A 56,802-nucleotide genomic window follows, 5' to 3' on the forward strand; every position below is an offset into this window, starting at 1 on the left:
GCAGCCGGTGACTGGGAGCTGACCCGCCAGGTGCATCCCGCCGTACTTCTCGTACTCCTCCAGCGAGATCTCGAACTTCTTGCCGGTCAGCCCGTTTCGGGGATCGTGTCCCCTGGGCGCGAGATGCACCACGACCGCGGCGGCACCCGAAGGCCAGTCGAAGGTGATCACCTGCTTGTTGCAGTACTCGGCCAACTCCACATCGCGAATCTCACCGGTGCGCACCGCCGACTGGGTGGCGCCCAGGGCCGCAGTGCCCGCCAGCACCGTCACGGGCGTGAAGTACGAGCGACTCCAGGCCGAGGGCCATGACACTCCGGTCATCGTCGCGGTGACGCGCCCGGACCCGTCGGTGCGCTGCGACATCGGTTGCGTCAGGCGCATGTCAGGGGACAGCCCGATCTGGTCGAGCGCGGCCTCCGGCAGTTCGGCCGCATCCGCGCCCGCGCGGGGACCGTCCTGACTGCGGTAGATCACCACCACTCCGTTGCGGGGCGGCGTCCAGGTCAGATCGAAGACACCTGGGCCAGACGGGGTGACCACCAGATCGGTGACGGGCGAGAGCACCGCGGCCATCTCGATGTCGACCTGCGCGGCCTCAGAGAGGCGCATGATGCCGTCGACCGTGGCCGCGCACCGCATGCGATACGTGTAGCGCTGTCCGCCGACGGCCTCGGTGTCGACGAACCCCCCGAGGTTGTCGCTGGTCGCCAGGATGCGGAACTGCGGTCCGTCACGTCCGTCGACCTCGGCGGGGATCCGGTGCACGTGCACCATCTCGACACCCGGAGGAACCGTCCACTGCCCGATGACGCGACCGTGATCCTCGCGGACGCTCACCCCGGCGACGGGACTGATCAGCACACCCTCGGCGTGCAGTTCGGGCTGGGCGGCCAGGGCCGCGCTTCGGGTCGGACCGCTGTTGACCCACACCTGGAAGTGCCGGACCGCCCTCCCCGGTGGCCGAACGTCAAGCGCTTCGGTGTCGGTGGTGATCGCGACAACGTCGGCGCGGTCGGGCGAGTACGGCCTGCTCTCCTCCGCGGAGATCACGCGGTAGACCACGACGGACTCGCCGCCGTGCGACGAGGGCAGGAACGCGGGCCAGGACAGCTGCCTGCCTGTCGTCGCGCCCGCGGTGTCGTGTCGGGGCACGATGGTCACGGCATGCGAATGGCCGTGCGACGGACCGAACGCGAAGGGCGCGAAATCACCTGAGGATAAATCGGTTTCGATGATCTTCCGAGGCGGCGGTGTGGACAGGTTGGCCACCGAAATCATGGCGGTCTGTTCGACCCCTTCGGCGGCAGGCCCGTCGCCGGGTCCGGACCGGTGCCGGCCCGCGGGGGGAGGTGGTGGGTCGGCGTCGAGTTCGGCCAGCAGCGCGGCCAACGACTCGGCGTGTTCGGACACCGCGCCGGGCAGCATGGCGCGGATCTGCTCGACGTCACTGCGCCCCGAACGCAGCACCAGGCGCAGGTGCGCCTCCTTGAGCGTTCGAGCCGAGATCGCCTCAGAGTCGATCAACTGCTGCCGCCACGCCAGCAACGCGGGAAGCCTTGCGTCGTTGACTGTTTCGGGAGCCGGATTGGTGTCGGACATCAGAACACCATGTCCTCGCCGGGGGGTTCGGTGCGCTCGGTGCGCGAGATCATCACCGTGGCATCGTCCTCGCTACCCGGCATGATCGAGATCGGCACCTCGAAGATCGCGAATTCATACGGCGGCAGGCCGTCGCTGGCCTGCACCACGGCGGCCCGGTAACCCAACCCGACGCGGGTCAGCACGAGGTCGTCCACGGCCACTGCTCCTCGGCCCGCGGTGACGGCGGCGTTGGTGAACAGCGACGCGTCGAACGGCGCGGCGTGCCCGGGACGGTGGTCGGTGATGCCCGCCGAGAACTGCGCGGTGGGCACCTGACGCCCCAGGGCGGGGATCTGCACCAGGCCCGCGAGCGAGTCACTGATCCCGCCAGACTGGGCGGCGGTGTCATCGAGGAACATCTGCTCGACCCGGGCCCACAGCGCGTCGGCACCTGCCGGCTGGACCCGGCCCGAGGCCACCGCCACCGACCACTGGTCCAGTCCGGAACCTGTTCCCACACCGGGCATCCGGAACAGTGTCACGGGATCCTCCCGCAACTGCTGCGCCGCCGCGGCGACCATGTCGTCCCAGGGCCGGCTCAGCCATCCGAGCGCATACAGCCTGCGCTGCACCGCGTGGGCCGCGTTGGCCGCATGCTCGGGGCTGGGGTCCGCAACCCCGACCTGCGTCGAGCGGGGCAGCCCGTCGAACAGGTGCCCCGATTCGGGTCCGGTCGCCGGTGCCGGGCCGAATGGCGCCCGCAGCACGGTGCCCACCACCCGACTCCACGCCAGCAGTTGGCCGTACGCCGAGGACAGCCGAGCGACGTCGGTCAACGCATTGCGCAGATTGGCCTGCATCAACTCGAGTTGACTCTCCTGCGATCTTCGCAGGTTCATCTCGGCGAACAGGTCACGCTGTGCCAGCAGGAACAGCACGAGCGACACCACGACGTAGAGCCCGATCAGCACGCCGCCGGTGGACAACGCGAATGACCAGCTCACCCAACCGAATGCCGCGATCGCCAGCAGGATCACCAACACCGCGAACAGCGCCCACGAGAACGTCTTGAGGATCAGGCCGATCGCGCGCTGGCGGGCCCGCAGGTGCTCGTCGACGCCGTCCTGCTGGGCTGCGGCCTGAATGCCGGTGACCAACTGGCCGACCTCGGTGCGGGCCCGCTGCAGGAAGTCGACCAGGATCGACGAGACCTGTACCGCATAGCTGTTCGCGCGCGCCGCCTGCCAGTTGTCCAGTTCGGTGCTGGTGGTGCGGGCTTCGACGCCGGCCGCGGGGTCCTGGTAGGCCCGGCGCAGGCGATCCCGCAGGGTGGCCGCCCCGAGCACGTCGGCGGCCTCGACCGCGTCGACGCCGATCACCGCGGCCAACGACGTCGGGACCCCGGCGAACTGTTCGGTCGTACTGGGCACCACGTCGGCGGAGTTGGCCACCACACCGACCCCGGAACCGATCTGGATGGGCTCCAGGCCGCCGGCGCGACGTCCGCCGTCGGCCAGGGTCAAAGCACCGTTGACGAAGTCGGTCCACAGTCCGCTGAGGTCCTGCCGGGCGAAATGCTCGCCCGGCGGCGGACCGCCAAGTGCGCTCGAGAGGGTTTCGGCGCTGCGGCCCAGATCCTGCCAGTCGGCCAGTTCGGTGTTGGCCACCACGGAGAAGGCCGAGTTGGTCCGGCCGAACACCGTGCCCTGCACGGTGCTGGCAACCACCGAACGCGCCGATCCCAGCACCGCCGACAGCCACGCCGACGGGGCCCTTCGCAGCGCCGCCCCGATGAACCGGAAGAACATCTTCAAGGCCGTGCCGATCGAAATGGACTGGGCCGCTTCCTCGGTGCCCGAGAGTCGGGGTCCGCGAAGTACGTCGCGGTGTTTGGTCCACAGCGCCTGAGCCATGGCCCGGGTGGCTGTCGGGACGTCCTCGACGTAGACCACCGGGACCTGCCCGCCGCGTGGAAGGGGAAGGCGCCCACTGGGGTCGAACAGTTGCGCACGCAACCGGGCCTCGACGCGCGTGGTGTCCAGGCGACGGTAGAACCCGCGCACCGCGCGCACGGTCTGCCCCGGAAGGATCTCCAACTGGTCGAACGGGGTCTGCTCGACCCCGGCCCACAGTCCACTGGTGCCCGCGATGACGGGGGCGACATGCTGGGCCAGGTCCAGTGGATCGGAGATGCGGCCCCACGGCACGGCCCCCAACCCGGGCCCGGCCGAGTCCTCGGGCGCGACCAGCAGGTTGTGCCAGCCCTCCAGCACCAGGGCCAGATCGGGGGTCACCGGCTCGCTGCCGCCTCGCGTGATCAGCATGCGCAACAGGGTGATTCGCGCACCCATCGAACTGCTGCGCACGGTCTGCTCGACCGCCTGCTCGGCGGCCAGTTCGACGCGTTCACCCGCCGGAGCCTCCATCGGCACCAGCACCACGACCCGGATGCGGTCGTACCGTTCGGCGGTCAGCAGTTGCTGCAACTGCACGGGTTCGCTGCGGCCGCCGCGCACCGACGTCGCGGCCGTCGACACCCCGCTGACGTCGCGTGCATCGACCCACACGAACTCGGCCAGCAGACCGGCCGCGGAGTAGTCGCCCAGCAGCGCGACGATGTGCTCGGTGTGCGCGCGCGGGACCACCAGGACCGTCAGCGCGCGCGGTGATGCGGTGCTCATGTCAAAACGTCCCGCCCTCCGGAATCACCACCGGGCTGCCGTCGTCCACCAGAGCGGCCGCGCCCGCACTGCTGACGCCGGCCGCCAGCGCGGCCGACTCCCGGTCCAGCAGCTTGATCAGCGTGTCGGTCGCCCAGTACACGTCGGGCCCGAGGTCACGGAAGATCGGCGTCTTGGCGGCCTTGGACCGCGTGCCGACCGTCGTGAACGCACCCTCGGGGGCCGCGCCGGGTGCGCCAGCGGGCAGGTACTGCGCCGCGACGTCCCGAATCGTGGCCAGCCACGTCTGCGCGGCCTCGTGCCGCTCGTCGGCCGTTTCGGCGGCGGCCACCGGACCGACGCGGGACGTCACGCCGGGCGCGGTGCTGCCCGACTGCAGGAAGTCCCGCAGCAGGCCCGCGGCCGACAGTTCGACAATGCCGCTGGCGGGATCCTGCGTGTGCGAGTCGTACAGGGCACGCAGCACGCTGTAGGGCCGCAGCGAGCGCATGACCGGCGGCTCATGCGACTGCGCGATGGCCAGCAGGATGCTCTCCAGCACCGCGGGAAGCCAGTCGTAGGGCGCCAGGAAGTCCGAGGGCGGGGTCAGCAGCGGGTTCGGGAAGTCCACCCACGTCGAGGTCTCGCCGTCGAAGATGCGCACGGGTTCGGCGTAGGGCGAGGCCGGGATCTGGATCCGGCCCAGGAGCTGTCCCAGGAACCAGCCCGCGGTCATGACCCGGCGTTCGTCGTCGGTCATCGGCAGCGACGCCGACAGTGGCCGGGACCGGCGCCAGCGCCAGAACCCCTTTCGGCCCGGGCCCGCGATCTGGGACCACTGCTGGGCGGCGGGCTTGAGCACCGAGTCGAATGCCAGCGGCGAGTAGTTCGGGTAGGAGCCGAAGATGTCCACCCGCGTGACGTTGTCCTCGTCAGACAGCGACCGGTCGTAGTTGTCCCGACTGGCCTGGTCGATGCGCGGGTTGGCGCGCAGCACCTCGGCCAGCGCCTCGGCGACGGGTTGGCCCAGGAACGGCACATCGGAGAACTTGTAGCGGTACTCGACCTGCTTGCCCGGGTGCACGCGCTGCAGCGCCTGGTCATTCACGCTGGCCAGAGGTCTCGCCAACGACAGGGCCTCGGCGAACTTGGTGGCGATGTCGCGTCGCCGGTTGGCCAGTTCGGACTCCGAGGCACCCACGCCCGCCACGAAGTCGCGCAGCGAAACCTTGCAGAACTCCTCGAAGGCCTCACCCGGACGCTCGACGTAAAGCCTCGCGCGGCGCAGCAGTTCATGAGTTCGGGTGTGGACGTCAAACTGTGCCATCGACGGCACCCTGGCCCGCCCCGTCTCCGGGTCGGTACCCAGGGCGCGGGTCACCCACGTCGCCGTCCGGGTGATCAGGCCGCCGGGGGCCGAGTAGCCTCCGCTGGTCCGCCACAGGCCGAGGATGACGCTGGCGGCGGCCTCGTCGATCGCGCCGCGCAACGGGATCATGGCGTTGGCGCCCGCGACGGCCTTCGGCAGATCGGTCTCGTACCGGGCCTTGAACGCCGCCGAACTGATCAGCAGCACTTCGTTGTTGGCTTCGGCGAAGCGCGGCGGGACCAGTTCGTCCGCGTCGGCGGGCCAGGCCGAGTACTGATCCGTCGACAGGCGCGCCAGGCCGACGTCCGACGGCGGGTCGGCGCGGGCCTTCTCCAGCAGGATCATCGCCTCACCGAGCGACTCCCGCAGCGGCGCAAGCAGTTCGGGCCCCATCACCCGCATGATGTCTGCGATCCGGGCGGCGGCGTCGGCGAACAGTTGGCGACGCACACTGGCCCGGAAGCCGTCGAGCGCGGTCCCCAGCACCTGGTCGGCGTTGGTCATCACGCCGTGCAGCGAGCGCAGCGCGGCGTCCACCTGAGGCGGGACGGCGACGATGTCGGGCGGCCCCATACTGCCCAACTGCGCGATGCCGGGCGCCAAGGCGTCGTCGATGTAGCGCCGCAGCTTGTCGACGAGTTCCCGCGCGTACGGCAGGCCGAGGTTGGCGACCGCCACGCCGACCATCCGCTCGAGGCGATCGGCGAACTCGTTGTGCCACGCATAGGCCATCGCATAGGCCGCCTCGGCGCACGCCCGGGCCAACTCGCCGCGCCGATTGTGCAGCGCCTGCCGGAAGATCGGCGTCCACTGCTCGGCGTTCATACCCTGCGGGTTGGGCAGGTAGCCACGAAGCTGCCGGTCAATCAGGCCGTTGACGGTGGCATTCACAGCCTCGGGCGGGAACGCGCCCGCGCCGATCCAGTTGCCCAGGATGCCGACTCGCGTCTGCTCGTCACTCACCGACGCGGGCAGCCTCAACTCGGTGCAGTGTGCCGTCCACTGACTCGACAGCAGCGAATCGAGTTGTTCGGTGCTCGACGCCGGATTGCCGGGTTGCATGTGCCCGAAGAGCAGCTTGTCGACGGCACTTCGGGCCAGGCGCTGCGCAGCGTACTCGGCGTAGCGATCGCGTCCCATCGACAGGCTCGAGAAGCCGTATGTGCCCCAGGGCAACACATCCCATGTCGCGATGCCCCAGCCGAGCAGGTCGCGGTCACCTTCGGGGGAGGCCGTGTTACCCAGGTCGTAGGACACGAACTGGTCGCTGGCCCGCCCGCTCATCATCAGGGCCGCCAGTCCGCGGGCCAGGCCGCGGTAGACCGCGTACTGCGAGCCGTCGCCGAACTGTGTGCGGTCGGCGCCGATGTAGCGACCGACGGGGAAGACGCGGGCGAACGGGATGGGCTCCCCCTCGCCGTGCTGCTGACCCAACGCCCGCAGGAGGCGCACATCATGCTCGCGCGCGGCGCCGGACTGGCTCGCGACGATCTCACCGAGCATCGCCAATGCGTTGGCGCGCACACCGATTCGGGCGCTTTCGGGCAGCGACTCGAAGATGTCCGGGGTCACCATGAACACGCCCATGAGCTTGGGATCGAGACCTGTGACCAGGGTCAGAAGTCGGCAGATGTCGAGCGCCATCGACGCACCCGCGCCGCCGGCCATCGAGGACACCACGAGGACCAACGGGGGCTCGTTGGGATCGAACCGGCCCATGCCGGGCACATCCGCCGACGCCATCGCCGAGATCGTCTCGACACGGAACAGCGCGTCCCACGCGGACTGCAGGCGCGCGTGGATCTCGCTGGCCTTCGACAGGGTGATCATGCGGCCGATCGCGCGGTACTGTCCCGCACCCGCGGAGATGGGGTTGGTGACCTCCTGCGGATTGCGCGGGGCCCATGTCGCGATCGTGTCGAGGCTGTTCTCGGCGACCAGTCGTTGCGACAGTGCGCCATCGAGGATCGAGTAGCTGCTGCCCTGCGGACCGCAGCCGATGTAGCTTCCCCCCTGGGCCGGGACGTTGGCCAGGCCTTCGGGCCCGGACTCGGCCGCGCTGGGCACGTCGATGTGAACGAACTGCCAGCCGGGCAGGAGCTTATCGATTCCGGCGGCGTGCAGTTCCGAGCGCAGCTGGTCCATCATGAACGACAACGTCGCGCCGCCGGAACCGCCACATCCCACTACCAAGAATCGACGCATCAGCTTCCTTCCCTAAAGGGGTCGAAGGGTTCGTGTTTCGGCGGCTGTGGCCGCTGCGGGGGCGGACCCTGTGGTGGGCCCTGCGGGGGTCTCGGTGGGGGTGGCCCCTGTGGGGGCGGCCCCTGCTCAGGTGCCTGCGGAGGTGCCTGTGAACGCGAAGGTCCCTGTGGCACCCGGGGTTCGGGCCGAGGCGCGCGCGGTACGCCGCCGGGCCGGTAGCCCGCCGGAGCGGGCTGGGTGCTCTCGTAGGGATCCGGACCGCGTGGCGGCGGGGTCGGTGCGTCGTATGGGTGCACCGGTCGCGACGGCGCAGGCGGCGCGGGCGGCGGAGGGCCGGGCGCGGCGCTCGGAGGCGAGCCGAAGCCCCCGCCGAACGGATCCGCGGCGCCGAACGGGTCACCGCTGGGCGGGCCCGACGGTCCGGGCGCCGGCGCGGCGGCACCGGCGGGAGCCGAAGGCGGCATCGGCGCGCCGCCGAACGGGTCGAATCCAGGGGGTGCCCCGGCACCGCCTGCGTCGCCACCGAACGGCGAGGCGACCTGGGCGGCGGCCTCGGCAGGCATCGCGAGGCCGGCGTGCATCGCCCGCATCCGCAACCCGTTGAGCAGGTCGGGCAGCCTGCCGGCGATCTTCTCGTAAAGCTGTTCGCGCGCCGCGGTGTCGGTGTTGCCGCTGACGAGCAGCAGAACCTCGGCCTGGTCGGCGGGCCCCTGCGGATCGTGCAGCACCACCCACTTGTTGTGCACCGCGAGCGGCAGCACGGCGAGCAGGCCGGACGGATCGCTGCCGGGCAGTTCCGAGCCCACGCTGAGCCGGCCGTCCGCGTCGACTGTCACGTGGCCGGCCCCGAAGGGACTGCGTCCCGTGACGGCGTTGAGCACCACGCCCAGCACCTCAAGTCGTCGGACTCCCCCGCCGGTCAGCCCCGGCACCGGTTGGATGAGGTCCTTGTCGCGCATCGCGAACGGTTCCCCGTCGCGCAACACCTCGTCACCGCGGACCTGGACCGGGATGCGCTCGGCGAGCAGTGGGGTGTCCGGGATCTTGGACACCCACCACTTGGACGCGTACAGCAGCGCCAGCGGGATGCCCGGGCCCAGCAGCAGGGCCGCGATGAGCACCAGCACGAAGTTGGTGGTGTTGAGCGGCTTGATCAGCGAGGCGACGAACGGCACCTCGACGACCTGCGAGTCATCGGGGTTGTCCAGCGCGGCGACGTGCACGGGCACTGTGCCGTTGAGACCACCGTGACCGTCGCGGTCGGTGCGCAACGTGACCATCAGCTCACCGGTCTCACCGGACTGCACCTTCAGGCACGTCTCGGGCGAAGTGGCCTGCGCCGTCACGCGGGGCGTCCCGATGTCGTCGGGGCTGGCGTTGACCTTCACGGCGTCGGCGTCGGCGATCCAGACGCATCCGGGCCCGGTGATGCCCAGCGTCGCCGTGGCACCCTGTGCGGCCTGCACGGTGCCGAAGTCGATGCGCTCCCCAGGCGTGGGCAGGCCCAGCTTGGGCAGGATCTGCACCGGCACCTCGACGTCCTGCGGCGACAACTCGGTGCCGGGGGCGATCTGGCCGCCCTGCGGATCGAGTGCCGGCGCGGTCGTGATGACCAGCGACATCTTGAGCACGCCGCGCCCCGGTTCGACGCCGCTGAGGTCCGCGGAGACGGGCTTGCCCAAATCCTCCTTGGCCGCGGCGTCGACGAGGTCGATGGGTTCCCCACCGTCAGGCACGAGCGTGGCCGTGAGCGTGGCGGTGCCGGCGAGGTCCGCGGCCGACACCACGGCATCCTTACCGTCGACCAGGCCGAACGAGAGATCCTCGACCACCTGACCGCTGCGCCACGACACGTCCTTGGCGTTCGACAGCGCCGGGAAGATGTCGGTGGTGATGTGGATGTTGACCCGCGACACCGCATCGGCGTGCTCGCCGGTGGTGTCGACGTAGACGATCGCCCACTGCCCGGCCCAGCCCGGCGTGCCCGAGTTGACGATCGAGATGGTCTGAGCGGATTCGGACTGCCACTCGTAGTGCACCGCGATGCCAGCGATCTCGGCGTCGGACTTGCCGTCCTTCTTCGGCAGTTCCAGCATCTCGCCGCCGGGTGCCACCAGATACGGGACCACGCCGGGCATTCCGCCGGATCCGAGGATGTTGACGGACTTGATCGAGCGGTCCAGAACGAAGTTGTGCCGAGCCTCCGGGCACACCTGCAACTGGCACACCGGACCCTGCTTGTTCACGCCCGGGTCGGGGTTGAGCGAGTCGAACGCGAACAGCATGTCGTCGATGTTGGCCACGGGATAGAAGTCGCCGGGTACCGGATCGGTGATCTCGCCGCACTCCTTGCCGTTGAGCCCCTTGCCTGTGCTGATTGCCGACATCACATCGAAGTCGGCGGGAGAGCTGTTGGCGCCCAGCCCGATTCCGAGCATCACGATGTTCGACGACCGCACCTGGTCGGCCAGACCGCCGGGCCGGCAGATGGATTCGACGGCGCGCTGGCGGATCTGCTCAACGTTCGCGGGATCGTTGAGGTCGATTCCGTCGGCGTAGGGCTTGGACCCCAGGCGCGGGGTGAAGTCGATCTTGCCGTCGGAGAACCAGGCGATGGCCTGGCAGCGGTCGGCGCCGCGTCCCGCCAGTGCCTGCCTCGCGCCGTCGAGTGCGAGCCAGTAGTCGGTGTCGATGCCGGTGTTCTTCGACGCGATGTCGGACAGTGCCGCCGCGGTGCCGTCGGCGCTGCTCTCGGTCAGACGGGTCCAGTCCTTCTCGGGCGTGTAGGTGTCGGCGAAACCCGCGACCGCGACGTCGAGCTTGGCGCCGACCCGGTCGGCGTAGCGGCCCAGGGTCTGCAGCAGCGGTGTGGCCGCGGCCACGCGCGCCGCCTCCGGGTCGGACTGCTGCAGGCTGCTCGACTCGTCGAACAGCAGTAGGAGATCGCCGGCCTTCGCCGACGCCAGGCACGCGCCGAACCGGTTGGCACCGCCGGTGTTCGCGGCGTTCGCGGTGGCCGTGAACCCGGCCAGCATCAGCGTGGCGACCAGGAATCCCACAGTCACGCGCGCACTCAGGGTCGTGAGTCGAGTCATCACAGCCTGCCCGCCCACAACGCGATCTGCCACGCACCCAACGCAATTCCGACCAGGCACACCGCGAGCACGGCCCAGTACAGGTTCGCGGCCCAGGCGGGAGCCGAGTAGATGGTCTCGGTACGCCTGCGCGTGTCGATCCGGGTGTAGGTGGCCAGGGCTCCGATCGCCACGGGCCCGGCCAGCAGCCAGCCGACAAGTGCCGTGGCGAGAAGACCGCCGGCCAGGGCGCCGGCGAGCGCGATGACGAACCCCGCGATCGCCAGGCCCAGCGCGATGACGAACCAGATCATCGGCGGGCCCGACGTCGTCAGCGCCCCACCCGCCGCAACGCCCGACCCCGGCAGCCCGAACACGTCCTGCTGCCCGCCCGACTGCCCGAAGGCGCCCGGATCCCCAAACGCACTCTCGGGGTTGGGCCGCGCAGGCGACTGCGCGGACGGAGGCTGGTTTGCCCACGGGTCGAAGCCACCGCTGGCCGCGGGCGGCCCCTGATGCGGTGCGGGGGCGCCGCCGAAGGCCGGCGGCGGTGTGCCGCCCGGTTGACGGGCCGGACCGAAGTCGCTGAAGTCGAAGGGGTTCTGGCTCATGCCCACCTCGTCATGGGCGCGCGATGGCGCCGCTGTCGGGGATCTCGTGTGGTCATTGGTAGGGGTCCAAGCAGACGGCCACAGCGCGGTTCGGGGAAGCCGCGGCGTACACGGTGCCGCACTGCCCGCTGTCGGCGACCCGCTGCGTGACGGTGTAGACGCCATCCCGCCGTTGGCAGTCCACTTCGAATAGGTCAAGGGCGTCGTCGGATTCGGTGCTGCGCCGCTGAACCTCGACGCACGTGCCGATCGGCACGGTGGCGTGGTCGACCTTGACGCGCGGCGGAGCTGTGGGGTCGGCCGTCTGGGTGATCGTCGTCGGACGCGGCGGCGTGGTGCCGGCCCTGATCATCGCCGGCGTGGTCGCGGCCGCGCTCGACCCCGACTCGTCATCGGTGGTCAGCCACCAGATGAGTGCGGCGATCAGCGCGACGCACATGAGGTAGCCGATGATCAGGCCCGCGATGGCGGCGGGCCTGCCCCTTTCCCCGGTGCGCTTGATCTGGGGCAGCGCGAGGTGGCCCAGCACAACGCCCGCGGGCGGCAGCACGACGGCCAGCACCGGCGACAGCACCGCAAACGTGTTGAGCGGCGGCCTCTGCGGAGCGGGCGCCTGCGGCCCGGGCGGCGTCGGATACCCGAACCCGCCGCCGTACTGCGTCGAGTGCACGGGTCCAGACGGTGCGCCGAACGGGTCGGGCGACTGCCGCTGGAAGGGATCACCCCCGGGATACATCGGACCACCTTCCCGAAACCGTTGCGGCCCAGACTCTTCGCGAAACTGCGCCCGCCGCCGTCATCCGCGGAAGTCCGATACGCAGGCGAAGACGGTCTTCTCGAGATTGCGCAGTGCGTACCCGGGGCAGGCACCCTCGTAGCTCGCCGTCAGATCAACCCGCAGAACCCCGTCGCGGATCTGGCAGGGGGTGCGGTAGATCTTGATCAGATTGACTCCCGGCTCGCCGGGTTTGGGCCGCTCCTGGACGACCTCGACGCAGTCGCCGATCCGAAGATCCTCGACGAGCACCGTCGGCCTCGCCATGGGCGGCGGGGTCACGACGGTGGTGCGAGTCGTGGGCGGCACGGCCGATGTCGTGGTGGGCGTCGGGGTCACCGTGGCCGGTTCCGGGTCCGCGTCGCCCCCGAGCACCAGCCACAGAATCAGCGCCACCACCGCGAGCACGATCACGAGATACGACAGCGTCACCCCGACCAGAGCGCGCTCCCGGCCACGCTGGCCCGTGCGCTTCACCTGAGACAGTGCGATGTGCCCGAGGACCGCCCCAACGGGCGCGGACAGGATGGCGAACACCACCGACAACGTCGCCAGCGTGTTGACCTCACCCTGCGGCGCAGGCTGCGGTGGGGGCGGATACGGCGGATACCCGCCGGACCCCACCGGCATGCCGAACCCACTCTGGGTCACCGGCGGCCCACCCGGAGTTCCGAACGGATCGCCGCCGAACGGATCGTGCTGCTGTCCACCAAAGGTCATGCCGCTGCCCCACCGCCGACCCAGCACGGACAGAACAGCAGCTCCCGTGTCACCTGCTGAGCCACTGAACCCCCTAGCGCCGTGGTGCTCGCAGAGCAATCGATTAGCCAGCCTAGTGGCAGAGCCGACGACACGTGGGCGAGAGTTACGCGCAGCGTCTGGACCGTAACCCGACCAGGCCCGGATACGCAGTGCCGGCGAGACCGCTGACCGCATGACCCACCACCTTTCGCACCCGGGAACAACCAGTGGCAAATGCTACGGTTAAAACCGTAGCACTGCAACATGTTATTTATTATCGTGCGCGATGATCGCGACACCCCAGGTCTCGCGCCACGGGATCGCTACAGTTTCAGGTGGATGCACGCGGGACCCGCCATCGGGTCCCCGGGATTGCCGCGGCGTTGACAGCCCGAACAGAGCGCTCGTCGGCGCCGGGCACCGAACCGGCCCGAGGAGCCCACACAGACCGCTGCAGCCACCGATCGCACGGACGAACCGATGGCTGCAGCGAAACGATGACAGAACGTGCCACCGCGCCTAGGGGCGGCGGGCGATCCGATCCGCCACGACCGCGATGGGGGATGTGGTCGCGCGCCCGCGCGCTTCATGCGCGTCAGCCACCTTGTACGCCTGATACATCCCCCGGACCCCGAGCCAGCGCAGCGGTTCGGGTTCCCAGGTTCGTGACCGATGGGCGACCCACGGCATGCGGACCAGTTCGGTGTCCCGCTTCAGCACCAGGTCCGCGAGCGTGCGCCCGGCCAGGTTCGTCGCGGTGACGCCGTGGCCGACGTAGCCGCCGGCCCACCCAAGGCCCGTGGTGGCGTCGAAGTCCACCCCGGCCGTCCAGTCCCGCGGCACCGCGAGCACGCCGCACCAGCCATGGGCGATCTCGGCGCCGCGGGTCTGCGGCAGCAGCGAGTTGAGCACCCCGGTCAGGTACGAAATGGTCGCCGCACTCACCTCACCGTCGCGATCGAGGCGCGACGCATACCGATAGGGCATCGCGCGGCCACCGATCGCAATGCGGTCATCGGCCGTGCGCTGGGCGTAGAAGAACCCATGTGCGGTGTCGCCCAACGCTTCTCGGCCTTCCCACCCGATCGCGTCCCACACCGTCGCGTCGAGCGGTTCGGTGGCGATCATCGCCGAGCTCATCGGCAGCCAACGGCGTTTGAGCCCGGGCAGATTCGGGGTGAAGCCCTCTGTCGCGCGCAGTACCACGGGCGCCCGCACCACGCCGTGCTCGGTGGTGGCGCGGCCGGCAGAGACGTCGGTGACCCTGGTCTGCTCATAGAGCGTGACCCCCATTCGCTCCACCACGTCGGCCAACCCCTGGGCGAGCTTGGCGGGCTGGATCCGCGCGCAGTGCGGCGTCCAGCTTGCCGCGACCACATCGTCGATCGAGACGCGCTGCCGCGCCTCCTCCGGCGTGAGCAGGACCGTGTCGGTGTTTCCCCAGTCGCGGTCGGCCTCGACCTCGGCGCGCAACCGCTGCGCCTGCGGTTGGTTCCGCGCGATCTCCAGCGATCCGCCCTTGACGATGTCGGCGTCGACGCCCTCACGCTGAGCGACGTCGATGACCTCGTCGACGGCGCCGTTGAGCAGGTGCTGCCAAGCGATGACGGCGTCATGGCCGTGGGCGGCGGCCAGCAGTCCACGGTGGCCCGGCGCCAGACCCGAGAGCCAGCCTCCGTTGCGGCCCGAGGCGCCGAAGCCGGCGAACCGCTCTTCGAGGACCGTGATCCGCAGGTCCGGTGCGGCCTGCTTGAGGTAGTACGCGGTCCACAGGCCGGTGTACCCGGCCCCGACGATGCACACGTCGGCATCGGTGTCCCCGGGCAGGGGGCTCCGCGGATTCGGCAGCTGCGAGAACCAGTGGGACACTCGGCCATTGATCGTCGGCATCGGATGACCTTAGAACCCGTAGCGGTGGTACTGCGCGACGCCCCGCAGGCCGGGCACTGCGGCACATGTCACGCACAGCCACCGGTACAGCCCGCCGATCTGCTTGAGCTCCTCGGATTCGAACACCGAACCGACCCACAGCGCCCGCAGGCCCGGCACCGCGGCGAGGATCTCCTCTTGGCCGCTGATCCCCCAGTGCAGCGTGCTGCCCGACCGGCGGACCACGGCGTTGGTCCACTGCAGACGGATGCCCAGCGGGTTGAACGCGTCGAACTGCACCTCACCGGAGTCGAACCGATTGACGACGCCACGCAGCAGCGCCACCCCGTCGGTCCGGGTCAGGTACATGGTCAGGCCCTCCGCGAGGACCAGCGTCGGCGCCTCGGTGGGAATCCGGTCGAGCCACGCGAGGTCAGTGACGGACGTGCCGATGGTCCGGACGTGATCGCGCTGAGGGTGGACGCGTTCGCGCAGCGCGATGACGTCGGGGTGGTCGACGTCGAACCATTCGACGCCTGCACCGGGATCGATGCGGAACACGCGACTGTCCAAGCCGCAGCCCAGGTGCAGCACCGTCGCTCGGTCGTGGACGGCCAGGAACTGCCGCGTCCAGGTGTCGAAATGTTTGGACCGGGCGGCCACGCCGGGCGCCTGGCGGGCCGTGATCGTGGTCCGCTTCCAGTCGTAGTCGATCCTGGCGACGGCGTCGCGGGCGAAGGAGTCGCCCAGCACCGACTCGGCCGCGTCGGCGTCCAGCGCCTTGGCGTACAGCGTCGCCAGCATGGTCTGCTGGGGTCCGGTGAGGTCGACGGAGATGCGTCCGCTCACTGGTTCGACGGTACGCCCTTGGCCTTTCGCCGCGCGGCACGCATCTCGGCCCAGAATCGGGCCGCCTCACGAATGGACTCCTCGACCGGACGTGGCTGCCAGCCGAGTTCGGTCCGGGCCTTCGTGCAGTCCACGGGGGCCTCGGCCCGCATCAGGCGCACCGACGGCAACGTCAGGTGTTCGTCGGTGCGCTTCAGGCGTGCCCGGATCGACCCGACCGCGGCCATCGCGTACAGCACCGGCACGGGGATGGACCGCTTCGGCGGAGCGACGCCGGCCTCGTCGGCCGCAAGGGTGACGACCTCGCGGTTGCTGATCATCCGTTCCGAGATCAGGTACCGCTCACCGCCGCGGCCGCGTTCGGCGGCCAGGATCATCGCGTGGGCGGCGTCCTCGACGCCGACGGCCTCGAGTTCGATGCTGTCGAGGATGAACGGCAGCTTGCCGAACACCGTGCCTGCGATCAGCGCCCCGTGCGGCGTCATGCCGTAGTCGCCCCGGCCATAGGTCGTCGAGACGCACATGGCCACCGCGGGCAGGCCACGTTCGCGGGCATACCGCAGCACCAGGTCCTCGGCCTGCACACGCGAACGCACGTACGCGGTCAGGCCTTTCGGATCGATGATGTCGTTCTCGGTGGCCACCCGGCCGCGCTTGCGGCCCACGGTCGAGTAACTGCTGGTGAACACGAACTTCTTGAGCGTGCCCGCGGCCGCGAACTCGGCGGCGATGTCGAGTACCCCGCGCAGGCCTTCGACGTTGGTGCGGAACAGCGGCGACGGATCACGCAGCCAGGCCCGCGTGTCGACCACGCAGTAGTAGACGACGTCGCAGTCGGCCATGGCCGCGCGGATGGTGTCGGTGTCGAAGATGTCGCCGACGAACCGCGTCACGTCCAGGTCGTCGATGGCCACGGTGTTGGCGGTGGCGCGCACGGTCACCCGCACGTCCTCGCCGGCCTGCACCAGTTGCCGTGTGACATGCGAGCCGAGGTAGCCGTTGCCACCGATCACGAGCGCGGTGGTGCTCATCGGCGCGCTCCGAACTTCTCGTACCAAGCCGCGGCCTCGTCGTCGAGCGTGCCGAGTTCCTGGGCCTTCCGACACCATTTGGACGCCGCCGCGACGAAGCGCAGGGGGTTGTAGACGTCCTCCTGCCGGGACCACTTACCGTCGCCCGCATAGGTGACGATCGAGATGTTGGTGGCGCTGATGATCGTGCCGTCGCCAGGGTCGCGCATGGGGTTGTCGAGTTCGCAGATCACCCGGCCCGTCGCCTCGTCGTACACGGTCCACAGCGACGGGAACGCCGTCATGTAGCTGCCCGGGAAGACCGACATCGTGCGGCGGATCCAGGTGCGCACCTCGTCGCGGCCGCGCATGGTGCCCGCGGCGTGCTCGATGTAGAGCACATCGTCGGTGTAGTGCTCCACCCACGCGTCCCAGTCCTGCGTGCGGGCCGCCTCCGCCACGTCCTGCTCGAAGGTCTGAAAGGCAGCGGCGAGCTCATCTCTGGTGAAAACCGTGGCCGTCACACCAGAACTAGAACACGTTCTATCGCGGTTTGTCGAGGCCCTGATCGCGGAACTATTCGAGGCCTGCGCGCGGTTATACAAGCACCGCATCAAGGAAGGACGCATGGCCTACACCAAGGATCCCGCAGCCCTCGAGGCTTTGTCGCCCGAGCAGTACCACGTCACGCAGCAGAGCGGCACCGAGCGACCGTTCACCGGCGAGTACTGGGACCACCACGAACCCGGCATCTACGTCGACATCGTGTCGGGTGAGCCGCTGTTCACCTCGCTCGACAAGTTCGACAGCGGCTGCGGTTGGCCCAGTTTCACCAGACCGGTGGCCGCGGAGAACATCATCGAGAAGCGTGACTTCAGCCATCTGATGATCCGGACCGAGGTGCGTTCCGCACACGGAGACAGCCACCTCGGGCATGTGTTCAACGACGGCCCCCGCGAGGCGGGAGGGTTGCGCTACTGCATCAACTCGGCTTCGCTGAGGTTCATCGGTGCCGAGGACCTGGAAGCCCAGGGGTACGGCGAGTACGCAGCACTCTTCACCCAGAACACCGAGCACGGCACCAAGGAGGACGACAAGTGAGCAACACCCAGACCGCGATCCTGGCCGGCGGCTGCTTCTGGGGCATGCAGGACCTGATCCGCAGGCAGCCCGGGATCGTCTCGACGCGCGTCGGATACACCGGCGGGCGCAACGACCATCCGACCTATCGCAATCACCCGGGCCACGCCGAGGCCGTCGAGATCGTCTTCGATCCCGCGCAGACCAGCTTCCGCGACATCCTGGAGTTCTTCTTCCAGATCCACGATCCGAGCACCAAGGACCGCCAAGGCAACGACGTCGGCACCAGCTACCGGTCGGCCATCTTCTACGTCGACGAGGACCAGAAGCAGGTCGCGCTGGACACCATCGCCGACGTGGACGCCTCGGGCCTGTGGCCCGGCAAGGTGGTCACCGAGGTGACCCCGGCCGTCGACTTCTGGGAGGCCGAACCCGAGCACCAGGACTATCTGGTGCACTACCCCAACGGATACACCTGTCATTTCCCGCGTCCGGGCTGGAAGCTGCCCAAGCGCGAAACGGTCTGACACGAAACGCACAGCGGCGAGCGTGAACTGCGGTTCACGCTCGCCGTCTATATCAGCTGGGGTGCGTGCGAATCTGATACTGACCGTGCGTCTTGGCCACCACATTGCCACCCGCGTCGGTCACCACGGCCTCGACGATGTAGTCGGCCTTCCCCTTGGCGTCCGCCTCGGCCTGCACGGCCACGATGGTGTCCTCGTCCAGGCTCGCCTCGGCCCGCAGGTCGGTGGTCGCCATGCCGACGAACTTGATGTCGACCTGCTTGACCAGCGGGAAGAACCGAGTGGCGTCGAAGCTCGACAGCGCGAGAATGCCGCCCAGGATCTCGGCCACGGTGAACACGACGCCGCCGTACACGACGCCGAAGTGGTTGCCGTTGCCCTCGGCGGGGACGGTCGCGGCCGCGAAGCCGCGGCGCGACTCCGCGATCCGGACGCCCATCTGGTGTGCGGCGGGGATGGTCGTCGCCATCCGAGAGTTCATCAGATCGATCACGGAATCAGTCACGCAGACGATACTGGCATGCCGGGGTAATTCAGTGCACTCTTTGGGCCCTCTTCAGCGCCCCCTGTGGTGCATCCCGACGCGCCCACCCCTCTTCGGCGTGAACGCCACACCGCGCGAATGCCACTTCTCCGGCGGCGCTGAGGTGGTGGCGATGGTGAAGTGTCGCAACACTGTTCGCAACACGACGTCCATCTCCATGTTCGCGAACGCGGCGCCGACGCAGCGGCGAGTGCCGCCACCGAACGGGATCCAGGCGAACACGTTGGGCCGTTCACCGATGAAGCGGGTCGGGTCGAAACGCTCAGGGTTGGGGAACTCGTCGCGATTGAGGTGCGCCTGACCGATGGCCACCGACACGGAGTAGCCCCGCGGGATGCGCCACTGTCCCAATTCGACGTACGGCGCGTAGACATGACGGCCGGCGAAGTCGATGACCGTGCGGTTGCGCTGCACCTCCAGGATCGTGGCGGCGCGGTACTCGCCTCCGTCGGTGTCCGCTTCGGCCACCAGCGTGGCCAGCACGTCGGGGTGACGTGAGATGCGCTCGAAGGCCCACGCCAACGTCGATGCCGTCGTCTCATGCCCGGCCGCCAGCAGCGTCAACAGTTCGTCACCGATCTCGCTGCGCGACATGGGCGTACCGTCCTCGTACGTGCTGCGCAACAGCAGCGCCAACACGTCGGTGCGCTCATCGAGATGGGGGTCGGCCCTGGCCACCTCGATCAGGGAGTCGATTGCGAGGTTGTACTGGCGCCGGTACTCGGCGAACCTTCCCCAAGGCGTCCAGCGCCCGTAGGTGCGCGTCGGCGTGGGCAGCACGGCCAGACGTGAACCGAGCGTGACCCACGGCGGAATCACCTCACGCAGCTTCTCCAACTCCGCTCCGTCGGCGCCGAAGATCCCGCGCAGGATCACGTTCAAGGTGATGCGCATCATCGGTTCGAGCGTTTCGAACTCGCGCCCCTGCGGCCAGGACGCCGATTCGCGCAGGGTCTCCTCTTCGACGATCTTCTCGTAGTTCTTCATCGCCTTACCGTGAAACGGCGGCGTGAGGAGCTTGCGGCGCCGCCGGTGCTCGACGCCGTCGAGCGCGAACACCGATCCCGGCCCGAAGACACGACTGAGATTGGGCTGGATGTTGCCGAGGTCCTCCGGACTGGCGGCGAACACCTGCTTGGCCAGCGCGGGGTCGGTGACCACCACCATATGGCCGAACACCGGCACCTTGAGGGTGAAGGCCTCGCCGTAGCGCTTGGTCAACGCACCGATCGTCTGCCGCCGGAACAGTGCGTACCCCAGGCCCTGCAGCACGGTTGGCAGGCGGCGAGGGCTCGGTGGCAGAAATGCGGTGCCCACTGCATCATCGGCAACCTTGTCGATGGTGGTTTCGCTCATGCCGACGCCTCCCGGGGCGGTTCGTGGTACCGATGCGTACCGATGCGATTTCGAGGTACGGTACCGGGTGGTACCGAGGTGCCGCAAGGGTTGGCGAGAATCGGCGGAGAGGTGGGGAATGACATCGGTCTCGGACGCCCCAGTTCCGGGGGTCATCACCTCGGAGGCGGACCCGTTCCGCGCGCGCCTCTTTGGCGGTCTGGTCGCCTCGATCAACGAACGCGACTACCGCGACACCACCGTCGCCGACATCGTCCGCCACGCCAAGACCTCCAAGCGCACTTTCTACGCGCACTTCGCCAGCAAGGACGACTGCCTGCTCGAACTGCTCGACGACGACAACATCCGCACCATCGCGGCCATCCGCGCCGCCGTCGACCCCGAGGCCGACTGGCACACCCAGATCGAGCAGGCCATCGACGCCTACGTCGCGGCCATCGAGGCGCATCCCGCGATCACACTGGCCTGGATTCGCGAATTTCCGGCACTGGGCCAGGCCGCGCGACCCGTACAGCGCCGCGGAATGGGCCGATTCATCGATCTGCTGATCGACATCACGTCGGGTCCGGGGTTCCGGGCCGCAGGACTGCCGACCGTGTCCCGTCAGACCGCCCTCATCCTGCTCGGCGGGTTGCGCGAACTGACCGCGCACACCATGGAGGACGGTGAGGAGATCCGCGGGATCACCGAGGCCGCGGTGCACGCCTGCACGGGCCTGATCAGCCGCTGACCGGAGGAGAACACGTGACCGACAGCGCCGCACCCGAGGTGACGCTGGCGAACTGGCAGTCAGCGCCGCAGCTGCGCTGGGCCTTTCAGAACCTCGCCGAGGTCCTGCCGACCGCGAACATCTGCCACGGGGACGGCCCGGTAGCCGAATTGCCCTCCGCACCTGCGGAACTCAGCTCCATCACGCTCCAGGACCCCGTGCCGGGCACCGAGCGCACGGTGGCCGACGTGATGGCCTCAACCGACACCGACGGGTGGATCGTCACGCACCACGGAAAGGTGCTCGAGGAGCGTTACTTCGGTGACATGACCGCACAGACCGTGCATCTCTTGATGTCGGTGAGCAAGTCACTGGTGGGCACCGTGGCCGGCGCGTTGGCCGATGCGGGACTGCTCGACGTCGAGGCCGAATTGACCCGCTACGTACCGCCCCTCGCACAGTCCGGGTATGCGGGCGCCACCGTGCGACACATCCTCGACATGCGCTCCGGGATCAGGTTCTCCGAGGACTACCTGGATCCGATGGCCGAGGTGCGTCTGATCGAGCAGGCCATCGACTGGGCGCCGAGGACCGTGCCCGACCTGCCCACGACGATGTACGACTTCCTGGTGACCCTGCAGCAGGAGGTTCCACACGGCGGACCGTTCAGGTATCGCTCCTGTGAGACCGACGTGCTGGGCTGGGTGTGCGAGGCGGCCGCCGGTGAGCCCATGCCGCAGTTGATGTCTCGGCTGTTGTGGAGCCGGATCGGGGCACAGCAGGATGCGGTCATCGGCGTCGACGGGGCAGGCACCGGCATGTTCGACGGCGGCATCAACGCATCCCTGCGTGACCTTGTCCGGTTCGGCTGGGTCTATGCGCGCGACGGGGTGTCGCTGACGGGCGCGCAGGTGGTCTCGCCCGCGTGGGTGACCGACACCCTGGTCGGAGGGCCCGACTCTCGGGCGGCCTTCGAGCCCGCGGTGGCCGTCAATCGGATGCCGGGCGGGATGTATCGCAACCAGTTCTGGTCGCCGCGACCCGGCGGTGAGGTCCTGTTGTGCCTGGGTATCCACGGGCAGATGATCTACATCAATCGGGCCGCGGACATGGTGGCGGCCAAGTTGTCGAGTTGGCCACTGCCCGAGGAGCCCGCCAAGCTGGTCCCGACGATCGCCGCGTTCGACGCGATCGCGGATCAGTTGCGCTGAGCCGACATTCGGGTCGGCAGCACAAATCCGAAGGCGCGAGGGAATCCGACCCCGCGCAGCCGACCGTGCCGGATGTCGGCGGCCGGGACGACGCGGGTGGCACCGGATGACGGTTCCCAGCAGGCGAATCCACCCGCGCGCCATTCCGTCAGCAGCACCCAGTGCCGAGGGATGAACCGGCCCACCAGCATCGGCACCGGATAGCCGAGCAGGACAGCCTCGCGGACGTCGAGCAGCGGATCGTCACGCAACCGGCGGCACCGCCACCGGTACGTGTGGCCCGGCAGTGCACGCACCATGCCGAGTGGTGTCGTGCCGAGCATGCGTGGCCACCACCGATTGAGGTTTCGGTGCAGTCTGGCCTGCTCAGCGGCGAACCACCCGGGTCGCCCCAGTCCTTCGGCGTAGCCGTCGTCGAGCAGTGCCGCGGCGACGATCGCCACCGATGGCCCACACGTGACGCCGTCGCGCTGATGAAGGGGCAGATGCGCGAACCGCACGGCTACTCCCGGGGTGGTGGGAATCCACCGGTGGCGACGGGACCCCACACCTGCGGGGTCACCCTGATCAGGCACTTGCCCTGTTCGACCATGGCCCTGCGATATTCGTCCCAGTCCGAATGCTCACCCGCCACCACCCGGAAGTACTCGACCAGCGGTTCGACAGCCTCGGGCAGGTCGATCACCTCGGCGGGTCCGTCGATCTGCACGTAGGGCCCGTTGAACTCGTCGGAGAGCACCACCACTGACGCGCGCCCGTGACGCCGCACGTTGACGCTCTTCGCACGCTGCGGATAACTCGCGATCACCAAGCGGCCCGCGCCGTCCACCCCGCCGGTGACCGGCGAACTCTGCAGTGCACCGTCGGAGCGAAACGTGGTGAGCACCATGCGATGCCGGGGTCTGACGAAGTCGAGCAGCTCGTCGCGGTCCACTCGGTTCGCACTCGCGTAGCTCCTGGCCATACCACCCACTCTAGGAGCGATCAGCCGCTGACGCGGCTGCCCGCGTTGCGCGGCAGGCGGATGGACTCCACCAGCGTCACCGCCATCAGGGCGCCCAGCACCAGGTACGTCAGCGAGTACGACGTCAGCAGGCTGACCACCAACGCCGCCAGCGCGACGCCGAGACCGGCCGCCAACTCCTGCACCGAGGCGTTGAGGGTGTTGGCGTGGGTCAGGTCGTCACCGTCGACGTCGGAGAACGCGAGACTGTTGTAGGCCGTGAACCCGATCGACCGCAACATCCCGCTCAGGAACAGGATCACCGCGATGACCGCGACGTGGAGCTGAGGCTGCAGCAGGGCCAGCAGCACGAAGGTCCCCACCGACGCCAGACCGTTGACCACGAGCACGCGTCGAATGCCGAAGCGCCGCATCAGCGGCGTAGTCGCGGGTTTGATCGTGATGTTGCCCACGAACAGTGCGGTCACCATCAGGCCGGCCGCAAACGGGGACCAGCCGAACTCCAGTTGGAACTGCAGTGGCAGCAGGAACGGCACCGCGGTGATCACGAGCCGATACAGCGATCCGGCCGTCACGGTGATCCGTAGAGTCCGCACGCGCAGCACACGCACCTGCACCAGTGGCGCCGCGGTGCGCAGCAGGTGCCACAGCGCAGCGCCCAGCAGTACGGCCGCCGCGACCGCGCCCACGCCGACATGCCACCAGTCGGTGCCGCTGATCCGGATGCTCTCCAGCGCCAGCAGCAGTGAGGCGATACCGGTGCCCAGCAGCACCGTGCCGCGCCAGTCCAGCGGTTTCACGGACACTTCGGCACCACCGCGGATCAGCTTGAGCGCCAACAGGAATCCCACGAGGCCGATCGGCAGGTTGATCAGGAAGATCCAGCGCCACGAGCCCAGCGTCGCGATCGCGCCGCCCAGTGCGGGAGCCACGACGGGCGCGGCGAGCGCAGGCCAGGTCAGCAGTGCGATGGCCCGCACCAGGTCGGCCTTGCTCGTGTAACGCAGCACTGCGAGCCTGCCGACCGGAACCATCATCGCGCCGCCCACGCCCTGCAGCACGCGCATCGCGACGAGCATCGGCAGCGACGTGCTGGCCGCGCACCCGAGGGAGGCCAGGGTGAAGATCGCGATCGCGGCAATGAACACGCGGCGGATGCCGAACCGGCGGGCCAGCCATCCACTGACCGGGATGAGCACCGCGACGGTGACCAGATAGGCCGAGATGGCCATGTTCACCGACACGGCGTCCACGCCGAACGACTGGGCGATCAGCGGAATCGCGGGCGCGATGATGGTCGCGTCGAGGATCTCCATGAAGAAGGCGCCCGCAACCAGGAGCGCCATCCCCTTCGGGAAGCCGGGTGAGGTCATTTCTGCGTCAGTCGCCGTCCAGGATCCTCTCGATGCGCCGCGCGCAGACGTCGGCGAGGTCGAAGTCCGACAAACCCCACCTGGTGTTGAGTCTGTACATTCCTATCGCCAGCGTCAGGGGCGCGGCGACCTCGTAGAACATCAGGTTGGTGAGGTCGTTGCCGGTGCGCTGGCGGTACCGGTCCAGCGTCTCGTCCCGGGTCGGGGTGCCCGCTGCCGGTGCGTTGTCATCGAGTGGGCTGAGCATCCAGTCCGTCATCAACATCCAGGCCAGGTCCGAGGCGGGGTCACCGACATGGGCGATCTCCCAGTCCAGGACCGTGGCCACGGTGTGGTCGGGGTGGTACAGAAGGTTCGACATCCGACTGTCACCCCAGCACAGGACCCACGGCAGCGGGGTGAGGGGATGCGCCTCAAGCCAGTTCAGTCCGCGCCGCAGGCTCGGGTGCAGGGGGCGATCACCGCGGGCCCAGTCCAGGCCCGACCGCAGGTACCCGACCATCCCCGCGACGGGGTCGGTGGGCGGCACCCCGAGTCGGTCGGTCTGCAGAAAGCCCAGTCCGTACTCGTCGGGATCGATGGCGTGGATGTCGGCGATCACATCGACACAGCCGTTCCACATCACCGCCCGGCTGGCCTCGTCGGCATCGGCGAACGCGCCTGAGCAGTGGTAGGCCGGCATGTCGGTCAGCCCGACCACACCGTCCACCCGATCCATCAGGTAATAGGGCGTGCCCAACTCCTCGGCCGACGTGTCGATCCAGCGCACCGCGGGCACCGGGATCGGTGACGGCGCGAGCCTCTGCATCACCAGGTACTGCCTGCGCAGGTCGTACCACGGCAGCATCGGGTGCTCGGGAGGCCGGCGGAACACCAGGCCCAGCGTCGGGTGCGGCCCGTCGACACCGACGAGGTCGAACAGGAAGGTTTCGTTGGAGTGCCCCGCCGCCGGAATGCGCCAGTCGACGATCTCGGCCCGCTCGGCTCCCGCGATGCGTCGCCGCACGATCGGTTCCAGCGCCTCGGGCAACTGATCCGCGGCGAGCGGAGCGGTCGGCATCGACAGATCCTCCGTGGTGGTGGCGAAGTGCACACGTTACCCGCCGAAGAGCAGATACAGGCCGGTGAACGTGTAAGCGACCATCACGAGCATCATGGCCAACTGCCCCGTGAGCTGATGCCCCTCGGGCAACACACGCAGTGCGGCGTCGTGGGCCGCCAGGACCCCGGCCATGTGTCCGGCCACCACGCAGGCCACCTTGACTGTGGCCAACACCGCGGGATGCGCAGAGAGCACATAGACCACGTCGGCGTGCCCCAAACCCAGCAGGTTCCAGCCGTGCCCAAGGGGATCGGCCAACCGGATCACCGCTGCCTGACCGCGTTCCACCAGGTAGGTGAGGTAGTGCGCCAGCACGTATCCGATGACGATCGGAATCAACGAATGGGCGAGTTGGCCGGGCAGCGCGCGACGCTGCGCGCGGTCGACGCCACCGGTCGCGCGGGCCGCCACGGAGAACGTCACCGCGACCACCGCGATGAACGCCGCGAGGCCCAGCGTCGGCACCAGCGTCGCAGCCCACCCGGGGCTGGCGTCGACGAAATCGCGCCACGCGGGCGTGGCCGAAAAGCTGTCGAATGCGGTCGATCCCAACAGCACGGCCAGCACTGTGACGGTGCCCGGGCGCACCGGAAGCGACAGCAGATGATCGAACGGATTGCCCACCACGAGCGCTCCCGCGGGGTTGCGCCGGAACGGCGACAACCGCGACGCCACCATGCTGTACACCTCGAACGGATCGGCGCGAGCAAACCACGTCCTACCGAATCCCGCTGCGCCGCAGAACATCACGAGGACGTAGACCAGCAGCCAGATCTTGATCGCCTGCACCGAGCCGGGGTCGGGGCTCGCGAGTTCGAGCCAGACGAACGCGAACAGGCCCAACGCCGCCGGAAAGTAGCCCCATGACTGTGGATAGGGCAGCCGCGCGCTGAGACGGTCGGCGCCGGTCAGGCGCCAGGCCGTGCGCACCGGTGAGATCACCCGCCACACCGGACCGGTCAACACCGAGACCGCGACGAGGCCCACCCACAGCAGCACGTAGAAGGTGCCGGGCAGCACGTTGCGGTCGTCCTGCGGGCCGAACAGCGCGCCCCACACCACCCATGCCGCGAACGCCAGTACCAACAGCGCTGCCGACCAACGCACCACACGCGAGTCGATGACCCTGCCCACGACGGCAGGCAGGGGTCGCCCGGGTGCGTCCGAATCGAACTTCGGCCGGCGCCAGGCCAGCGCCACCACGACAAACGTCGCGGTCAATGCCCAAGCCGCACCGATCAGGGCATAGGTCAGCGGAATCGGGAGGTCGGCGGATCCGCCGAGTCCGTGCGCCAGCAGTGTCACGGGCGGACGTCGATGACGGCCACGGTGCGATGCAGATGGTGCAGTTCGACCTCCACCCGCCCGGGCACCTCCACGGTGAACTCGAAGTGCTGTTCCGGGCCGACGGCCACGTCGAAGGTGCGCTCGGGCACGGCATGCACGTGCAGTTCGTCGGCGGCGTCACTGTCGACCGTCAGCGTGATGGGCTCCCCCGCCGTGGCCGACAGGCGCTCGTTGACCGGCGTGACGGCGCCGCCCTTGATCGTGACCTGCAGTGCCGCCTTCGAATGTTCAGCCGAGGCTTCGGGCGGTGCCGGTCCGGTCGGAGGGGTCGCCGCCTCGGTACCGCACGCGGCCAACATCACGGCGCACAGCGCACCCGCCGCGAGGCGAATCACCATGAGCTCTCGTCGCTTTCGTCGAGGCCGGGCTTCTGATCGGAGTCGGGGCCGGAGCGCCGGTCGCGCAGCGCGATGAACAGCACCACGCCGACGACGACCACGGCCGGCGCCAGCGCCGGCAGCGCCAGCAGCAGTGTGTGGTCAGCCAGGATCGTCACGTTCGCGGCAACACCTCGGGTCGTGGTGACTTCAGGCTGGCCGGGGTGGGATCACCGCGGTTGATGCGCCCCGCACCCCAACTCAGCGCGGCGATCAGCGCCAGGGTGCACGCCAGCACCACCAGGGAGGCAACGCTGAACAGCCACGACGGATGGTCGAAATTGCGTTCACGCTGCAGGATCGTGACCTCCGGTACGAAGTCGCGACTGAAGGCGGATTCGGCAGGCATCCCCTCTGCGCCGATCCCTGGGTCGGCCGGCAGGAAGATCGGAACCCCGGCCATGGTCGCCCCATCCTGTACGCGCAGCAGGGTCTTCCATGTTCCCCACACCGGGATGGGCTGCGTCGAACGGTAGAGACCGTCTCCCACGCGTTCGAGCTTGTCGATCACCAGGCCGCGGTTGTTCTCCAGACCGCCCTGCCAGGACAGGATCGTGACCCACTCCGGGTCATCCCCGATCAGGTCGGGCGGCGTGATCCGCACGTCGGCGGACACCATCCGCTGACCCGGTTCGGCCGGCAGCTCAGTCAAAGTGAAGGCGGCAGAGGCATTCTCAGGCACTTCGGTGCGCAGGCCATTGGCCACCGCGCCTCCGATGGCCAGCACGGTCAGCACCACGCAGGTGATGCCGATCGCGGGCCGCGGAAGCGGTTCACCGGTCAACACCTTGGCCAGCAGCGCACCGCAGATTCCCATGAACACCGCGACCGGAATCGACATCGCGAGAGCTTCCGGCCACATGCTGATGGGCCACGGGTAGTGGTAGACCGCGGCGATCCAGAATGACTCGAGCCACAGACCCACCGTGCCGATCACTGCGCCCGCCACCGCGCCAAACGCGATGCGGCGCTTGATCAGCGGGGTGAGCGCGAGGAGTTCGACGACGATCGCCGGCCCGAGGTACAGCGGGAACCAGTTGATCGGCGCCCCCAGCGCGGGACCGACCACCAGGGCCACGGCACCGCGCAACAGCACCGACAACAGGGCGGCGGCGATCGCGGCGCCCGGACCGAGCACCACCCGCGCCGCCACCAGGGCCAGCGCGGCCGCGCCGGCGATCATCATGGGCTGCAGCACCAGACGGAACTGCTCGACGCCGAAGTCGTATTCGATCTGATACACCGAGAGCCCGACGACCAGGCCGCCGAACGACAGGTACCGCATGAAGGTGATGCCCCTGCCGTCGCGCGGCGCCTCCTCGCCGAGATCGTCGCGCATAGCGCGGCGGCCCTCGTACTCGAGGAAGAGGACCGCAATCAGCGACAGTCCCGCACCGCCGATCAGCATCAGGTGCGTGGGGCCCCACAGCGTGACGTCCTGCCCGAAGATCCGGTGCCAGATGTCGTCGAGCGGAAAACCGATCAGCGCGTAGAGGCCGCAGATGGTCATCAGCACGCCGCCGACCGGGGCGTACCAGGTGCGGGTGATGCGCACCGCGGACGCACCGGGCTTGTCATACGGCAGGACCATCGCGGACACGCCTGCGATGAAGAGCATGAACAGGCCGACCAGGATGAAGTAGTGCGCGGGGTTGGCCAGCGGACCGGAATCTCGGCCGTTGCCGATGTGCAGGCTGACGTCCCAGATGAAGCCGAACAGCGCGCAGATCAGCGTCGCGGTGAACATCATGATCTGCAGTGCAACCCAGGGCGGACGTTTGAACCGGTGGCCCAGGCGTTCGGCAAGGGTGTTCAACCAGGTGATGCGACGCTGGCGGTGTTGCCATCCGATCCAGAGCAGAATGGCTGTCACCACCGCCGCCGCGAGCGACAAACCGAGCACCTGGTCGAGCGCGGCGCCCCCGCCCTCCGTGGTCTCGGCCCGGAGTGTGATGTTCATGACCCGAGTATGGAGGCGACGGTGTGTGTTTCTGGCGGCTTCGTCGCAATCGCCTCACATCGCCGGTATGTCGTTGACGCAGGCGACAATTGGCGCCGCGCCGGCGATGGCCACGCGGGCCGACGCGCGGTCACGACGCTACGGGAGTCGTCTCCCGACGAAGGACCTGCAGGGCCGCGTCCACCGATCCGGCGGTGCGGATCACGCCCGCTGGATCGCACAGACGCAGGGTCCGCCACACTGCCGCGCTGGTGACCACACCACATTCCGTGTGGCGAAGTTCGAGATCGTCATACAGTGCGGCCAATGCCGAACCGGCTTGAACTCCAAGGAATTTCAGTTCGCCCAAGTCGATGACCAGGCGCTTGTTCGGCCGCTCGGCGCGGCGAATGCACTGTTCGAATGCGACCACGTTCGCCGCGTCGATCTCGCCCGTCGCCGACACCGTGACGGCGTCGGTCTCGTAGGTCCGCGTGAACAGTCGCGCGGTGCGGCATTCGATTGGGTCCGCTCTTTCCGCGGGTGGGTTGACAGTCATGATGGCCCCATCAGTCGATGAAAATTCGTCCTGTGGATTCGCCAGGGGCAGGCAATTAACACCCCGCTAGCCGTTTCGATGCAGCTGACGCTTCCGATCGGCTGTTGCACTCAACCTGATACCCAGGCTAGCGCAGTCGGTGACGCATAGCGAGGCCCCGAGGTTTCCCGGAGGTCAAAAATGGGCACGTTCCGGTGGCGCGCGGCAACGTCGCCGAGTCGCCACCGTGGCGAACGCGCCGTGCGAAGGTCTCTGGAAGTGGGTGAGCCCGGTTGGACAAGTCGACGACAGCAGCCTCCTCGACAATCACCGAGATATGGCCTGGTAAGGCCTATCCTCTCGGTGCGACGTACGACGGTTCGGGGACCAACTTCGCGGTGTTCAGCGAGGTCGCCGAGCGCGTCGAACTGTGCCTCTTCGACGCCGACGGCGGCGAGACGCGGGTGGTGCTTCCGGAGGTCGACGGATTCGTCTGGCACGGATTTCTGCCGGGCATCGAACCGGGCCAGCGCTTCGGCTATCGCGTACACGGCCCCTACGATCCCGGCGAGGGGCACCGCTGCAATCCGAACAAGCTGCTGCTCGACCCGTATTCGAAGGCCATCGACGGCACGTTCGATTGGAATCAGTCGCTGTTCGGCTACGACTTCGGGGATCCCGACAGCCGCAACGACGACGACTCGGCGGCGAGCATGCCGAAGTCCGTGGTGATCAATCCGTATTTCCACTGGGGCAATGATCGTCCTCCGCAACGCGAGTACGCCGACTCCGTCATCTACGAGGCGCACGTCAAGGGCCTGACCGAGACGCATCCCGACATTCCCGAGCCGACCCGCGGCACGTACGCGGCCATCGCGCATCCGGCGATCATCGACCACCTCACGGCACTCGGCGTGACCGCGATCGAACTGATGCCGGTGCACCACTTCGCCAACGACTCGACGCTGATCGACAAGGGCCTGTCGAACTACTGGGGCTACAACACGATCGGCTTCTTCGCTCCCGACGCCAAGTACTCCTCGAGTGGCACTCCCGGCGGTCAGGTGCAGGAGTTCAAGGCCATGGTCCGCGCATTGCACGAGGCCGGCATCGAGGTGATCCTCGACGTGGTCTACAACCACACCGCCGAGGGCAACCACCTTGGCCCCACGCTGTCGATGCGGGGTATCGACAACGCGGCGTACTACCGCCTGGTCGACGACGACAAGCGCTATTACATGGACTACACAGGCACGGGCAACAGCCTCAACGTGGGTCATCCGCACTCGCTGCAGTTGATCATGGACTCACTGCGATACTGGGTCACCGAGATGCACGTCGACGGGTTCCGGTTCGACCTCGCCTCCACGCTGGCCCGTGAGTTCTACGACGTCGACCGTCTGAGCACGTTCTTCGAACTGGTGCAGCAGGATCCGACGGTCAGCCAGGTGAAGCTCATCGCCGAACCGTGGGACGTCGGCCCGGGCGGGTACCAGGTGGGCAACTTCCCGCCGCAGTGGACGGAGTGGAACGGCAAGTACCGCGACACGGTTCGCGACTTCTGGCGTGGCGAGGCGGCCAGCCTGGGCGAGTTCGCCTCTCGCCTCACCGGTTCGGCGGACCTCTACGAGCACACCGCGCGCCGCCCCGTCGCGTCGATCAACTTCGTCACGGCCCATGACGGGTTCACACTGCGGGACCTGGTGTCCTACAACGAGAAGCACAACGACGCCAACGGCGAGGACAACAACGACGGCGAGTCCCACAACCGGTCGTGGAACTGCGGCGCGGAGGGCCCGACCGACGACAAGGACATCCTCGAACTGCGGGCCCGTCAGCAGCGCAACTTCCTGACCACGCTGTTGTTGTCACAGGGTGTGCCGATGATCAGTCACGGCGACGAACTCGGCCGAACCCAGGACGGCAACAACAACGGGTACTGCCAGGACAATGCGCTGACCTGGGTGGACTGGTCCGAACTCGACAAGGATCTGCTCGCGTTCGCGGCCAAGGTCGCAAACCTGCGCGCCGAGCACCCGGTGTTCCGCCGCCGCAGATTCTTCACGGGCCGCCCGGTGCGCCGGCGCGGCGCCAAGGGCCAGCCCGACATCTCGTGGTTCCGGCCGGACGGTTCGGAGATGGACGACGAGGACTGGGATTCGGGCTTCGGCAAGTCCGTAGCCGTCTATCTCAACGGGCAGGGCATTCCGGATCTGGACCCGCGCGGCCACCGCGTGGTCGACGACTCGTTCGTGCTGTGCTTCAACGCCCACCATGAGCCCATCGACTTCACGCTGCCGCCCAAGGAGTTCGGCGCGCAGTGGACCGTGGTGATCGACACCGCGGAGAACGCGTCGGGCGACGAGGCGATCGCCGCCGGTGCCACGGTGTCGGTCGAGGGTCGCGCATTGGTGGTGCTGCAGGCGGCTTGATCTGGCGCTGCCACCCGGCCGGGCCCGCCCACGGATCCGACCGGTACGCCCGCACTGCCGCCCGCCCCGGCAGGCATGCCTCTCCCCCGCGTCGAATGTGCGGGTTGTTGGGGATTCTCGCCGTTCTGCACCGAAATCCTGCACATTCGACGCAACCTGTGAGTCATGTCCACATCCCGCAAGCTGCTGTGCACGCTCTACGCCGTGATCGCCCTGGCCGCGCTGGTCGCGACCTGGACCCAGAACATCGCCTATCTGGAGGCGAATCCGCTGAGGTTCCTCGCGAACTTCTTCGGCGACACCCGGGCCAACGAGGCCACGCAGTCGATCACGGTCGACATCGTGCTGCTGTTCCTGGCCGCGGCCATCTTCATGGTGATCGAAGCCCGCAAGCACAACATCGGCCTGGTGTGGCTGTACATCGTCGGCGGCATGCTCATCGCGATCAGCGTGACGTTCCCGCTGTTCCTGATCGCGCGCGAGCGCAGGCTGGCCGAGAAGGGGGACGTCAACCCCGCACTGCCGGTCCTCGACAAGGCCCTGCTCGCGGCGTTCACGGTGTTCGCGGCCGTTGCGGTGGTGTGGGTTGATCTGGCCTGACCAGCCCCCCGAGTAGACACTTCCGCGAGTCTGTTCACAGATGTTGCGAAGTCCACTAGCCTCGGCTGATGCGTAACCCGCACGCCGGCGTCCCGTTCGACACCTCCGACGCGGAGATCGCGGCCGCGCTGGAGGACGTGTCGATACCGACGCTGCTGCTGTCGTGCGTGCACATGAGTGGCGATCCCAGCCTGCTCGACGGGCCCCTGCGCCCAGCCGGATTGTTCCTCAACGAGGTGCAGGGCTACATGTCCGAGGAGGACAAGGCCGCCGCACGCGCGCTGGCGCTCGACATCATCCGCGACTACCGCGACCGCGGCTGCCCTGAGCCCGGCCCGGTCGATCCGGCACTGCTCAAACGCATGATGGAGTGGCTGGTCTGCACTGAGGTCCCCGACGAGTACGTCCCGATGATGGTCGAGGAGATGGAACTCGACGGCCGTGACGCCCGCGCGACGGGCTTCGAGTCGGACGCCCAGTCACGCGCCGACTTCCCAGTGGTGATCGTCGGCTGCGGCCAGTCGGGCCTGCTGGCCGCGATCCGACTGCGCGAGGCGGGCATCCCGTTCACCGTGATCGAGAAGAATGCCGGTGTCGGCGGAACATGGTGGGAGAACACCTATCCCGGCGCCCGCGTGGACGTCGGCAACCACTTCTACTGCTACAGCTTCGAACCCGACGACCACTGGACCGAGTTCTTCGCCCAGCAGCCGGAACTGCAGTCCTATTTCCAGGGCGTGATGGAACGCCACCGCATCACCGAGCACGTCCGGTTCAACACCACGGTGCACAGCGCCACGTGGGACGAGGCCGCGGGCACCTGGTCAGTGCTCACGTCCACCGCCGACGGAACCCAGACGACGCTGCACGCCCGGGCGGTGATCAGCGCCGTGGGCCAACTCAACGCTCCGCATGTGCCCGAATTCCCGGGCGCCGAGCGGTTTTCCGGCCCCGCCTTCCACACGGCCCGCTGGCAGCACGACGTCGACCTGACCGGCCGGCGCGTCGCACTGATCGGCGCGGGCGCGACCGGATTCCAGGTTGCGCCCGCGATCGCCGACACCGTCAAGAGCCTCACCATTTTTCAGCGCACCGCGCAGTGGATGTTCCCCAATCCGAACTACCACGCCGCCGTCGGTCCCGGTGTGCGGTGGGCACTGCGACACCTGCCGTTCTACGGCCGGTGGTACCGCTTCCTGATCTTCTGGCCCGGGTGTGACACCGGACTGGCCGCGGCCAAGGTCGACCCCGACTGGCCCGATCAGCAACGCGCCGTCAGCGCGGCCAACGACCTGGCCCGGATGATGTTCACCGAGTGGATCAGAAGTCAGGTCGGGGACGACACCGATCTGCTGGACAAGGTCATCCCCGACTACCCCGCGACCGGCAAACGCACGCTGCAGGACAACGGCAGCTGGTTGCGCACCCTCACCCGCGACAACGTCGAGTTGGTGCGCACGCCCATCGACCACATCGAACCCGATGCCGTCGTCACCGGCGACGGCATCGCACACCCCGCCGAGATCCTGGTGTATGCGACCGGTTTCCGCGTCAACGACATGCTGTCGTCGGTGAAGGTCTACGGCCGCGACGGAGTGGAACTGCACGAGGCCTGGGGCGGACGCCCCGCCGCGCACCTCGGAATCACGATCCCCGGCTTCCCCAACTTCTTCTGCCTCTACGGCCCCGGCACCAACCTGGCCAGCGGCGGCAGCCTGATCTTTCACTCCGAGTGCGAGGTCCGCTACGTCATGGGCTGCCTGGACCACCTGCTGGCGACCGGTCACCGCGCGATGGAACCGCGTCAGGAGAGCTACGACGACTGGTATGCGCGCTCTCAGGCTGAACTGGCGACGCTGGTCTGGTCGCAGCCCAGCATCAAGCACAGCTTCTACAAAGACGATGCCGGCCTGGTCCATTCGCTGAGTCCCTGGCGACTCGTCGACTACTGGACATGGACGCGCCGACCCGACCCAGAGGACTTCGTGTTCTCCTGACCAGCAAGGAATGTGAATGCGCACCGTCGTGATTGACGCACCCGGACAGATCCGCGTCGACACCCGCCCCGATCCGGGTCTGCCCGGCCCGGACGGGGCCGTCGTGCAGGTCACCGCTGCCGCGATCTGCGGTTCTGACCTGCATTTCTACGAGGGCGACTACCCCCTGATCGAACCCGTCGCGCTCGGGCACGAGGCCATCGGGACCGTCGTCGAGAAGGGCCCAGAGGTCCGCACGGTCGAAGTCGGCGACCTTGTGCTGGTGTCCTCGGTCGCCGGCTGCGGCCACTGCGTGGGATGTGCGACCCGCGACCCGATCACGTGCGTGTCCGGACCGCAGATCTTCGGTTCGGGTGGCCTGGGCGGCGCGCAGTCCGAACTGCTGGCCGTGCCCGCCGCCGACTTCCAACTGCTGCGGATCCCCGACGGCATCGACACCGAAGAGGCGCTGCTTCTGACCGACAACCTGGCCACTGGATGGGCCGCCGCACAGCGCGCCGACATTCCGCCGGGCGGCACCGTCGTGGTGCTGGGCCTGGGCGCAGTGGGCCTGTGCGCGGTGCGCAGCGCCATCGCGCAGGGCGCGGGCGCGGTGTTCGCCGTGGACCCGGTCGAGGGACGACGTGACCGCGCCGCGCGGTCGGGCGCCACACCGCTGGCGTCGCCGGCCCTTGAGACGGTGCTGGAGGCGACGGGCGGGCGCGGCGCGGCGGCCGTGATCGATGCCGTCGGCAACGACACCACGATGAACGATGCGCTGGCACTGGTCCGCGCGGGCGGCACGGTGTCGGTGGTGGGTGTCCACGACCTCAATCCATTCCCGTTCCCTGCGACGCTGAGCCTGATCCGCAGCATCACCCTGCGGATGACCACCGCGCCCGTGCAGCGCACCTGGCCCGAACTGATCCCGCTGGTCCAGTCCGGCCGCCTCGACACCAGCGGGATCTTCACCCACTCGATGTCCCTCGACGAGGCCGCCGCCGGTTACGCCGCGGTGGCGGCGCGCACCGCGGACTGCGTCAAGGTGACCCTGACCCCGTGAGCCTGTTCTCGCGCCTGCGCGGACGGGATGCGTTCGCACAGGCCGCGCTGCCACAGTCGTCCACCGCGGACGGCAAGATCGCCGACCTCACGGGGCCGGGGATCACCGACAGGTGGGGCGTGACCGCCACCGACCTGGGCGCGGTGGTCCGCGCCGCCGACGGCAAGCTCGTCGCGGTGTTCGGCGACACGTTCTCCGGACACGGTGTGGGCCGGGGTGATTGGCGCTCACCGGTGATCCTGATCGGTTCAGGAGACGCCCGCACGTCGATCGTCTGGGAGAAGGCCGGCGGACCGGATCCGGACTACGCCCGTCAACTGCGGCACTACATCCACGACAGCGGCCCACGCTGGGCCCGCGGTGGTATCAGCACCGTGCTGCCGTCGGACGTGCTGCGGGTGGACGACATGCTCTACCTGCACGTCATCGTCAATCGTGGCTTCCCGCATGTCATCTGGACTGAGATCTGGTCCTCGGCCGACCACGGCGTGACGTGGGAGCACATGGGCGAGGCCGCCAAGTTCCCCGCCGACCTCTACGACGGCCACGCTCAGCTGTGGTCCTGGGACTACGACCCCGACGACGGCTGGGTGTACGTGATGTCCACCGGCTTCCAGCGCAACAAGGGCATCATCCTGCGCCGGGTGCGACCCGACGACATCGGCGACGGCAGCCGGTATCAGGCCTGGAACCGGACGGACGACCGGTGGAGTTGGGGCACCCACGCGTCAGTGCTGACACCCGAAGGCGAGCGGTGGGGCGAACTCTCGTTCCGCAGACTCGGCTCCCGAATGTGGGTGCTGGGTGGCTTTCTGGCCTCCGAGTACGCGCTGGGATACCGGACCCTGTCGGCACCGACGGCATCACTGCACCGTGCGCCCCTGCAGAAACCTGTGCTGGGCTGCCGCTGGCACGAGGAGAGTCACGTCGACTGCCGTGTCGCGCAATTGTACGGCGGGTACGTGCTGCCCGGGTCCCGTCCCGGCGTTCCCGGCGGCATGGGTCTGGTGGTGTCGCACTGGCACACCGACCGGGGCTGGCCCTATCGCGTCATGCAGTTCCGCGCCACGCTGCGCGACACCACGGGACGTCAGTACGCGGGGTCCTCGCCGACCACGTCGTAGAACGACTCACCATCCTCAGGAGCACCGTCGACCTGCCCCCGGTGCCTGCGCGTCGGCCGGGCTGGTTCGGCCTCGGACCGCCGCACGGAGTCGGGTTCCTCGGCAGCCAACTTCTCGTCCAGCGTGTGGTCCTCACGCGCCTCGATCCAGCGGTCGGGCGGATCCACGACGGTGTCGCCGTCGTGGTTGCGCACCTCGTCGGAGTCGAGGGATTCGCTCGGGCTCAGTGTCCCCTCGGGACCGTCATCGTCGTAGTCGCCGTCCATCTAACCGAGTCTAGAAGTTGCATCGGCCCGCGACCAGGGTGCGATCTGACGCTGCGACCACTCCCACAGGCGTTCCACATCGCCTGGGTCGGTGGCGTGCGGCGCGGCCAGGCCCACAGCACAGTCGGACAGATACGCCCCTCCGTGCTCCGCGAGGTCGGGGGCGGTGGCCGCCCAGACGGAGGTCGCGGCGCCGTGCGCGACGTCGGTGAGTTCGAGGTTGCCCAGCCCCGAGAAGTCGGAGGGCCCGAGATGACGCGACAGTTCGGTGGGGATCACGCCGGGATGCACCGCGAACGCCTGAACACCCCGGTCGGCGAGCCGACTATGGAGCCCAAGGGTGAACAGCACATTCGCGGACTTGCTCTGCCCATAGGCCAGCCACTTGTCGTACCGCGACTCGTCGGTGAAATTCGGGTCGTCCCAGAGCATCCCGCTGATCTGATGACCGTCACTGCTGAGATTGACGATACGAGCACCCTCAGCCAGGTTCGGCGTCAACCACGACGTGAACACGAAATGACCGAGATGGTTGGTGCCCAACTGCATTTCGAACCCCTGTGCGGTGCGCAACAGGGGTGACGCCATCACACCGGCGTTGTTGACCAGAATGTCGATGCGGGGCAGTTTCTCCGCGATGCTCGGCGCGGCGGCCCGCACCGAATCCAGGTCCGCCAGATCCACGGCGACGACGTCGTTCTCCGCGCTCACCACACGACGCGCCTTGGCCACATCCCGCACCGCGACCAGGACATGGCAGCCCGCGGCGGTCAGCGCACGTGCGGTCTCCACACCCAGACCCGAGGAGGCCCCGGTGACCACCGCGGTACGGCCGCTGAGGTCCATTCCGCGCAGCACGTCGTCTGTGGTCAGCTGTGAGGTCAAGCCGGTTCTCCAATCTCACTGGCCCGCGATCGCCAGATCGGGGCACGTTTCTCACGCCACGCCGCGGCCCCCTCGGCCGCGTCTGGTCCGCCCATCAGCAGGTGGTGGGCCCGGGTCTCCTCGTCCGCGACGGTGTCGAGGTCGGCGTCCGACCACAGCAGGCGCTTGCTCAGCGCGACAGACGCGGGATTGGCGTTGCGCGCGACGTCCCGCGCCAATTCAAGGGCAGCCGGAAGCACCTGGTCAGCGGGCAGCGCGCGGGTCGCGATGCCCCGTGCGGCGGCCTCGGCGCCCGTGAGGGTGCGGCCGGTGAGCAGCAGATCGGCGGCCGTGGCGAGTCCGACGGCGTGCCGCAGGGTGTAGTGCGCCTGGCAGTCGGGGATGGTGCCGCGCCTGACCTGCGGGATCGCCAGCTTGGCGTCGTCAGAGACAAGTCGGATGTCGCACTGCAGCGCGAGCGTGAAGCCGACTCCCATGGCGTGCCCGTTGATGGCCGCCACCACGAGCTTGCGGACCCGCCACGCGGGTGGCTGCACGGGTGACGCCGAGAAGTCCTCGCCAGGCTTGCCGAATGAGTCGGCCTCGACGGACAGATCGGCGCCCGCGCAGAAGGCTCGGCCCGCGCCCGTGAGCACCACGGCCCGGATGTCGTCGTCGGCGTCGCATCGGCGAAACGCCGTGCCCAGTTCGTCGGCCGTGCCGGCACTGAAGGCGTTGAGCCGCTGCGGCCCGTCGAGGGTCAGCGTCGCGACGCCGAGGTCATCGACATCGAAGCGCACTGCGGTGGACACACGCGCATCCTGCCCAACTGAGCGCGCCGCGTGTGCGAAATTGGATGCGAAACAGCGAATTCACGTCCAGTTCAGCACACTCGCGACTTCTCAACCAGACTCAGCCCGCCTGGAACTCGTTGAAGGCGTCCACCAGGTAGCTCGGCAATCCGCCGGTCCCGCAGCGGTTCTGCAGGTCCACGAGAGGCGCGGTGATGCCCTTGAGGTCGAGATACTGTCCCGGGTTGGCTGTGAAGTAGTTTCGCACGGTCGCCCGCGCCTGATCGGCCGGTTGAGAGCGCGCGTCGCTGAGCACGCGGTCGGCCTCAGGATGCGCGACCAGATACTGACTGGCCGCACCGGAGACCGAACTGATGGTGCCTGCGGCCTCCGAGACGGAGCACGGTGCCGCCCCCGCGGTGGGAGCGACGAACGTGGCGACAGCCCCCGCCGCAGCCATGGATGCGATGACGAAACCGCCCACGCAGCGGCACGAACTCTTGTTCATGTGCAGTCCTTCGTGTCGTCCGTACCCCGTCCCGAAACTGCAGTTACCCCGGCATCGACAGCGGCAAACTCGGCGCTCAGCCCAGGCAGGTGGCGGCCGTGGAGATCTCGGCGCCCATGTTGCGTTCCATCATCTCAAGCGCGGCCTTCCCCAGGCCGGGGTCGATGTGGGCGACGGCGTCGCGCGGGACGACCACGTCGAGATGCCGCACGTAGGCGTCCAGGGCACTGTAGAGGATGCACTGCTCGGTCACCTGCCCGATCAACACCACTCGTTGGGTCTCCAACCGCCCCAACAGGTACGCCAACGGCGACGCGTAGAACGCGCTGTGCCTGACCTTGGTCAGAAACCTCACACCGTCATCCGGGACCACGGGCCGCACCAGGTCCGGACGGTCGCCGTCGAGCGCGGCCCGCACGAGATCGCTGGGCTGCGCGGCGAAGTCCCCATAGTTGTCGTTGACGTAGATCAGGTCCACGTCCTCGCGGTCGCGGGCCAGCGCCACGAGTTCCGCGAGCGGCGTGACGATGTCAGCGACGTTGGGGATCAACAGTTCTGCATCGGGATGTTGGTACGCGTTCATCATGTCGATCACGAGGACCGCGGTGTCAGCCACGGCAGGTCACTCCCGCGCGAATGCGTCGACGACGGCCGCGCAGAACGCGGGCAGGTCGTCGGGGTTACGACTCGTGATCAGGTTGCCGTCGACGACGACCTCCTCGTCCACCACCGTGGCGCCGGCGTTGCGGAGGTCGGTGCGGAGACTGGGATACGACGTCAGCGTTCGTCCACTGGCCACCCCCGCCTCCACCAGGGTCCACGGACCGTGGCAGATCACGCCGACGGGCTTCCCGGACTGGACGAAGTCCCGCACGAACGACACCGCCGCCCCGTCCAGTCGCAGTTTGTCGGCGTTGACCGTCCCTCCGGGGATGATCAGACCGTCGAACTCATCGACCGTCGCGGCACCGACCTCGCGGTCGACGGAGAACTCGCCGGCCGGCTCCAGATCATGGTCGCGCGCAACGATGCTGCCCAACTCCAGCGACAGCAGTTCGACTTCGGCGCCGGCATCGCTGACCGCGGCCCGCGGTTCCTCGAGTTCACGCCGCTCCACCCCGTTGGTCGCCAGGATCGCGATTCTCTTGGTGCGCAAGCTTTCGGACATGGTGCACCTCCTCTGACCCTCACCTACCCACTCCACCGCCGTTCACACCTCAGGTGTCGGAGTCGCGCCTGATGGGTAGCCTCGGACCATGAGCACCGACCCGTCGGTCGAGCACGTCGCGCCCACCGAGATCCGTGAGGGTGACGTCATCGAGGATCCCGTCGGCAACCGATGGGTGACGGTCCACGCGATCCAGCTGAGCTCCGATTCGGCGAGCGGTTCGTACAGCTTCTACGGCACAGGCCCTGATGACCGGGTCACCTTCAACGGGTCCGAATCGGTCACACGACAGAAGTGAGGCGTAGGTGTTGGGTCTGCCGGACACCATCCGGGCGTGCCTGTTCGACCTCGACGGCGTGCTCACCGATACCGCGAGCGTGCACCGGAAGGCATGGAAGGCGATGTTCGACGACTTCCTGCGCACGCGCGGCGGAGACCAGCGCCCCTTCAACGACGCGGACTACCGCGCGTACGTCGACGGCCGCACCCGCGATGACGGAGTGCGCAGCTTCCTGGCCAGCCGGGGCATCACCCTGCCGGAGGGCACCCTTGACGACGGACCCGACGCGGACACAGTGCACGGCCTCGCGAACCGCAAGAACGGACTGTTCCACCAGCGTCTGCGGCAGGACGGCGTCGACGTGTTCGCCGGCACCGTCCCCTACCTGCAGGCCGTCACCGAGGCCGGTCTGGCGGTCGCCGTGGTGTCCTCGAGCGCCAACACCGCCGAGGTCCTCGACATCACCGGCCTCGCACGGTTCGTCGACTGCCGGGTGGACGGCGTGACGATCCGAACCGAGGGGCTGGCCGGCAAACCGGCCCCGGACTCGTTTCTCCGCGCCGCCCAACTGCTGGACGTCGCACCGGCCGAGGCCGCTGTCTTCGAGGATGCGCTGTCCGGAGTCCAGGCCGGCCGGGCCGGGAAGTTCGGTCTAGTGGTGGGGGTCGACCGGATCGGCGACCCGGAGTCGTTGCGGCACAACGGAGCCGATGTCGTGGTCGCCGACCTGGGCGAGCTCCTGGCGGCATGATGATCTCCGATGAGTCGTTCCCGATCGAGCCGTGGTGTGTCCGCGAAACCGCACTTCACCTCAGTGTGCTCGCGCAGACGGAATCGGTGTTCGCGCTGTCCAACGGTCACATCGGACTGCGCGGCAATCTCGACGAGGGGGAACCGCACGGGCTGCCCGGCACCTACCTGAACTCTTTCTTCGAGGTCCGACCCCTGCCCTACGCCGAGGCAGGCTACAGCTACCCCGAAGAGGGACAGTCGATCATCGACGTCACCAACGGGAAGGTGCTGCGCCTGCTGGTGGATGACGAACCGTTCGACGTGCGCTACGGCGATCTGCTCGAACACGAACGGACGCTGGATCTTCGGGCAGGGGTGCTCAGGCGACACGCGCGGTGGTGCTCCCCGGCGGGCAAGCAGGTCGAAGTGCGGTCCACCCGCCTGGTGTCGCTCGCGCACCGCAGCGTTGCGGCGATCGAGTACACCGTGCAGGCCGTGGACCAGTTCACCCGTGTCACAGTGCAATCCGAGTTGGTGACCAACGAGGACCAGCCGGAACCGTCGGCCGACCCGAGGGTCGCGGCGGTGTTGCGCGCTCCGCTTGAGGCGGTCGCCCACGAGGGTGGGGACCAGCAGGCGATGCTGATCCACCGCACTCGGGCAAGTGACCTGACGATGGCCGCGGCCATGGACCACATCGTCGAGGTTCCAGGCCGGGTCGAGGTGTCGACCGAGACCAGCGCCGACCTGGCCCGCACGACCGTGGTCTGCGGCCTGCGTCCCGGTCAGACACTGCGCATCGTCAAGTTCCTGGCCTACGGGTGGTCCGGCCTGCGTTCTCGCCCCGCGTTGCGCGATCAGGTCGCCGGGGCACTGACGGGTGCGCGCTACACGGGGTGGGAAGGTCTGCTCGGCGCGCAACGCGCCTACCTCGACGACTTCTGGGACAGCGCCGACGTCGAGGTCGAGGGTGACCCGCACTGTCAGCAGGCGGTGCGGTTCGGGCTGTTCCACGTGCTGCAGGCCAGCGCCCGCGCGGAGCGGCGCGCGATCCCCGGCAAGGGCCTCACCGGCACGGGCTACGACGGTCACGCGTTCTGGGACACCGAGGGCTATGTTCTTCCGGTCCTCACCTACACCGCTCCCCGCGCCGCCGCCGACGCCCTTCGTTGGCGCGCTTCGACTTTGGACCTGGCCCGGGACCGTGCGGCCGAACTCGCCCTGGAGGGGGCGACGTTCCCCTGGCGGACCATCCGGGGTCAGGAGTGCTCCGCGTACTGGCCCGCAGGTACCGCGGCATGGCACGTGAACGCCGACATCGCCATGGCTTTCGAGCGCTACCGGATCGTGACCGGCGACCAGTCACTGGAGGCCGCGTGCGGCGTGGAGGTGCTCGTCGAGACCGCCCGCCTGTGGCATTCGCTGGGGCACCACGACCGCCATGGCAGATGGCACATCGACGGCGTGACGGGACCCGATGAGTACACCGCCGTGGTGAACGACAACGTGTTCACCAACCTGATGGCCGCACACAACCTGCGTGCCGCCGCAGCCGCCTGTAATCGTCATCCCGAACTGGCAGAACGCCTTTCGGTGACGCACGAGGAGACCGCGGCGTGGCACGACGCGGCCGACGCCGTGCACATCCCCTATGACGAGGGACTGCGGGTGCACGAGCAGTGCGAGGGATTCACCCACCTGCGTGAGTGGGACTTCACGGCCGACACTGCCTATCCACTGCTGCTGCACCAGCCCTATGTCCGGCTGTACCCGTCGCAGGTGCTCAAACAGGCCGACCTGGTGTTGGCGATGCACTGGCTCGGGCATCACTTCACCGATGAGCAGAAGGCCCACAATGTCGACTACTACGAGCGGCGCACCACCCGTGACTCGTCGTTGTCGGCGTGCACGCAGGCCGTGCTGTGCGCTGAGGTGGGACATCTCGAACTCGCACATGCCTACACGGTCGAGGCCGCCATGATCGACCTGCGCGACCTGCACCACAACACGCGCGACGGCCTGCACATGGCATCGCTGGCCGGCGCGTGGACCGCGCTCGTGGGTGGGTTCGGCGGCCTGCGCGACGACGAGAAAGTGCTGACCCTGAACCCCCAGCTGCCCTCAGGCATCTCGCGGCTGACGTTTCGGCTGCGCTGGCGCGGGTTTCGCGTCACGGTCGACGTCTGCCACGAGACCGCCACGTACACGTTGCGCGACGGCCCCCACGGCCGATTGCCGATCCGGCATTCCGGCGAGGACGTCGAGTTGACGACGGACGCTCCCACGACGATGCCGGTTCGCGTCAGGACTCCGCTGCTTCCGGCGCCGGTCCAGCCGCCGGGACGCGCGCCGGCGCACCGGCGCGGCGAACGGACCTGACCGTCGGTCGGGCAACCCACGCACCGCCGTGTCGCCGTGGCGCACCGCCGCGGCGAGCGGATCTGTCCGTCAATCGGGCACCCCACGCACCGCCGCGGCGAGCGGATCTGTCGTCAGTCGGGCGGTTCCTGGGCGCCGCGGGGAGTGGTGCTCTCGTCGACCGCGCTGTCCTCGTTCTCGGTCGCTGACTTGTCGGCGGCGGCCCGGCTCTTGTCCTCGTGGTCGTCCTCGTCGAGATAGATTCCGCGTCCACGCGGCATGGCTTCCCCTTTCGTCACTCAACGGGTTACCCAGTAGCCGGTCAGGACTCACGGTTTTGCCCCGGCGCAACGCGGGAATGCTCCGGGCACACTTCCCGACGGCACTGACATCGGAGCACATCCTGAACACCAACTCGCCGACCACGCATCGTCAGTACCGAATGGGCCCGCCCGCGGTGCTCTTCGACATCGACGGCACCCTGGTTGACTCCAACTACGTCCACGTTCACGCGTGGCTGCGGGCCTTCGAGTCCGAGAAGGTGCCCGTCGAGGCGTGGCGCATCCATCGCAGCATCGGCATGGACGGCGACACGCTGCTTCAGACCCTCGCCGGCGACGCCTCGGAGAGCGTCCGCAGCCGGCTCAAGGAGCATCACAGCCTCTTCCACCGCGAGTCCAGCAGTCTGCTGCGACCGCTGCCAGGCGCTCGCGAGCTGCTGCATCACATCGCCCACGACGGCATACAGGTGGTGCTCGCGACGTCGGCACCCGATGATGAACTCGCGATCCTGCGCGACGTGCTCGACTGCGATGACGTGGTAGCGGCCATGACATCGTCCGCCGATGTGGACACCGCCAAACCCGAACCCGACCTCATCGCGGTGGCCTTGGAGCGCGCCGGTACGACGGCCGATCGCGCGGTGTTCATCGGCGACGCGGTGTGGGACATGCAGGCCTGCGTGCGCGCGGGTGTGCGGTGCATCGGTGTCCGAAGCGGCGGTGTCGGCCGCGACGAACTGCTCGAGGCCGGCGCCGAGTCGGTGTTCGACAATGCGCAGGACCTGCTCGACCATCTGGACACCACCCCGATCCCCGACCTGACCGACTCGGCGCAACGGGTTTGACCTCCCCCACTTCGTGGTACGCGGCACAGCAGGAGGTGCAGCATGACGGGTCCCCGGAGTGAGAAGGCCGAAGAGTCCGCCGAGGAGTCCACCGAAGAGGACTTAGCAGCCGATCCGCATGTCGCCGGAGCCCGGGACAGCCGAGACGGCGACACCTACGTGGGCCGGAAGTCATCAGACGATGACTTCGACGCCGGCGAGACCGGTGCGGAGAAGCGCGCGGAGGACTGAGCGAATTCTGTTGTGTCACAGAGAAGAGAGCAGGCGATAGTGTGACTGAGCAGACCGGCACGGTGACCGAACGCCCCCGTGGGGGCAGCGCGGTTCTGAACTGGACGCTGGCGCTGACAACGATCCTGGGCGCGGCCGCGATCGAAATCTTCGCCTACGTACAGGTTCTGGGCACGGCCGGGTGCAGTGACCGCGCCTGTCCACGGCTTGGGCCGGGCGAAATCGGTTACACCATCATCATTTACGGCGCACCGATTGTCGCGGTGCTGGCGATTCTGCTGTCCTTCGTGACTGCACGACGCCCCAAGGGCATCCTGGTGCCCGTCGTCGCGTGGATCCTGCTGCTCGCGGCATTCGTGGTGCTCGTCGTCACCTTCCCCTGAGGCAGCTTTCCCCGATCCAATCCGACAGTGACCAAATCGTTATCTTGCCTGGCCAGGGGGCGGTATCGACCGCGCCAACAGGCGTTGGTTACCCGCCAGTAACCAAATGCACAGCGCCCTCGGTTACCGTCGGTGGGCATGAATGATCTTGGTTTCAGTCCTGGTTTCGTCGACCTCGACGGTTCGCGTGTCGCGTACCGGGACTCCGGTGCCGGCAACGGCCCCGAAACCCTGCTGCTGCTGCACGGCATGGCCGGAGCCTCAGACGACTGGCTCGGAGTGATTCCCGGCCTCGCCGAACATGCCCGCGTCATCGCCCCAGATCTGCTCGGGCACGGCCACTCGGACAAGCCGCGCGGCGACTGCTCGCTGAGCACGCTCGCGGTGTGGGTCCGAGACCTCCTCGACGCCCTCAACATCCCGCGCGTGACCGTCGTGGGTCATTCGTTGGCTGGCGGCATCGCCATGCAGTTCGCTCATCAGCATCGCGACCGCTGCGATCGCGTGGTGCTGATCGGCAGCGGCGGCCTTGGACAGGATCTCGGCTGGATGCTGCGCGTGCTGTCGACACCGGGCGCCGAGCATCTGATCCCGGCCGTCACGCCCAAACCCGTCGTGTCGGCGGGCAACGCCGTGCGGGACTGGCTGACCGCCGCCGGGGTGCGCGCACCGCGTGCCGCGCAGATGTGGAGCACCTACAGCGCCATCGCCGACCCCGACACCCGGTATGCGCTCATGCGCACACTGCGGTCGGTGCTCGACGTCAAGGATCAACCGGTTACCGCGTTGACCCGACTGAACAGGTCGGCCGCGATGCCGGTGCTTCTGGTGTGGGGTGAGGAGGACGGGGTGATCCCCGTGGCGCACGGCCGCGACGCGCATCTCGCGCTGCCCGGAAGTCGCCTCGAGGTCATTCCGGGTATCGGCCACCATCCGCACATCGAAGCCCCGGAGCGCGTCGCCGGCATCCTGCGGGACTTCCTCGCCTCGACCGAGCGGCGGTCCATCACCCTGACCCGCTGCTAGCCGAGAAGGGGGCGGTCAGAACGCGATGAACAGGATTTCGTCGCGCGAGTACTCGTGCCCGGGGTGGTTCTCCGAGAGGTGCTTCTGGGTCTTCTCGACCAGGTCGTCCTCATTGGTGCCGACGATCGATTCGCCGCAGGGGCAGTTCAGGTGAGTCTTCATGCCTAAGTGTCTACCTGACGGCTGTCGTGTGCGGTAGACACGGTACCCATGTGGGACTTCGAGACCGACCCGGACTATCAGACCAAGCTCGACTGGGTCGACGAGTTCATGCGGCGCGACGTCGAACCCCTGGACCTGCTTCCGCTCGATCCGTACGACAAACAGAACCCCCGCGTCATGGCTCTGCTGCGGCCCCTGCAGCAGCAGGTGCGTGATCAGGGCCTGTGGGCCGCGCACCTCAAACCCGAACTCGGCGGGCAGGGTTACGGCCAGGTCAAGCTGGCCCTGCTCAACGAGATCATCGGGCGGTCCCGCTGGGCGCCCACGGTCTTCGGCAGCCAGGCGCCCGATTCCGGCAACGCCGAGATTCTGGCCCTGTTCGGCACCGACGAGCAGAAGCAGCGCTACCTGGAACCCCTGCTGGCCGGCGACATCAGCTCGTGTTACTCGATGACCGAACCGCAGGGCGGGTCCGATCCGGGCCTGTTCGTCACCCGGGCCGAACGGGACGGGGAGTCCTGGGTGATCAACGGCGAGAAGTGGTTCTCGTCGAACGCGCGGCACGCCAGCTTCTTCATCGTCATGGCCGTCACCAACCCCGACGCCCGCACACGCGACAAGATGTCGCTGTTCATCGTCCCCGCGGAGACCCCTGGCATCGAGATCATCCGCAATGTCGCGGTGGGCACTGAAAGTGCCGACCACGGCACTCACGGCTATGTGCGCTACACCGACGTCCGGGTGCCGCTCGACCACGTGCTGGGCGGCGAAGGGCAGGCGTTCGCGATCGCGCAGACCAGACTCGGCGGCGGCCGCATCCACCACGCGATGCGCACCATCGCGATGGCTCGCCGCGCCTTCGACATGATGTGCGAACGCGCGGTGTCCCGGCAGACGCGGCAGGGACCGCTGTCGAATTTTCAACTGACACAGGACAAGATCGCCGACAGTTGGCTGCAGATCGAGCAGTTCCGGCTGCTGGTGCTGCGCACGGCGTGGTTGATCGACAAGCATCACGACTATCAGTTGGTGCGCCGCGACATCGCCGCGGTGAAGGTCGCGATGCCCCAGGTGCTCCATGACGTCGTCCAGCGCGCGATGCACCTGCACGGTGCACTGGGCGTGTCCAACGAGATGCCGTTCGTGAGGATGATGGTGGCCGCGGAGTCCCTGGCGATCGCCGACGGCCCCACCGAAGTGCACAAACTCACGCTCGCGCGCCGCACGCTGCGCGAGTACGAGCCTGTCGACACGATGTTCCCGTCCGCGCACATCCCCACGCGTCGCGAGGAGGCGCGGGCCCGGTTGGCCGAGATCCTCGAACTCGACGTCGCGGAGCTGTAGACCGCGGCCAGCGCCCCAGCGGGCGGTGTGGAAGGCTTCTCGACAACATGAATTGGCTGCTGCTGTTCGTCGCCGGCATCGCCGGCGGACTGACCGGCAGCATCGCAGGCCTGGCCTCGGTGGCCACCTACCCCGCTCTGCTGGCCGTGGGCCTGCCACCCGTGACGGCCAATGTGACCAACACCGTGGCGCTGGTGTTCAACGGTGTCGGCTCGATTCTGGGCTCGCGGCCCGAACTGAAGGGGCAGGGCCGCTTCCTGCTGCGCATCGCGCCGCTGACGCTGCTCGGCGGGGCGGCCGGCGCGCTTCTGCTGTTGTCCACTCCCGCAGAGGGTTTCGAGAAGGTCGTGCCCATCCTGCTGGGCGGCGCGTCACTCGCGATCGTGTTGCCCCACAAGCCACCGGCCGCGGACGACACCAGTCGACGCAGCCGGACAGTCCTGATCTTGGAGGGCGTGGCGGTCTTCGCCATCGCGGTGTACGGCGGGTATTTCGGCGCCGCGGCGGGGGTGCTGCTGTTGGCCCTGTTCCTGCGGATGAGGCATGCCACGCTGGCGCATGCCAACGCATCGAAGAACGTCCTGCTGGGCCTGTCCAACGGCGTCGCGGCGGTGATCTTCGCGGCCGTCGCGCCGGTCCAGTGGGGCGCCGTGGCCGCACTGGGCGCGGGCTGTCTGCTGGGATCTCGGCTGGGTCCCGTCGTGGTGCGTCATGCCCCCACGACGCCGTTGCGCCTGCTGATCGGCGCGGCCGGGCTGGCGCTGGCGATCGCGCTGGCCATTGACGCCTACTGACTGCCGCTGTCGGCACTTTTGTGCGGAATTGCATGCTTTTCGGCAAAAAACCCTGCAATTCCGCACACTCTAGGCACGAATCTGCCGCAGCCTGACCCCCGAAGCCGCCCCTAAGCTCAAACCATGACCCTGACCGCCAGCGACGTCCGAACGGCCGTGTTCTCCGCGCCGCCCCTCTTCCGGCGCGGCTACAACGAGGACCAGGTCGACGAGTTCCTCGACAGGGTCGTGGACCGCCTGGAGGACAGGGGTTACCTCAATGCCGACGACGTGCGCGAAGTGCGGTTCGGCAGGCCGGCGCTGGGGAAGCGCGGCTACAACAAGGACGACGTCGAGGCTCTGCTCGAACTCATCGCCGCGACGTTCGACACGCTTCCCCGCCGGCGTATCCCCGATCAGAACATGTAGCGCAGGATGCTCTCGGCCACGCAGGCCGGCTTGTCGCTGCCCTCGACCTCGAACGTGGTCGCGACGGTCAACTGCAGCGCGCCGTTGCCGAGGTCCTCGACCTTCTGCAGCGTGGCGGTCGCGCGGACCTTCGATCCGACCGGCACGGGCGAGGGGAAGCGAACCTTGTTCAGGCCGTAGTTGATCGCCAGCTTGATGCCCTCGACGGAGAAGATCTGGTGCATCAGGACCGGCACCAGCGACAGCGTCATGAAGCCGTGGGCGATGGTCTGGCCGAAGGGCCCCTTGGCGGCCTTCTCGGGATCGACGTGGATCCACTGGTGGTCACCGGTGGCGTCGGCGAACTGGTTGACGGCCTCCTGGGTGATGGTCAGCCAGTCACTGGTGCCCAGTTCCTGGCCCTCGGCGGCCTGCAGTTCCGCTGCGGAGGTGAAGGTGCGCATGAGCGGTTCCTCTCTACTTTGTTGGAGTTGGTGTACTTGCCGTTTCGCGCGCCGCGATGACGCCTTCCTGAACCAGGGTCGCGCACACGTCGCCGTTGGCCCCGATCAGGCTCGCGGTGACGACGCCGCGTCCGCGGGCCCCGGCGGGGGAACGTGACTCCAGCAGGTTCCACCGCTCGACCCGGAGGGGCCGGTGGAACCAGACGGAGGCGTCGGTCGTGCCACTTCGATGCGTGCGGTCACGCATCGTGTGGCCGTGAACCCGAAGGGCCGGGTCGATCATGTAGACGTCGGTGACGAACAGCGCAAGGCACGCATGTGTGAGCGGATCGTCAGGCACCGGAACCGTTGTGCGCCACCAGAGTCGGCGCACGAAGTCCTGCCCCTCGCCCGCGTCCGACATCCTGATGTCGAGTTCGTCGAGTGGCAGTCCGGGCGCAGGACCCGCGGGCCCGCTGGCCTCGAGACCTTCGGGATCCTGCGGCAGTGGATCGACGTGGCCGTGCTCGGGCCCGTCCATGGATCGCGAGAAGGACACCGTCGCGGTGGTCATGATGCGGCCCGCCTGACGAGCCACCACCCGCCGAGTCTTGGCGGTGCGTCCGTCGTACGTGCGCTCGACCTCGTAGGCCGTGGGCTCGGTGGGATCACCACCGCGCAGGAACGTCAGGTGCAGGCTCGTGGGCAGCGCCTCGGCGTCGTCGACGGTGCGGGCCGCGGCGGCCAGCGACTGGGCCAAGAACTGGCCGCCGTAGGCCCGTTTGCCCGCCGGACCATGGCCGACGCCGGCCCAGACGTCGGGTTCCCCACCGCGCAGGGCGAGGATCTCCAGCAGTGCGCTCATGGCGCCCCGTCGACGGATGGCCCTGCCACAGTTCCGGTTTCAGTGAGGGTCGCGACGTCTGCGGCGGACATCCCCAGACGTCCGGTGAGCACGGCCTCGGTGTGGTCCCCGAGGGCCGGTGCGGGCACCGCAGGCGAGTGGGCGCCGTCGACGATCAGCGGCAGGCCAGGCGCGAGGTGCTGGCCGACCCGGGGCTGATCCAGCAGCGAGAACAGTGGATTGGCCGTGACTTTCGGGTCGGCACTGGCTTCGGTGAAGGTGCGGTAGCGCTCCCACAGAATCGACGTGCCGGCCAGGCCCGCGGCGATCTCGTCGCCGGTGTGCTCGGCGAACCACACGCTGAACAGCCCGGTCAGCGCTTCGCGATGCCGGTAGCGCTGCCCCTCGTCGTTGAAGTCAGCCTCGAGCGCCTCGGCAAGCGCGGCAACGGCTTTGGCGGTGCCGGTGAGTTCGGTCAGATCGCGGAAGTGCCGCGGGGTCAGGGCCACCAGCATGAAGGAGACTCTGTCGGCGCTGGTGAAGTTCGCGCCGTACTGGCCGTAGAGCGAGTTGCCCAGGCGCTGCCGCTGCGAACCGGTGATCATGGGTTCGGTCAGGAAACCCAGATTGCCCGCGGTGGCCAGGGCGACGTCCTCCAACGGCAGCCTGATCCGACTGCCTGCCCCCGTGGTGTCGCGGTGGCGGAGGGCGCTGACGATGCCCAGTGCCGCGTACAGCCCGCACGCGACATCCCAGGCCGGCAGCACATGGTTGACCGGACCGGCCTCGGTCGCGGGCCCCGTCACGAGGGGGAATCCGACGCCCGCGTTCACGGTGTAGTCCACGCCGGTGCCGCCGTCGGCCCGACCGGACACCTCGAGATGGATCAGGTCGGGTCGGCGGGCGAGCAGTGCGTCGTAGCCATGCCAGTCCCGTCCCACGACGTTGGTGATGAGGATGCCGCCTTTGGGACCGCCCTCGGCGATGAGGCGGGCGATGACTTCCTGGCCTTCGGTTGAGCGCATGTCGACCGCGACCGACTGTTTGCCCTTGTTGAGCCCGGCCCAGTAGATGCTGGTGCCCTCGTCGGTCAGGGGCCAGCGGCGATAGTCGGCGGCGCCGCCGATCGGGTCGACCCGGATGACCTCGGCGCCCAGTTGGGCCAGCGTCATCCCGGCCAACGGCACGGCGACGAAACTCGAGATCTCGACAATCCGCACACCCGCGAGCGGACTGATCGATATCGGGGCTTCGGTCATGCTGACTCCCTATGCGGATCCGACGAGGCCGACATCACTTCGGCGTCAGTCAACCAGGACCGGCGTGACACCCGACATTCCGGTACCGCTGGCGCCTATCCTTCCCTTCGTGAGGTCTCGGATTGACGCGGCGATTGAGCGTGCCCTCGATGCACGTCAGCGTGAGGCCACCGAGGAGGTCGAGCGGATTCTGACCGCCGCGCTCGCGGTCGTCGAGCGCACTGCCCCCGCTCCCCCCAAGGTCAGCGACATCGTGGCGGCCGCGAGCACGTCCAATGCCGCGTTCTACCGGTATTTCACCGGCAAGGACGAACTGCTTCTGGCCCTGATGGAACGCGGTGTCGGCATCACCGCGGCCTACCTGGCCCGTGAGATGGCCCGCCACGACGACGCGGCAGCCAAGATCCGGGCGTGGATCGTGGGCGCGCTCGGCCAGGTCGGGGATCCGCGCCGCACCGAACGCAGTCGCGCCGTGCTGAGCCAGTTCGCCTCGATCCCCGACGGACAGATCACCGCCCCGATGCGCGACCTGTTGGTGGAGCCATTGATCAGCCTCGGCTCTGTCGACCCCGAACGCGACGCGGACGCGCTGTTCACCACAGTCAGCGGAACCCTCCGGCGCCACGCCGCGGCGATCACCTCACCGACCCCCGAGGAGATCGACCACCTGGTGCGCTTCTGCCTGGCCGCCGTCGACGCCGAAGGGACGCACTGATGGCGATCGACCCCGGACAGGTGTCACTGACCGGCCGAGTGGCGGTGGTCACCGGCGGCGGAGCGGGCATCGGACGCGGGATCGCCGAAGGCCTGCGGGCATTTGGCGCCGAGGTGGCGATCTGGGATCGTGAACCCGAAAGCTGCCGCGCGGCCGCCGAATCTCTGTCAGCGCTGGGCCTCACCGTCGACGTCCGCGACGAGTCGGCCGTCGATGACGCGCTGAGTCGCACCCGGGCCGAACTCGGCACGCCGTCAATCCTGGTCAACAACGCCGGCGGCGTGTTCCGGTCGCCGCTGCTGGACACTTCCGCCAACGGCTGGGATGCCCTGTACCGCAGCAACCTTCGGCACGTCCTGCTGTGCACGCAGCGCGTGGCCCGCGAGATGGTGGCCGCGGGCCTGCCCGGCAGCATCATCAACGTCACCTCGATCGAGGGCGTGCGCGCCGCCCCCGGGTATGCGGCATACGCGGCGGCCAAGGCCGGCGTCATCAACTACACCCAGACCGCGGCCCTTGAACTGGCGCCGCACGGCATCAGGGTCAACGCGCTGGCCCCCGACATCACGCTGACCGAGGGGTTGGCGGCGCTCGCGACTGAGGACCACGCCGAGCGGCTGGCCCAGATCGTCCCCACAGGCCGCCCCGGCCACGTCGACGACCTCGCGGGCGCGGCGGTGTTCCTGGCTTCTGAACTGTCGTCCTACATCACGGGCCAGACCCTGCACGTCGACGGCGGCACCCACGCCGCCAGTGGCTGGTACCACCATCCCGGCACCGGCGACTACGTCCTCGGACCGCAGTGACATGCGACTGCTGATCATCTCCGACACGCACGTACCCACGCGCGCCAAGGACCTGCCCGCGGCAGTCTGGGACGAAGTCGACCGCGCCGACGTCGTGATCCATGCGGGGGACTGGATGGAGGTCGGCCTGCTCGACGCGCTCGAGGCCCGCTCCGCGAAGCTGGTGGCCTGCTGGGGCAACAACGATGGCCCCGACCTGCGAGCGCGTCTCCCCGAACGTGCCGACGTCACCCTGGGCGGGGTCCGGTTCACCGTCACGCACGAGACAGGTGCTTCAGCCGGGCGCGAGGCACGGATGTCGAAGCTGTACCCCGACACCGATGTCCTGGTGTTCGGCCACAGCCACATCCCGTGGGACACCACCACCTCGACCGGGTTGCGACTGCTCAATCCCGGCTCCCCCACCGACCGGCGCCGTCAACCCGCGCACACGTACATGACGGCGACCGTGGCCGACGGCGTGGTGTCGGACGTCACCCTGCACACCCTGCCCTGAGCTCTGGTCCGCCCTGCCCTGCGGGCACAGTCCCACCGCACTGAGCGGCTGTTGATCGGACGGTGCGCACCGGCGATGGTCTGGCCTGGACCGCGCCCGATCCCGGCCCGGCGGACGTCATCGGGTAAACCGAGTGCGGTTTGCCAGCCGGTGGCACCATGGATCGGTGACCGGAGTCGGACCAGACCGCGGACGCCTGTCCCCCGCCCACCACCTGCGGCGGATGTCGGGCCGCGATCCCCACGAGGAACACAGGGCGGCGACGCCACTGGAGTTGCTGTTCGACCTGACCTTCGTCATCGCCTTTGGCGTGGCGGCATCGGAGTTCGCGCATCTGCTGGCGCAGAACCACGTCGGCGCAGGCCTGGCGGGCTTCGCGTTCTCGGTGTTCTCGGTCTGCTGGGCGTGGATCAACTTCACGTGGTTCGCCTCGGCCTACGACACCGACGACTGGGCTTACCGAGTCACCACGATGCTGCAGATGGTCGGCGTCATCATCCTGGCCCTCGGTATCCCGCCGACCTACTCCTCGATCGCCGAAGGCGAGCACGTCGACAACCGGGTGATGATCGCCGGATACGTGGTGATGCGAATTGCCCTGTTGTTCCAGTGGTTACGCGCGGCCCGGCAGGATCCCGCCCGCCGGGCGGCGTGCCTGACCTATGCCGTGGCGATCACGGTCTCACAGATCGGCTGGATCGGGGTCATCATCCTCAACACCTCGGTCGAGGTGACCCTGCTGCTCTACGTGGTGCTCGGTGCAGTCGAGTTCGCGGGCCCGTGGATCGCCGAACGCGTCAAGGGCGGCACCCCGTGGCATCCCCGTCACATCGCCGAGCGCTACAGCCTGCTGGTGATCATCGCCCTCGGTGAGGGCGTGGTGGGCACGGTCGCGTCACTGTCGGCGCTGATCGGTGAACGGGGCTGGACCGTGGACACCGCACTGCTCGCCGTCGCCGGGACCGGCCTGACGTTCGGCCTGTGGTGGGTGTACTTCGTCGTGCCGGCAGCGCCCCTGCTCGACGCACGCCCCGGGTCGTCATTCGTCTTCGGCTACGGACACATCCCGATCTTCGGTGCGATCGTCGCCACCGGCGCCGGACTGCATGTCGCGGCGTACTACATCGAGCATCACTCCGAACTCAACTCCGTCGACACTGTGCTGACGGTCGCGGTTCCGGTCGCCGTGTATCTGCTCTGCGTCTTCGTGCTCTACATGTATCTGGTGCGCCACCTGGACGCGTTTCATGTGGTGCTGATGGCCGGTGCCGCGCTGGTGCTGGTGGCCGCGGTGGTGCTGGCTCACCGGGGTGTCGACATGGCGGTGTGCCTGTTGGTGGTCATGGCAGCACCCATCGTCGTGGTCGTCGGTTACGAACTCGTCGGGCACCGACGTGCCGTGGACGCCATCGACGAGGCCATGTCACGGGAGTTGTGACCCCCGCCCGCACCCGGTGCTGCAGACCCGATGTGTACTGGGCGAACGGTGCCGCGAAACCCTTTCCGCTCAGGCGAACACGCCGAGCGATGGTCACAACGCGGTGACGAATCGGCCTCCGGGCTTTATCCCAATCGTTTCCTAACCGCGACAGCGTCACGGGGTTTTCTGACCGCTGCCACCGGGAAACACATGATTCACTTGCGTCACATCAGTAACACAGGCTTGTAATTACACACGGAGGAGCGACAGTCGTGAAGTTCGTTGAGAAGATGCGCGGTACGGCAAAGGCATCCCTTCGCCGGCTCACGGTCGCCGCAGTTGCGGCCGCCGCGCTGCCCGGGTTGATTGGGGTGGCTGGGAGCGCGGCGCCCGCCGGGGCGTTCTCGCGTCCGGGACTGCCCGTGGAGTACCTCGATGTCCCGTCGCCGTCCATGGGCCGCGACATCCGGATCCAGTTCCAGGGCGGCGGACCGCACGCGGTCTACCTGCTCGACGGTCTGCGGGCCCAGGACGATTACAACGGCTGGGACATCAACACCCCGGCCTTCGAATGGCTGCACGGCTCCGGCCTGTCGACCGTGATGCCGGTCGGCGGCCAGTCCAGCTTCTACGCCGACTGGTACCAGCCTTCGCAGGGCAACGGTCAGAACTACACCTACAAGTGGGAAACGTTCATGACCTCCGAACTCCCCGCCTGGCTGGAGGCCAACCGGGGCGTGTCGCGCACCGGTAACGCCGCGGTGGGTCTGTCGATGGCCGGCAGCGCGTCGTTGACCTACGCGATCTGGCATCCCGACCAGTTCAAGTACGCCGCTTCGCTTTCCGGCTTCCTGAACCCGTCCGAGGGCTGGTGGCCGACCCTGATCGGGCTGGCGATGAACGACGCGGGCGGCTTCAACGCCAACAGCATGTGGGGCCCGTCGTCCGACCCGGCGTGGAAGCGCAACGACCCGATGGTCAACATCAATCGACTGGTGGCCAACAACACCCGCGTCTGGATCTACTGCGGCACCGGCACCCCGTCTGAGCTCGACACCGGTGCCAACGGCGCCAACCTGATGGCCGCCCAGTTCCTGGAGGGCTTCACGCTGCGGACCAACATCACCTTCCGCGACAACTACCTCGCGGCCGGTGGCACCAACGGCGTGTTCAACTTCCCGGCCAACGGCACCCACAGCTGGGGCTACTGGGGACAGCAGCTTCAGCAGATGATCCCCGACATGCAGCGAGTGCTCAACGGAACGCCCGGCGCCGTCTAAGAACTCGTTCCCCCTGTGGCCCCCGCTCCGGCGGGGGCCACAGTTTTTTTCTCTCCCACACCGACACATGGGAGCGAAAGTGCAAGAAAAGTCCGTTATTTCGTCGATCG

At 68.3% G+C, this 56,802-nt stretch carries 57 protein-coding genes (1 of these 57 cut by a window edge); 24 read left to right on the top strand and 33 right to left on the bottom strand.

Translation table 11 applies throughout. The features are described from left to right. From G6N34_RS22915 to G6N34_RS22965, 11 genes are all read right to left on the bottom strand, one after another. A protein-coding gene (locus G6N34_RS22915) for a SaeA-related protein (protein WP_085151381.1) crosses the window boundary here: on the bottom strand, nt 1–1,602 show its 5' portion. The gene continues 492 nt to the left of window position 1, outside the view; 1,602 of the gene's 2,094 nt are visible here — the first part of the coding sequence; it begins with the start codon at nt 1,600–1,602; the stop codon falls past the left edge of the window. After that, entirely contained in the window at nt 1,602–4,265 is a 2,664-nt protein-coding gene (locus G6N34_RS22920) for a hypothetical protein (protein WP_085151382.1), read from the bottom strand. Before G6N34_RS22920 ends, G6N34_RS22915 begins: the two co-directional genes overlap by 1 nt. A gap of 1 nt (nt 4,266) precedes the next feature. Then, nucleotides 4,267–7,818, bottom strand: a complete 3,552-nt coding sequence (locus tag G6N34_RS22925) for a tubulin-like doman-containing protein (protein ID WP_085151383.1) — start codon at nt 7,816–7,818, stop codon at nt 4,267–4,269. Then, on the bottom strand, nt 7,818–10,913 hold the full coding sequence (locus G6N34_RS22930) for a vWA domain-containing protein (protein ID WP_179965793.1): 3,096 nt from the start codon (nt 10,911–10,913) through the stop codon (nt 7,818–7,820). Before G6N34_RS22930 ends, G6N34_RS22925 begins: the two co-directional genes overlap by 1 nt. Then, nucleotides 10,913–11,503, bottom strand: a complete 591-nt coding sequence (locus G6N34_RS22935; protein WP_133057749.1) for a hypothetical protein — start codon at nt 11,501–11,503, stop codon at nt 10,913–10,915. Before G6N34_RS22935 ends, G6N34_RS22930 begins: the two co-directional genes overlap by 1 nt. 52 nt (nt 11,504–11,555) lie before the next feature. Then, a complete protein-coding gene (locus G6N34_RS27805) occupies nt 11,556–12,239 on the bottom strand; it encodes a DUF4190 domain-containing protein (RefSeq protein ID WP_085151385.1) in 684 nt (227 codons plus the stop codon). 60 nt (nt 12,240–12,299) lie between these two features. After that, the gene (locus tag G6N34_RS28525) at nt 12,300–12,998 is read right to left on the bottom strand and encodes a DUF4190 domain-containing protein (protein WP_234812846.1); all 699 of its coding nucleotides are present in this window, start codon (nt 12,996–12,998) and stop codon (nt 12,300–12,302) included. 540 nt (nt 12,999–13,538) lie between these two features. Next, entirely contained in the window at nt 13,539–14,909 is a 1,371-nt protein-coding gene (locus tag G6N34_RS22950; protein ID WP_085151386.1) for an NAD(P)/FAD-dependent oxidoreductase, read from the bottom strand. A gap of 9 nt (nt 14,910–14,918) precedes the next feature. Next, on the bottom strand, nt 14,919–15,725 hold the full coding sequence (locus tag G6N34_RS22955; protein WP_109788445.1) for a class I SAM-dependent methyltransferase: 807 nt from the start codon (nt 15,723–15,725) through the stop codon (nt 14,919–14,921). Nucleotides 15,726–15,733: 8 nt separating this feature from the next. Beyond that, the gene (locus G6N34_RS22960; RefSeq protein ID WP_085151387.1) at nt 15,734–16,768 is read right to left on the bottom strand and encodes an NAD-dependent epimerase/dehydratase family protein; all 1,035 of its coding nucleotides are present in this window, start codon (nt 16,766–16,768) and stop codon (nt 15,734–15,736) included. After that, on the bottom strand, nt 16,765–17,271 hold the full coding sequence (locus G6N34_RS22965) for a nuclear transport factor 2 family protein (RefSeq protein ID WP_234812847.1): 507 nt from the start codon (nt 17,269–17,271) through the stop codon (nt 16,765–16,767). The genes G6N34_RS22960 and G6N34_RS22965 overlap by 4 nt, the downstream gene beginning before the upstream one ends. Before the next feature lie 103 nt (nt 17,272–17,374). Here G6N34_RS22965 and msrB point away from each other — a divergent pair, with 103 nt between their 5' ends. Beyond that, entirely contained in the window at nt 17,375–17,848 is a 474-nt protein-coding gene (msrB, locus tag G6N34_RS22970; RefSeq protein ID WP_085151389.1) for a peptide-methionine (R)-S-oxide reductase MsrB, read from the top strand. A gap of 44 nt (nt 17,849–17,892) precedes the next feature. Next, entirely contained in the window at nt 17,893–18,354 is a 462-nt protein-coding gene (gene msrA, locus G6N34_RS22975; RefSeq protein ID WP_276061110.1) for a peptide-methionine (S)-S-oxide reductase MsrA, read from the top strand. 52 nt (nt 18,355–18,406) lie between these two features. On the opposite strand, the gene G6N34_RS22980 is transcribed toward msrA, so the two are convergent. After that, nucleotides 18,407–18,859: a PaaI family thioesterase gene (locus tag G6N34_RS22980; RefSeq protein ID WP_234812848.1), complete on the bottom strand. Its 453-nt coding sequence runs from the start codon at nt 18,857–18,859 to the stop codon at nt 18,407–18,409. Between the two features lie 51 nt (nt 18,860–18,910). Further along, nucleotides 18,911–20,254: a cytochrome P450 gene (locus tag G6N34_RS22985; protein ID WP_085151391.1), complete on the bottom strand. Its 1,344-nt coding sequence runs from the start codon at nt 20,252–20,254 to the stop codon at nt 18,911–18,913. 118 nt (nt 20,255–20,372) lie between these two features. Here G6N34_RS22985 and G6N34_RS22990 point away from each other — a divergent pair, with 118 nt between their 5' ends. Then, a complete protein-coding gene (locus G6N34_RS22990; RefSeq protein ID WP_085151392.1) occupies nt 20,373–20,984 on the top strand; it encodes a TetR/AcrR family transcriptional regulator in 612 nt (203 codons plus the stop codon). Nucleotides 20,985–20,998: 14 nt separating this feature from the next. Further along, nucleotides 20,999–22,174, top strand: coding sequence for a serine hydrolase domain-containing protein (locus tag G6N34_RS22995; protein ID WP_197746695.1), 1,176 nt, complete (start codon nt 20,999–21,001; stop codon nt 22,172–22,174). Here G6N34_RS22995 and G6N34_RS23000 read toward each other — a convergent pair. The 9 genes from G6N34_RS23000 to G6N34_RS23035 form a co-directional block, all read right to left on the bottom strand. Next, complete coding sequence (locus G6N34_RS23000) at nt 22,162–22,674, bottom strand: hypothetical protein (protein ID WP_085151393.1); 513 nt, start codon at nt 22,672–22,674, stop codon at nt 22,162–22,164. The two genes, G6N34_RS22995 and G6N34_RS23000, sit on opposite strands and share 13 nt — an antisense overlap. Nucleotides 22,675–22,676: 2 nt before the next feature. Then, on the bottom strand, nt 22,677–23,138 hold the full coding sequence (locus G6N34_RS23005; protein ID WP_085151394.1) for a PPOX class F420-dependent oxidoreductase: 462 nt from the start codon (nt 23,136–23,138) through the stop codon (nt 22,677–22,679). Nucleotides 23,139–23,158: 20 nt separating this feature from the next. Next, nucleotides 23,159–24,484: an MFS transporter gene (locus G6N34_RS23010; RefSeq protein ID WP_085151395.1), complete on the bottom strand. Its 1,326-nt coding sequence runs from the start codon at nt 24,482–24,484 to the stop codon at nt 23,159–23,161. A gap of 34 nt (nt 24,485–24,518) precedes the next feature. Then, on the bottom strand, nt 24,519–25,571 hold the full coding sequence (locus tag G6N34_RS23015) for a phosphotransferase family protein (RefSeq protein ID WP_085151451.1): 1,053 nt from the start codon (nt 25,569–25,571) through the stop codon (nt 24,519–24,521). A gap of 36 nt (nt 25,572–25,607) precedes the next feature. After that, complete coding sequence (locus G6N34_RS23020; RefSeq protein ID WP_085151396.1) at nt 25,608–26,918, bottom strand: hypothetical protein; 1,311 nt, start codon at nt 26,916–26,918, stop codon at nt 25,608–25,610. Next, entirely contained in the window at nt 26,915–27,298 is a 384-nt protein-coding gene (locus G6N34_RS23025) for a hypothetical protein (protein ID WP_085151397.1), read from the bottom strand. Before G6N34_RS23025 ends, G6N34_RS23020 begins: the two co-directional genes overlap by 4 nt. After that, entirely contained in the window at nt 27,292–27,456 is a 165-nt protein-coding gene (locus G6N34_RS27650) for a hypothetical protein (RefSeq protein WP_165763649.1), read from the bottom strand. The genes G6N34_RS23025 and G6N34_RS27650 overlap by 7 nt, the downstream gene beginning before the upstream one ends. After that, the gene (locus G6N34_RS23030) at nt 27,453–29,297 is read right to left on the bottom strand and encodes a hypothetical protein (RefSeq protein WP_085151398.1); all 1,845 of its coding nucleotides are present in this window, start codon (nt 29,295–29,297) and stop codon (nt 27,453–27,455) included. The genes G6N34_RS27650 and G6N34_RS23030 overlap by 4 nt, the downstream gene beginning before the upstream one ends. A 130-nt stretch (nt 29,298–29,427) precedes the next feature. Then, nucleotides 29,428–29,835 (bottom strand): STAS domain-containing protein, encoded by a 408-nt coding sequence (locus tag G6N34_RS23035; protein ID WP_085151399.1) that lies wholly within the window; start codon nt 29,833–29,835, stop codon nt 29,428–29,430. Nucleotides 29,836–30,107: 272 nt separating this feature from the next. Here G6N34_RS23035 and glgX point away from each other — a divergent pair, with 272 nt between their 5' ends. From glgX to G6N34_RS23060, 5 genes are all read left to right on the top strand, one after another. After that, the gene (glgX, locus tag G6N34_RS23040) at nt 30,108–32,246 is read left to right on the top strand and encodes a glycogen debranching protein GlgX (protein WP_085151400.1); all 2,139 of its coding nucleotides are present in this window, start codon (nt 30,108–30,110) and stop codon (nt 32,244–32,246) included. Between the two features lie 165 nt (nt 32,247–32,411). Next, on the top strand, nt 32,412–32,846 hold the full coding sequence (locus G6N34_RS23045; RefSeq protein WP_085151401.1) for a DUF2834 domain-containing protein: 435 nt from the start codon (nt 32,412–32,414) through the stop codon (nt 32,844–32,846). A gap of 68 nt (nt 32,847–32,914) precedes the next feature. Further along, nucleotides 32,915–34,843 carry a flavin-containing monooxygenase gene (locus G6N34_RS23050; protein WP_085151402.1) on the top strand — a complete coding sequence of 643 codons (1,929 nt, stop codon included), beginning with the start codon at nt 32,915–32,917 and terminating at the stop codon, nt 34,841–34,843. Nucleotides 34,844–34,859: 16 nt separating this feature from the next. Next, the gene (locus G6N34_RS23055; protein WP_085151403.1) at nt 34,860–35,885 is read left to right on the top strand and encodes a zinc-binding dehydrogenase; all 1,026 of its coding nucleotides are present in this window, start codon (nt 34,860–34,862) and stop codon (nt 35,883–35,885) included. Between the two features lie 47 nt (nt 35,886–35,932). Then, nucleotides 35,933–37,009, top strand: a complete 1,077-nt coding sequence (locus tag G6N34_RS23060) for a glycoside hydrolase family 183 protein (protein ID WP_085151452.1) — start codon at nt 35,933–35,935, stop codon at nt 37,007–37,009. Here G6N34_RS23060 and G6N34_RS23065 read toward each other — a convergent pair. The 6 genes from G6N34_RS23065 to G6N34_RS23090 form a co-directional block, all read right to left on the bottom strand. Beyond that, complete coding sequence (locus tag G6N34_RS23065; RefSeq protein WP_085151404.1) at nt 36,976–37,275, bottom strand: hypothetical protein; 300 nt, start codon at nt 37,273–37,275, stop codon at nt 36,976–36,978. The two genes, G6N34_RS23060 and G6N34_RS23065, sit on opposite strands and share 34 nt — an antisense overlap. Then, complete coding sequence (locus tag G6N34_RS23070) at nt 37,276–38,160, bottom strand: SDR family NAD(P)-dependent oxidoreductase (protein ID WP_109788441.1); 885 nt, start codon at nt 38,158–38,160, stop codon at nt 37,276–37,278. After that, nucleotides 38,157–38,951, bottom strand: a complete 795-nt coding sequence (locus tag G6N34_RS23075) for an enoyl-CoA hydratase/isomerase family protein (protein WP_085151405.1) — start codon at nt 38,949–38,951, stop codon at nt 38,157–38,159. Before G6N34_RS23075 ends, G6N34_RS23070 begins: the two co-directional genes overlap by 4 nt. A gap of 100 nt (nt 38,952–39,051) precedes the next feature. Next, nucleotides 39,052–39,438, bottom strand: a complete 387-nt coding sequence (locus G6N34_RS23080; protein ID WP_085151406.1) for a heme-binding protein — start codon at nt 39,436–39,438, stop codon at nt 39,052–39,054. 76 nt (nt 39,439–39,514) lie between these two features. Beyond that, the gene (locus G6N34_RS23085) at nt 39,515–40,054 is read right to left on the bottom strand and encodes a cysteine hydrolase family protein (protein ID WP_085151407.1); all 540 of its coding nucleotides are present in this window, start codon (nt 40,052–40,054) and stop codon (nt 39,515–39,517) included. Nucleotides 40,055–40,060: 6 nt separating this feature from the next. Beyond that, on the bottom strand, nt 40,061–40,606 hold the full coding sequence (locus tag G6N34_RS23090; protein ID WP_085151408.1) for a type 1 glutamine amidotransferase domain-containing protein: 546 nt from the start codon (nt 40,604–40,606) through the stop codon (nt 40,061–40,063). An 88-nt stretch (nt 40,607–40,694) separates the two neighbouring features. Between G6N34_RS23090 and G6N34_RS23095 the strand changes: the two genes are divergently transcribed. Genes G6N34_RS23095 through G6N34_RS23105 form a run of 3 tightly spaced genes read left to right on the top strand, consistent with a single transcriptional unit; the run spans nt 40,695 to nt 43,997 of the window. Then, entirely contained in the window at nt 40,695–40,904 is a 210-nt protein-coding gene (locus G6N34_RS23095; protein ID WP_085151409.1) for a hypothetical protein, read from the top strand. A 7-nt stretch (nt 40,905–40,911) separates the two neighbouring features. Further along, complete coding sequence (locus G6N34_RS23100; protein WP_085151410.1) at nt 40,912–41,637, top strand: beta-phosphoglucomutase family hydrolase; 726 nt, start codon at nt 40,912–40,914, stop codon at nt 41,635–41,637. After that, nucleotides 41,637–43,997, top strand: coding sequence for a glycoside hydrolase family 65 protein (locus tag G6N34_RS23105; protein ID WP_085151454.1), 2,361 nt, complete (start codon nt 41,637–41,639; stop codon nt 43,995–43,997). The genes G6N34_RS23100 and G6N34_RS23105 overlap by 1 nt, the downstream gene beginning before the upstream one ends. A gap of 113 nt (nt 43,998–44,110) precedes the next feature. On the opposite strand, the gene G6N34_RS23110 is transcribed toward G6N34_RS23105, so the two are convergent. Then, nucleotides 44,111–44,257, bottom strand: coding sequence for a hypothetical protein (locus tag G6N34_RS23110; protein ID WP_163645478.1), 147 nt, complete (start codon nt 44,255–44,257; stop codon nt 44,111–44,113). Between the two features lie 161 nt (nt 44,258–44,418). On the opposite strand from G6N34_RS23110, the gene G6N34_RS23115 reads away from it, so the two are divergent. From G6N34_RS23115 to G6N34_RS23130, 4 genes are all read left to right on the top strand, one after another. Further along, the gene (locus G6N34_RS23115) at nt 44,419–45,102 is read left to right on the top strand and encodes an HAD family hydrolase (protein WP_085151455.1); all 684 of its coding nucleotides are present in this window, start codon (nt 44,419–44,421) and stop codon (nt 45,100–45,102) included. Nucleotides 45,103–45,144: 42 nt separating this feature from the next. Then, nucleotides 45,145–45,333, top strand: a complete 189-nt coding sequence (locus tag G6N34_RS23120; RefSeq protein WP_085151411.1) for a hypothetical protein — start codon at nt 45,145–45,147, stop codon at nt 45,331–45,333. 41 nt (nt 45,334–45,374) lie between these two features. Next, nucleotides 45,375–45,716, top strand: coding sequence for a hypothetical protein (locus G6N34_RS23125; RefSeq protein ID WP_085151412.1), 342 nt, complete (start codon nt 45,375–45,377; stop codon nt 45,714–45,716). A gap of 138 nt (nt 45,717–45,854) precedes the next feature. Further along, complete coding sequence (locus G6N34_RS23130) at nt 45,855–46,742, top strand: alpha/beta fold hydrolase (RefSeq protein ID WP_085151413.1); 888 nt, start codon at nt 45,855–45,857, stop codon at nt 46,740–46,742. Between the two features lie 15 nt (nt 46,743–46,757). On the opposite strand, the gene G6N34_RS23135 is transcribed toward G6N34_RS23130, so the two are convergent. Continuing rightward, entirely contained in the window at nt 46,758–46,904 is a 147-nt protein-coding gene (locus G6N34_RS23135; RefSeq protein WP_085151414.1) for a DUF1059 domain-containing protein, read from the bottom strand. A gap of 48 nt (nt 46,905–46,952) precedes the next feature. Between G6N34_RS23135 and G6N34_RS23140 the strand changes: the two genes are divergently transcribed. The 3 genes from G6N34_RS23140 to G6N34_RS23150 all read left to right on the top strand — a co-directional run bounded on the left by G6N34_RS23140 (nt 46,953) and on the right by G6N34_RS23150 (nt 49,450). Then, entirely contained in the window at nt 46,953–48,248 is a 1,296-nt protein-coding gene (locus tag G6N34_RS23140) for an acyl-CoA dehydrogenase family protein (RefSeq protein ID WP_085151415.1), read from the top strand. 47 nt (nt 48,249–48,295) lie between these two features. Next, nucleotides 48,296–49,042, top strand: coding sequence for a sulfite exporter TauE/SafE family protein (locus G6N34_RS23145; protein ID WP_179965794.1), 747 nt, complete (start codon nt 48,296–48,298; stop codon nt 49,040–49,042). 123 nt (nt 49,043–49,165) lie between these two features. Then, nucleotides 49,166–49,450 (top strand): DivIVA domain-containing protein, encoded by a 285-nt coding sequence (locus G6N34_RS23150; RefSeq protein WP_085151416.1) that lies wholly within the window; start codon nt 49,166–49,168, stop codon nt 49,448–49,450. On the opposite strand, the gene G6N34_RS23155 is transcribed toward G6N34_RS23150, so the two are convergent. The 3 genes from G6N34_RS23155 to G6N34_RS23165 are packed head-to-tail and all read right to left on the bottom strand — an operon-like array spanning nt 49,438 to nt 51,975. Then, nucleotides 49,438–49,893, bottom strand: coding sequence for a MaoC family dehydratase (locus G6N34_RS23155; protein ID WP_085151417.1), 456 nt, complete (start codon nt 49,891–49,893; stop codon nt 49,438–49,440). The genes G6N34_RS23150 and G6N34_RS23155 overlap by 13 nt on opposite strands. Before the next feature lie 13 nt (nt 49,894–49,906). Then, nucleotides 49,907–50,737: an acyl-CoA thioesterase gene (locus G6N34_RS23160; RefSeq protein ID WP_085151418.1), complete on the bottom strand. Its 831-nt coding sequence runs from the start codon at nt 50,735–50,737 to the stop codon at nt 49,907–49,909. Then, nucleotides 50,734–51,975, bottom strand: coding sequence for a CoA transferase (locus G6N34_RS23165; protein WP_085151419.1), 1,242 nt, complete (start codon nt 51,973–51,975; stop codon nt 50,734–50,736). Before G6N34_RS23165 ends, G6N34_RS23160 begins: the two co-directional genes overlap by 4 nt. A gap of 97 nt (nt 51,976–52,072) precedes the next feature. On the opposite strand from G6N34_RS23165, the gene G6N34_RS23170 reads away from it, so the two are divergent. The 5 genes from G6N34_RS23170 to G6N34_RS23190 all read left to right on the top strand — a co-directional run bounded on the left by G6N34_RS23170 (nt 52,073) and on the right by G6N34_RS23190 (nt 56,692). Further along, complete coding sequence (locus G6N34_RS23170; RefSeq protein WP_407663281.1) at nt 52,073–52,690, top strand: TetR/AcrR family transcriptional regulator; 618 nt, start codon at nt 52,073–52,075, stop codon at nt 52,688–52,690. Continuing rightward, nucleotides 52,690–53,496 (top strand): SDR family NAD(P)-dependent oxidoreductase, encoded by an 807-nt coding sequence (locus tag G6N34_RS23175; RefSeq protein WP_085151421.1) that lies wholly within the window; start codon nt 52,690–52,692, stop codon nt 53,494–53,496. Before G6N34_RS23170 ends, G6N34_RS23175 begins: the two co-directional genes overlap by 1 nt. Nucleotide 53,497: 1 nt before the next feature. Next, nucleotides 53,498–53,992: a metallophosphoesterase family protein gene (locus G6N34_RS23180; RefSeq protein ID WP_085151422.1), complete on the top strand. Its 495-nt coding sequence runs from the start codon at nt 53,498–53,500 to the stop codon at nt 53,990–53,992. A gap of 223 nt (nt 53,993–54,215) precedes the next feature. Next, on the top strand, nt 54,216–55,430 hold the full coding sequence (locus tag G6N34_RS23185; protein WP_085151423.1) for a low temperature requirement protein A: 1,215 nt from the start codon (nt 54,216–54,218) through the stop codon (nt 55,428–55,430). Nucleotides 55,431–55,684: 254 nt separating this feature from the next. Beyond that, nucleotides 55,685–56,692, top strand: a complete 1,008-nt coding sequence (locus tag G6N34_RS23190; RefSeq protein ID WP_085151424.1) for an esterase family protein — start codon at nt 55,685–55,687, stop codon at nt 56,690–56,692. Nucleotides 56,693–56,802: the final 110 nt, after the last annotated feature.

The organism is Mycolicibacterium confluentis (assembly GCF_010729895.1).
Classification (GTDB): Bacteria; Actinomycetota; Actinomycetes; order Mycobacteriales; family Mycobacteriaceae; genus Mycobacterium; species Mycobacterium confluentis.

Coding starts and splice junctions, on each gene's coding strand:
- G6N34_RS23035 (WP_085151399.1), bottom strand. CDS start 29,835: ATGACTGTCAACCCACCCGCGGAAAGAGCGGACCCAATCGAATGCCGC.
- G6N34_RS23175 (WP_085151421.1), top strand. CDS start 52,690: ATGGCGATCGACCCCGGACAGGTGTCACTGACCGGCCGAGTGGCGGTG.
- G6N34_RS23160 (WP_085151418.1), bottom strand. CDS start 50,737: ATGAGCGCACTGCTGGAGATCCTCGCCCTGCGCGGTGGGGAACCCGAC.
- G6N34_RS23005 (WP_085151394.1), bottom strand. CDS start 23,138: ATGGCCAGGAGCTACGCGAGTGCGAACCGAGTGGACCGCGACGAGCTG.
- G6N34_RS22960 (WP_085151387.1), bottom strand. CDS start 16,768: ATGAGCACCACCGCGCTCGTGATCGGTGGCAACGGCTACCTCGGCTCG.
- G6N34_RS23080 (WP_085151406.1), bottom strand. CDS start 39,438: ATGAACAAGAGTTCGTGCCGCTGCGTGGGCGGTTTCGTCATCGCATCC.
- G6N34_RS28525 (WP_234812846.1), bottom strand. CDS start 12,998: ATGACCTTTGGTGGACAGCAGCACGATCCGTTCGGCGGCGATCCGTTC.
- G6N34_RS23090 (WP_085151408.1), bottom strand. CDS start 40,606: ATGTCCGAAAGCTTGCGCACCAAGAGAATCGCGATCCTGGCGACCAAC.
- G6N34_RS23010 (WP_085151395.1), bottom strand. CDS start 24,484: ATGGCGCTCCTGGTTGCGGGCGCCTTCTTCATGGAGATCCTCGACGCG.
- G6N34_RS23135 (WP_085151414.1), bottom strand. CDS start 46,904: ATGAAGACTCACCTGAACTGCCCCTGCGGCGAATCGATCGTCGGCACC.
- G6N34_RS22930 (WP_179965793.1), bottom strand. CDS start 10,913: ATGACTCGACTCACGACCCTGAGTGCGCGCGTGACTGTGGGATTCCTG.
- G6N34_RS23165 (WP_085151419.1), bottom strand. CDS start 51,975: ATGACCGAAGCCCCGATATCGATCAGTCCGCTCGCGGGTGTGCGGATT.
- G6N34_RS23015 (WP_085151451.1), bottom strand. CDS start 25,571: ATGCCGACCGCTCCGCTCGCCGCGGATCAGTTGCCCGAGGCGCTGGAA.
- G6N34_RS23050 (WP_085151402.1), top strand. CDS start 32,915: ATGCGTAACCCGCACGCCGGCGTCCCGTTCGACACCTCCGACGCGGAG.
- msrA (WP_276061110.1), top strand. CDS start 17,893: ATGCAGGACCTGATCCGCAGGCAGCCCGGGATCGTCTCGACGCGCGTC.
- G6N34_RS23030 (WP_085151398.1), bottom strand. CDS start 29,297: ATGAACATCACACTCCGGGCCGAGACCACGGAGGGCGGGGGCGCCGCG.
- G6N34_RS23130 (WP_085151413.1), top strand. CDS start 45,855: ATGAATGATCTTGGTTTCAGTCCTGGTTTCGTCGACCTCGACGGTTCG.
- G6N34_RS23115 (WP_085151455.1), top strand. CDS start 44,419: ATGGGCCCGCCCGCGGTGCTCTTCGACATCGACGGCACCCTGGTTGAC.
- G6N34_RS23185 (WP_085151423.1), top strand. CDS start 54,216: ATGTCGGGCCGCGATCCCCACGAGGAACACAGGGCGGCGACGCCACTG.
- G6N34_RS23105 (WP_085151454.1), top strand. CDS start 41,637: ATGATCTCCGATGAGTCGTTCCCGATCGAGCCGTGGTGTGTCCGCGAA.
- G6N34_RS27805 (WP_085151385.1), bottom strand. CDS start 12,239: ATGTATCCCGGGGGTGATCCCTTCCAGCGGCAGTCGCCCGACCCGTTC.
- G6N34_RS22920 (WP_085151382.1), bottom strand. CDS start 4,265: ATGAGCACCGCATCACCGCGCGCGCTGACGGTCCTGGTGGTCCCGCGC.
- G6N34_RS23045 (WP_085151401.1), top strand. CDS start 32,412: ATGTCCACATCCCGCAAGCTGCTGTGCACGCTCTACGCCGTGATCGCC.
- G6N34_RS23110 (WP_163645478.1), bottom strand. CDS start 44,257: ATGCCGCGTGGACGCGGAATCTATCTCGACGAGGACGACCACGAGGAC.
- G6N34_RS23025 (WP_085151397.1), bottom strand. CDS start 27,298: ATGGTGATTCGCCTCGCGGCGGGTGCGCTGTGCGCCGTGATGTTGGCC.
- G6N34_RS23145 (WP_179965794.1), top strand. CDS start 48,296: ATGAATTGGCTGCTGCTGTTCGTCGCCGGCATCGCCGGCGGACTGACC.
- G6N34_RS23120 (WP_085151411.1), top strand. CDS start 45,145: ATGACGGGTCCCCGGAGTGAGAAGGCCGAAGAGTCCGCCGAGGAGTCC.
- G6N34_RS23055 (WP_085151403.1), top strand. CDS start 34,860: ATGCGCACCGTCGTGATTGACGCACCCGGACAGATCCGCGTCGACACC.
- G6N34_RS23140 (WP_085151415.1), top strand. CDS start 46,953: ATGTGGGACTTCGAGACCGACCCGGACTATCAGACCAAGCTCGACTGG.
- G6N34_RS23155 (WP_085151417.1), bottom strand. CDS start 49,893: ATGCGCACCTTCACCTCCGCAGCGGAACTGCAGGCCGCCGAGGGCCAG.
- G6N34_RS22925 (WP_085151383.1), bottom strand. CDS start 7,818: ATGCGTCGATTCTTGGTAGTGGGATGTGGCGGTTCCGGCGGCGCGACG.
- G6N34_RS22950 (WP_085151386.1), bottom strand. CDS start 14,909: ATGCCGACGATCAATGGCCGAGTGTCCCACTGGTTCTCGCAGCTGCCG.
- G6N34_RS23150 (WP_085151416.1), top strand. CDS start 49,166: ATGACCCTGACCGCCAGCGACGTCCGAACGGCCGTGTTCTCCGCGCCG.
- G6N34_RS23180 (WP_085151422.1), top strand. CDS start 53,498: ATGCGACTGCTGATCATCTCCGACACGCACGTACCCACGCGCGCCAAG.
- G6N34_RS22985 (WP_085151391.1), bottom strand. CDS start 20,254: ATGAGCGAAACCACCATCGACAAGGTTGCCGATGATGCAGTGGGCACC.
- G6N34_RS23065 (WP_085151404.1), bottom strand. CDS start 37,275: ATGGACGGCGACTACGACGATGACGGTCCCGAGGGGACACTGAGCCCG.
- msrB (WP_085151389.1), top strand. CDS start 17,375: ATGGCCTACACCAAGGATCCCGCAGCCCTCGAGGCTTTGTCGCCCGAG.
- G6N34_RS23095 (WP_085151409.1), top strand. CDS start 40,695: ATGAGCACCGACCCGTCGGTCGAGCACGTCGCGCCCACCGAGATCCGT.
- G6N34_RS22990 (WP_085151392.1), top strand. CDS start 20,373: ATGACATCGGTCTCGGACGCCCCAGTTCCGGGGGTCATCACCTCGGAG.
- G6N34_RS22935 (WP_133057749.1), bottom strand. CDS start 11,503: ATGAGCCAGAACCCCTTCGACTTCAGCGACTTCGGTCCGGCCCGTCAA.